Origin of the sequence: Rhodococcus sp. GXMU-t2271 (assembly GCF_041414735.1) — a bacterium.
GTDB classification, from domain to species: domain Bacteria; phylum Actinomycetota; class Actinomycetes; order Mycobacteriales; family Mycobacteriaceae; genus Rhodococcus; species Rhodococcus indonesiensis.
In genome coordinates this window covers 1-46,109 of the sequence record NZ_JAUIZP010000011.1, presented here as the reverse complement: position 1 = coordinate 46,109, position 46,109 = coordinate 1, and the positions used below count along the sequence as shown (strand labels likewise).

Sequence of the window (46,109 nt, the reverse complement as noted above, 5' to 3'; positions counted from 1 at the left end):
GAGGTTGAGGTAGGCGAAGAACAACCTGCGGCCGGGAGCGGAGCCTGCGGAGTGACCCGCCGTACCCGCAGCGGAGCCTGCGGAGCGACCCGACGCACCCGCAGCGGAACCCGCGGAGCGACCCGACGCACCCGCAGCGGAACCCGCGGAGCGACCCGACGCACCCGCAGCGGAACCCGCGGAGCGACCGGAGGGGTCCGGGCCGTGCGCCATGTACCCGACGGAGTAGATGTGGATGAGCGAGCCGACGCCGGTGATCAGCAGCACGAAGCACATCGACAGCTGGTCGAGCTGGAGACCGAAGTCGATCTGGAGGTTCGCAACCGGCACCCACTGGAAGAGGTCCTGGTTCACGGCTCGGTCGGCGGTGTCACGGCCGAGCATGTCGACGAAGAGGGCGAGACCGAGCGCGAACGAGGCCAGTGCCGTCGCGCAGCCGAGCAGGTGTCCCCACGTGTCGCTGCGCCGGCCGGTCAGCAGCAGTACGACCGCGCCGAACAGCGGCAGCGCGGGTAGCAGCCAGACCGTCGACGCGATCCCGTTCATGCCGGTCCGCCCGTCGGGGCGCCGGCTGTCGTCTCGGGCACGGTCGTCTCGGGCACAGTCTCCTCCTCGTGCGTGGGCGGACGGGTGTCGTCCGGGGGCGTCAGTACTTCAGGAGGTTGGCGTCGTCGACGGAAACCGAACGCCGGGAACGGAAGATGGTCATGATGATCGCGAGGCCGACGACGACCTCGGCGGCGGCGACGACCATGGTGAAGAACGCGATGACCTGGCCGTCGAGGTTGCCGTGCATGCGCGCGAAGGTGACGAACGCCAGGTTCGCGGCGTTGAGCATCAGCTCGATGCACATGAACACGACGATCGCGTTGCGGCGCAGCAGGACTCCGGCCGCGCCGATGGTGAACAACAGGGCGGACAGGTACAGGTAGTTCTCGGGGTTCACCGCGATCCCTCCTCACCGGACGAGCCACCGCGCGGTGTGTCGCTCTCACGCGGTCGGGTGTCGTCGTCGACGGTCACGGCCCGCTGCCGGAGCACCTCGCTGACCGACAGGTCCGAGTACGATCCGTCGGGCAGCCGGGCCGGCACGTCGACCGCGTTGTGACGGGCGTAGACGCCGGGACTCGGCAGCGGGGTGGCGCGGCCACCGGCGCGGAAGCGTTCCTGCGACAGTTCCCGCTGGGTCTTGCGCAGCCCGAACCGTTCCCGATGGGCCAGGACCATGGCGCCGATCGTGGCGGTGATCAGCAGGGCACCGGTGAGTTCGAACGCCCAGACGTACCGCACGAAGATCAGCTCGGCCAGGCCGGTGATGTTGCCTGCGGCGTTCGCGGCGTCGAGGCCGGCGAACTCGGAGACGGCGGCGTTGCCGAGACCGCCGACGAGCAGCAGGCCGAATCCGAGTCCGGCCGCGATCGCGGCGACCCGCTGGCCGCGCAGCGTCTCGACGAGCGAGTCGGAGGAGTCGACGCCGACGAGCATGACCACGAACAGGAACAGCATCATCACAGCCCCCGTGTAGACCACGATCTGCACGACCCCGAGGAACAACGCATCCTGGGCGATGTAGAACACCGCGAGGATGATCATGGTGACTGCGAGGAACATCGCCGAGTACACGGCCTTGGACGCGGCGACGACGCCGAGTGCGCCGAGCACCGCGAACGTTCCGAGTATCCAGAACAGCACGGCCTCGCCGGTGGATGTGCGGGTGACGGCCTCGGCCGCCAGCAGGGCCGGCGTCATCGGGTCCATCGAGACCACTCTCCTCGCCGCCGGTCAGGCCACAGCCGGTCACGCCACATCGCGACCGCCTCGCGGCTGCGTTGGTTCCCGGTCGGGCGCGACGGTTTCGTCCCCCGGCCCGGTAGCGGCCGTGGTGGTGCCGGGCGCGGCCTCGGTCACCGCGCCGCGGTAGTAGTCCTCGTCCGTCGTGCCCGGGTACATGTCGTGGGGTGGAGCCACCATGCCGGGCCCGAGCGGGGCGAGCAGCCTGGTCTTGTCGTAGATCAGGTCGGTCCGGTTGTCGTCGGCCATCTCGTATTCGTTGGTCATGGTCAACGCCCGCGTCGGGCAGGCCTCGATGCACAGACCGCAGCCGATGCAGCGCAGGTAGTTGATCTGGTAGACGCGTCCGTAGCGCTCGCCTGGCGAGTATCGCCCGGCGTCGGTGTTGTCCGCGCCCTCGACGTAGATCGCGTCGGCCGGGCACGCCCAGGCACACAGCTCGCACCCGATGCATTTCTCGAGCCCGTCGGGGTGGCGGTTGAGCTGGTGGCGGCCGTGGTAGCGCGGCGCGGTCGGTTCCTTCTGCTCGGGGTAGCGCTCGGTCTGGGCCTTGTCGAACATCGCCCGGAAGGTAACTCCGAATCCCGCTACGGGATCGAGGAAGTCAGGCATCGCGATTCTCCTCGGTGGTCGGATCGACTCGGCGACCGCCCTCGGCGGCTGCGGCGACGGGGGTGCGCCGACGACGCGGCGGCAACGTCTGGCCGGGCATCGGCGGGACGGGGAAGCCGCCGGCCATCGGGTCGAACGGCTGCTCGGGTGCCGCAGCGACCGCCGCGCCGCCAGGGGTGCCGGTGGGACGGGGGCGACCGGCGTTCATGCGGTTCCACAGCAGCGAGGGCACTGCCAGGGCGACGACCACCCCGGCCGCGGCGAGGACGATCTGCCACCGGTCCAGGCCCTCCAGGCGCAGGACGCGGATCACGGCGACGACCATGATCCAGCCGAGCGCGACGGGGATCAGCACCTTCCAGCCCAGGTTCATGAACTGGTCGTAGCGCAGCCGCGGCAACGTGCCGCGCAGCCATATGAACAGGAACAGGAATCCCCACACCTTGAGGACGAACCACAGCAGCGGCACCCAGCCGGAGTTCGCGCCCTCCCACATGTTCAGCGGCCACGGTGCGCGCCAGCCGCCGAGGAACAGGGTGGTGGCCAGCGCCGAGACCGTCACCATGTTGACGTATTCGGCGAGCATGAACATCGCGAACTTCAGCGACGAGTACTCGGTGTGGAAGCCGCCGACGAGTTCGCCCTCGGCCTCGGGCAGGTCGAACGGTGCCCGGTTCGTCTCGCCGACCATGGACGTGACGTAGATGAGGAACGAGGGCAGGAGCAGGAAGACGTACCAGGTGCCGTCCTGGGCGGCGACGATGCCGGAGGTGGACAGCGTGCCCGACAGCAGGAAGACGGCGGCGAACGAGAGCGCCATGGCGATCTCGTACGAGATCACCTGGGCCGTCGAGCGCAGACCGCCCAGCAGCGGGTACGTGGACCCGGATGCCCACCCGGCGAGCACGATGCCGTAGACGCCGATGGATGTCGCCGCGAGGATGTACAGCACGGCCACCGGCAGGTCGGTCAACTGCAGTGGGGTGTCGTGGCCGAACACCGAGACCACGGGCCCGAGCGGGATGACGGCGAACGCCATCAGCGCGGGCACCGTCGCGATGATCGGCGCGAGGACGTAGATGGGTTTGTCCACCCCCGCGGGAACGATGCCTTCCTTCAGCGCGAGTTTGACGCCGTCGGCGAGGCTCTGCAGCAGCCCCCGGGGTCCCACCCGGTTCGGTCCGACGCGCATCTGCATGCGCGCCAGGATCTTTCGTTCCACCAGGATGGCGACCAGCACCGTCAACACCAGGAAGGCGAAGACGGCCACCGCCTTGCCGACGACCAGCCACCACGGATCCTGACCGAACGTGGCCGGATCGGGGTATCCGGACTGCGCCGACAGGACGCCCGGTCCCGGTACCGCCGCAGCGCCGAACAGCGCGACCTCACTCATCGGCCACCCCCTGCGACGAGTGCTCCGCCCGGCCGATCCGGACGATGTCGCCCGCGGACGCGGCCAGCTGCCGGTGCACCGCGGACCCCGGCGAGTTGAGGGGCAGCCACACGACCCGGTCCGGCATGTCGGTGACCGCCAGGGGCAACGTGATCGAGCCGCGGTCCGTCGCGACGGTCACCGGGTCGCCGTCGCCTGCCGAGATCTCGGCGGCGGTGGCGGCGGACAGGCGGGCGACCGGCTGCTGGGCGGTCCCGGCGAGATGCGGTTCGCCGTCCTGCATCCGTCCGCGGTCGAGGAGCATCCGCCATCCCGCGAGTACCGCCTCACCGATTCCGGGTGCCGGCGTGCCCTGCGACGCGACGTCCGGTGGACCGGCGGCTTCGCCGTCCCAGGGCCCCAGCGCGACGAGCTCGTCGACGGCGGCCGCGGCGTCGGCGAGCCCGAGGCGGACTCCCATCTCGTCGGCGATCGCGCCGAGGACCCGCTGGTCGGGCAGGGCGCCGGTATTGCGCAATGCGGCGGCGAAGGGGCGCTCCCGGCCCTCCCAATCGAGGAACGTGCCGGGTTTCTCCACTGCAGGCGCGACGGGGAAGACGACGTCGGCTCGGTCGGTGATCGCGCTGCGCCGCAGTTCGAGGCTGACGACGAAGCCGGCGGCGGCGACCGCGGCGACGGCGGCGTGCGGATCCGGCAGATCGTCGACGTCGACCCCGCCGATCACCAGGGCCCCGAGGGTGCCCGAGGCCGCGTCGGCGAGGATCTGTCCGGTGTCCCGGCCGACGGACGGTGGCAGGTCCGGCACGCCCCACACGGCGGCGACCTGTCGTCGGGCGTCGGAGTCGGTGACGGGGCGGGCACCGGGCAGAAGTCCCGGCAGGGCCCCGGCCTCGAGCGCGCCGCGTTCCCCGGCCCGGCGCGGGATCCACGCCAGCCGCGCGCCGGTGTCGTCGGCGAGCCGGCCGGCGGCCGTCAATGCGCCCGGGATTGCCGCCGCCCGCTCCCCCACCAGGATGACCGCCCCGGGCCGGGTCAGGAGTTCGGCAGTCTCCGCGACCTCGCGGTCGCCGGGCCGGGCGCCGAGGCGGAGCATGTCGAGCAGGTCCGGCTCGGTGCCGGGAACGGCCCGCAGGAGCCGTCCGCGCAGCTTCGTCAGGCCGCGGCTCGCGAACGGTGCGATCGCGGACACCACCAGTCCTTGCTTGCGGACCGCTCTGCGCAGTCGCAGGAACACGATCGGCGACTCGTCCTCGGGTTCGAATCCGACAAGCAGGACCGCGGGGGCGTGGTCGAGGTCGTCGTAGGTCACGGCTCCGGCGCCGGGCCAGCGCCCGGCGACCCGGGCGGCGAGGAACTGTGCTTCCTCCGCGGAATGCGGACGCGACCGGAAGTCGATGTCGTTGGTGTCGAGGACGAGCCGGGTGAACTTGCTGTAGGCGTACGCATCCTCGACGGTGACGCGGCCGCCGACGAGCACCCCGGTACGGCCGCGCGCGGCGGTCAGGCCACGGGCGGCGACGCGCAGGGCGTCACGCCAGGAGGCGGGGGCGAGCGTGCCGTCGTCGCCCCGCACCAGCGGGGTGGTGAGGCGGTCGGGCTGGGTGGCGTAGGTGAAGGCCCAGCGGCCCTTGTCGCAGTTCCATTCCTCGTTGACCTGCGGGTCGTCGCCGGCCAGCCGGCGCAGCACCGTGCCGCGCCGGTGGTCGGTGCGTTGGGCGCAGCCGCTGGCGCAGTGTTCGCACACGCTCGGGCTCGACACCAGGTCGAAGGGCCGGGCGCGGAACCGGTAGGCCGCTCCGGTGAGTGCGCCGACCGGGCAGATCTGCACGGTGTTGCCGGAGAAGTACGACTCGAACGGTTCCTTCTCGTAGATGCCGACCTGCTGCAGGGCACCCCGTTCCATCAGTTCGATGAAGGGGTCGCCGGCGATCTGCTGGGAGAACCGCGTGCACCGGGCGCAGAGCACGCATCGTTCGCGGTCCAGGAGGATCTGCGCGGAGAGCGAGATCGGTTTGGGGAACGTGCGTTTGGTCTCGGTGAACCGGGACTCGGCACGGCCGTTCGACATGGCCTGGTTCTGCAGGGGGCATTCGCCGCCCTTGTCGCAGACCGGGCAGTCCAGCGGATGGTTGATCAGCAGCAGCTCCATCACACCCTTCTGCGCCTTGTCCGCCACCGGCGAGGTCAGCTGCGTGTGCACGACCATTCCGTCCGTGACCGGGGTCGTGCAGGAGGCGACGGGTTTGCGTTGGCCTTCCACGTCGACGAGGCACTGGCGGCAGGCGCCGACGGGTTCGAGCAGCGGGTGGTCGCAGAAGCGGGGAATCTGGACGCCGAGCAGTTCCGCGGCGCGGATGACGAGGGTGCCTTTCGGGACGCCGATCTCGACGCCGTCGACGACGACGGTGACCAGGTCCGGTGCGGGCGGCAAGCCTGTGGTGTCGTGGTTGGTGTGGACGCTCATCGGGCACCTCCGTCGTCGGGTCGGTTCGCGCCGGCCCCGGCCATGACGGTGGACAGGTGCGGGTCGAACGGGCAGCCGCCTTGCTCGAAGTGCGCCAGGTACTCGTCGCGGAAGTATCGGATCGAGGACGTGACGGGGCTGGTCGCCCCGTCGCCGAGTGCGCAGAACGACCTGCCGAGGATGTTGTCGGAGAGGTCGAGCAGGGTGTCCAGGTCCGTTCCGGTTCCCTCGCCGCGCTCGAGCCGTCGCAGGATCTGCACGAGCCAGTAGGTGCCTTCGCGGCAGGGGGTGCACTTGCCGCAGGACTCGTGCGCGTAGAACTCGCTCCAGCGCAGCACCGCGCGCACCACGCAGGTGGTGTCGTCGAAGATCTGCAGCGCCTTGGTGCCCAGCATGGATCCGGCGGCGGCGACCCCCTCGTAGTCGAGGGGGACGTCGAGGTGCTCGTCGGTGAACAGCGGCGTCGACGACCCGCCGGGAGTCCAGAACTTGAGCCGGTGCCCGGCCCGGACACCGCCCGCGTAGTCGAGCAACTCCCGCAGGGTGACGCCCAGGGGCGCCTCGTACTGGCCGGGGGTCGTCACGTGACCGGACAGGGAGTACAGCGTGAAGCCCGGGGACTTCTCGGTGCCCATGGAGCGGAACCATTCGATCCCGTTGTGGAGGATCGACGGCACGCTCGCGATCGACTCGACGTTGTTGACGACGGTCGGGCGTGCGTACAGCCCTGCGACAGCGGGGAACGGCGGCCGTAGCCGGGGCTGGCCGCGCCGGCCCTCGAGGGAGTCCAGGAGCGCGGTCTCCTCCCCGCAGATGTAGGCCCCGGCCCCGGCGTGGACGACGAGGTCGAGATCGTAGCCGCTGCCGAGGATGTCGCGGCCGAGGAAGCCGGCGGCGTAGGCCTCGGCAACGGCGGCCTGCAGTCGGCGCAGCACCGGCACCACCTCGCCGCGGACGTAGACGAAGGCGTGCGCGGCGCGGATGGCGTACGCGGCGATGACTGCGCCCTCCACGAGGGTGTGCGGGGTGGCCAGCAGCAGGGGCATGTCCTTGCAGGTGCCCGGCTCGGATTCGTCGGCGTTGACGACCAGGTAGTGCGGGTTGTCGTCGCCCTGAGGGATGAAACTCCACTTGACGCCGGTGGCGAAGCCGGCGCCGCCGCGGCCGCGCAGACCCGCCTCCTTGACGGTGCCGATCACCTCGTCGGGGTGCATGCGCAGCGCCTTGCGCAGGCCTTCGTATCCGTCGTGGCGGAGGTAGGTGTCGAGGGTCCAGGATTCGGGTTCGTCCCAGTACCGGCTCAGGACAGGGGTCAACGCCACGTCAGCCTCCCTCGGGTCGGGGCCCGGCGGCCGGGTCGGGGCCGGAGGGGTGGTCCGGCTCCGGGGCCCGCATGCCCCGTTCCCGGGCGATGCGCAGGCCGGCGAGCGATGCTGCTCCTGCGCTGCCGCCCGCCGCGACGGCGCCGGGCCGCTCGTCCGGGAACCCGGCGAGGATGCGGGCGGTCTGCCGGAAGGTGCACAGCGGCGCGCCCCGGGTGGGGGTGACGGGCCGGCCGGCGCGCAGGTCGTCGACGAGCGCACGCGCCGAGTCCGGGGTCTGGTGGTCGAAGAACTCCCAGTTGACCATCACGACGGGCGCGAAGTCGCAGGCCGCGTTGCACTCGAGGCGCTCGAGGGTGACGGAGCCGGCACTCTCGTCGCGCGCGTCCGGTGGGGTGTCCGAGCCCGGGTCCGAGTCGGTGCCGGCCGCGGGGCGCTGCCCGAGGTGCTGTTGCAGGGCTTCGAGTATTTCGTCGCCGCCCATGATCGCGCACAAGGTGTTGGTGCAGACACCGACGAGGTAGTCGCCGGTGGGCTCACGCCGGTACATGGAGTAGAACGTGGCGACCGCGCCGACCTCGGCACCGGTCAGTTCGAGCCGGTCGGCGCAGAACTCGACGCCCGCGGGGGTGAGGTAGCCGTCCTCGGACTGCACCAGGTGCAGCAGCGGCAGCAGGGCCGAGCGCGGCTGGGGGTAGCGACCGACGATCTCGTCGGCGTCGGCCTCGAGGCGGGCGCGGACGTCCGGGGGGTAGTGCTCGCGGGCGCCGGGCCGCGCCAGGCGGGACGGTTCGTCGGGGCGGACGCCGAACGGGATGAGCACCGGCCCCGAGGCCGGGTCCGGGTCGATCGCTACTTGCGGCTGCTGCGTCAACGGTCCACTCCCCCCATCACGGGATCGATGCTGGCGACCGCGGCGATGACGTCGGCGACCATGCCGCCCTCGCACATCGCGGACACCGCTTGCAGGTTCGTGAAGGACGGATCCCGGAAGTGCACCCGGTAGGGCCGGGTGCCGCCGTCGCTGACCATGTGCACGCCCAGTTCCCCGCGGGGGGATTCGACGGCGGTGTACACCTGGCCGGGTGGGACGCGGAAGCCCTCGGTGACGAGCTTGAAGTGGTGGATCAGGCCCTCCATCGAGTTGCCCATGATCTTGCGGATGTGCTCCGGGGAGTTGCCGAGACCGTCCGCGGCGAGCGACAGGTCGGCCGGCCAGGCGATCTTCTTGTCCTCCACCATCACCGGGCCCGGACGCAGCCGGTCGAGGCACTGTTCGACGATCTTGATCGACTCCTTCATCTCGTCGATCCGGATCAGGTAGCGGCCGTAGGCGTCGCAGCCGGTGTCGGTGCACACCTCGAACTCGTAGGTGTCGTAGCCGCAGTACGGTTGTGCCTTGCGCAGGTCGTGCGGCAGGCCGGTCGAGCGCAGCACGGGTCCGGTGATGCCGAGGGCCATGCACCCGGTCAGGTCGAGGTAGCCGATCCCCTGGGTGCGGGCTTTCCAGATGTGGTTCTCGTTGAGCAGGTTCTCCATGTCCCGCAGTCGCCGTGGCAACAGCCCGAGCAGGTCGCGGATCTTCTCGACCGCCCCGTCCGGCAGGTCCTGGGCGAGTCCGCCGGGACGGATGTAGGCGTGATTCATGCGCAGACCGGTGATCGTCTCGAACACGTCGAGGATCAGTTCGCGCTCGCGGAAGCCGAGGAACATGGCGGTCATCGCACCGAGTTCCATGCCGCCGGTGGCGAGGGCGACCAGGTGCGAGGAGATCCGGTTGAGTTCCATGAGCAGCACGCGCACGACGGTGGCTCGCTCGGGGATCGCCTCGGTGATGTCGAGCAGCTGCTCGACGCCGAGACAGTAGGCGGTCTCGTTGAAGAACGGCGACAGGTAGTCCATCCTGGTGACGAACGTGACGCCCTGGGTCCAGGTGCGGTATTCGAGGTTCTTCTCGATGCCGGTGTGCAGGTAGCCGATTCCGCAGCGCGCCTCGGTGACGGTCTCGCCTTCGATCTCGAGCACGAGCCGCAACACCCCGTGGGTCGACGGGTGCTGCGGTCCCATGTTGACGACGATGCGTTCGTCGCCGCGGTCCGCGGCCGCGGCGCGGGCGGCCTCGACGACGCTGTCCCAGTCCTCGCCGACGACGGTGTGGACCGGTCCTTCGGTGATCTCGGTCATCAGGTGTACGCCCTCCGCTCGTCGGGCGGTGGGATCTCCGCTCCGTGGTATTCGACGGGGATGCCGCCGAGCGGATAGTCCTTGCGCTGCGGATGCCCCGACCAGTCGTCGGGCATCTCGATTCGGGTCAGGGAGGGGTGCCCGTCGAACACGATCCCGAAGAAGTCGTAGGTCTCGCGCTCGTGCCAGTCGTTGGTCGGATACACCCCGTACAGCGACGGGATGTGGGGATCGGCATCCGGGGCCGACACCTCGAGCCGGATGCGGCGGTTGTGGGTGATCGACATGAGCGGGTACACCGCGTGCAGTTCGCGGCCGGTGTCCTGCGGGTAGTGCACCCCGTCGACGCCGAGGCACAGTTCGAAGCGCAGGTCCGGGTCGTCGCGCAGGCGGCGGGCCACCTCGGGGAGGTGCTCGCGCCGGACGTGGAAGGTCAGCTCACCGCGGTGGACGACGACCTTCTCGATCGCGTCCTCGAATTCGGTCCCGGATTCGGCGACGGCGGCGCGCAGGGCGTCGGCGACGTCGTCGAAGTAGCCGCCGTACGGGCGTGGGGTGCCGCCGGGCAGGGTCACCGGGCGTACGAGCCGCCCGTAGCCGGAGGTGTCGCCGCTGCCGCGCACGCCGAACATGCCCTGGCGGACGCCGATCACCTCGGCGTCACCGGCGGGCTGCGCGGGCAGTGTTCCCTCGGGACCGGTGGTGGCGGCCCGGTCCACCGGCAGCGAGGATCGTTCGTTGTCCGAGGGCGAGGTCATCGGGCCGACCCCCCGGGGATGGGCAGCACGGGCCGGCCGGCGGCCAGGGCCGCTTCCTCGGCGGCCTGTACAGCCTTCTCCCGGTCCACGCCGAGCGGCATCTGCTGAATCTTCTCGTGCAGCATCAGGACGGCGTGCAGCAGCATCTCCGGCCGGGGCGGGCATCCGGGGAGGTAGATGTCGACCGGGACGACGTGGTCGACGCCCTGCACGATGGCGTAGTTGTTGAACATCCCGCCCGAGGAGGCGCACACCCCCATGGCCAGCACCCATTTCGGTTCGACCATCTGGTCGTAGACCTGCCGCAGCACCGGGGCCATCTTCTGGCTGACCCGGCCGGCGACGATCATGAGATCGGCTTGCCGCGGGGACGCCCGGAACGCCTCCATTCCGAACCGGGCGATGTCGAAGCGCGGCGACACGGTGGTCATCATCTCGATCGCGCAGCACGCGAGCCCGAAGGTCGCGGGCCACAGCGAACCCTTGCGCGCAAAACCGGCGAAGCTCTCCACCGTGCTCAGCAGAAAGCCGCTCGGCAACTTCTCCTCGAGACCCATGTCCGACTCTTATCACTTTCGGTCGGTGTTCGAATTCATTACGGCACAATCTCATTCCCTGTCCCGGTCATTCCCAGCCGAGACCGCCCCGCCGCCACTCGTAGACGTACGCCACCGCGACGTTGAACACGAACAGCGCCATCGCGGCCAGCCCGAAGACTCCCAGGGCGTCGAGGTGGACGGCCCACGGATACAGGAACACGATCTCGATGTCGAAGATGATGAACAGCATGGCCGTCAGGTAGTACTTCACCGGGAACCTGCCGCCGCCGGGGGGCTGCGGGGTCGGGTCGATCCCGCATTCGTAGGCTTCGAGTTTGGCCCGGTTGTAGCGGCTCGGGCCGATCACCGAGGACACGACGACGGAGAACACGGCGAACGCGACCGCGATCCCGCCGAGCACGAGGATGGGGATGTAGACGTTCACGGCGCCTGGCTCCTCTCCGTGCGAGCCGGCCACCCGCGCCGACTCCGTTGCCCTTGCCGACCTCTCGGCCGCTCGGGCCGAACGATCACGAGGCGGTGTCTGTGCTGTGAGTCACTTCAACCGCATCATTGTGATGTACGGCTCAGCCTACCGGCGGGGTGTCTCCCCGAGGCGGATACCACGCGGTGCGATTTCTCCGTTTCGCCCGACCGCTCGCGGACCGGCACTCGTGCCGCCGCTCGGGAGGAGGGCGGGCCGCGACGCCGTCAGGTGATGCTGCGGCCGCGCAGCAGCGCGACGACCGTCTCGGCGAGGCGGAACGGGTCGAGTGGCCGCGGCACCGCGGCCTCGGCCCGGGACCAGTCGGCGAGCCATGCGTCGTCCGCGCGACCGGTCAGCACGACGACGGGCGGGCACTGTTCGAGCTCGTCCTTGAGCTGCTTGGCGATCCCCATCCCGCCGGCGGGGGTCGCCTCGCCGTCCAGGATCGCGAGGTCGATACCGCCGGCGTCCATGTGCCGGATCACCATCGGCGCGGTCGCCACCTCGACGAAGTCGAGTTCGGGGAGCTCGGGATCGGGTCGCCGGCCCAGCGCCCGGGTGACCTGCTCGCGCGTGTCGGCGTCGTCGCTGTAGACGAGGACGCGCAGGGCGGCGGGGCGGCTGGCACTCGTGGTCGGGTCGGTCACGGGGGAAGATGCTACTGGCCGGACCCGGTCGGCCCCGGGAGGCGAGCCGCGGCGCACCCGGCCCGGGCCGGTCGCGCGCCTGGCGCCACCGTCGGCGGGCGACCGGTCCCCGTACTGACCTGGTGTTACCGGGTGAGGAGAACCAGGTGGCGACGAGGGCCGGTCACGACGCCGATTCTACCCGCGCGGCGGGGCTTCGAAGGCTTCCGGCCTCGTCCCTTCGGCACCGGCGACGGCCGGGGCGTGCCGGTGTTCCGGCAGCACGAGCATGCGGGCGTACGCGATCGCCCGGGGTGTGGTCGCGAAGACGTGCCGCTCCTCGCTGTCCTTGGTCGTGAACACACCCAGGGCGGACAGCGGCCGCAGGTGCTCCGGCCTGGCCCCGGAGATCAGCACCGTGATGTGGCGGTGCTCGAGTTTGGTGATGGCGTCCTTGAGGACGATCGCACCGGTGGCGTCGATGGCCGTCACCCGGGACATGCGCAGGATCACGACCTGGACGTCCGTGACGTCGGCGAGCTCGAGAAGGAACCGGTGGGCCGCGGCGAAGAACAGGGCGCCGTCGATCCGGTACGCGACGATGTGCTCGCGCAGCAACTCCTGCTCCTCGGCAGCGTGATCGCCCTCCTCGTCGAGGGGAACCTGTTCGATCCGAGCGGACTTCGCGACCGCCCGCAGCGCGAGGACGGCCGCGAATCCGACACCGACCGCGACCGCCGTCACGAGGTCGAGGGCGACGGTGACCAGGAACGTCACCGTCATGACGACGGCATCCGCGCGGCTGGCGCGCGTGATCGCGACGATCGAGGCGGTTTCGACCATCCGCACCGTGGTGGCGAGCAGAACGCCGGCGAGCGCGGAGAGCGGGATCTGCGCGACGAGCGGCGAGGCGAGATAGACGATTCCGGCCAGAACGACGGCGTGGGTGAGGGCGGACAGCCTGGACCGCGCACCCGAGCGGACGTTGACGGCCGTGCGGGCGATCGCGCCCGTCGCCGGGACACCGCCGAACAGGGGGGCCGCGATGTTGGCCAGGCCCTGCCCGAGCAGCTCCCGGTCGGGGTCGTGCCGGGTGCCGACACTCATCGAATCGGCGGCGGTCGCGGACAGCAGCGATTCGAGTGCCGCGAGCGCGGCCACCGCGAGCGCCGGCGCGAGCAGCGAGGTCAGCTCCCCCGGGTCGAGGAATCCGAGGCTGGGGGCGCCGAAGCCGGACGGGATGGACCCGATCCGCGTCACATCCAGATGGAACAGTCGAGCGACCACGGTGGCCACCACCACCGCGACGAGCGAGAACGGCAGTTTCGGCAGGTACCGGCCGCCGATCAGGATGGCCACGGCGACGAGCACCGCAACGGCCGCGGGCAGGAGGCTCGGCCGGTCGGCGAATTGCCGGACTGCGTCGAATGCGCTCTGCCACACCTTCTCCCCTTCGGCGTGGGCGATGCCGAGCGCAGCGGGAACCTGCTGCAGGGCGATGACCACGGCGATGCCCGCGGTGAAGCCCTCGATGACCGGGGCGGGCATGAACCGCACCGCGCGGCCGATGCCGGCGAAGGCGAGGAGCAGCAGCACGACGCCGGCGACGAGTCCCACCGCGAGGACGCCGGAGGCGCCGTGCTCGTGGAAGATCGGCACCAGGACGACGGTCATCGCGCCGGTCGGGCCCGACACCTGGAAGCGGGAGCCGCCGAACACGGCGGCGACCGCTCCGGCGACGACTGCGGTGGCGAGGCCCGCCGCGGCGCCGAGGCCGGAGCTGATGCCGAATCCCAGCGCCAGCGGCAGTGCGACGAGGGCGACGACGAGCCCGGCGGTCAGATCGGCGCGGGGCGAGCGCAGGGCAGGCTTCCACTCGCTCCAGCGGGGCATCAGCGCGGCGACGGACCGGGCGGCACGCACCACGACGGTGCCGGCCTCCGCTGCCTCCGCGCCCGGATCGGTCGCTGCATCACGCTGGTCTGTCGACATCGACATCGTGCCTCCACCACAAACAACAACTAAGAAATTGATAAAGTCCGCAATCAATGCGCGGGCGGCGCCCCCGGCGGGCGGTCGGCTCAGCCGCGGGCTCGGGCCCCCGCCGATTCGGCGACATCGTCCTCGAGCAGTTCCGCCTGTCCGGCGACCACACCGGTGAGGATGGCGCGGGCGACGGCCAGCAGTTCCGCGACCCGCGGTGACGTCAGGGCGTAGGTCACCGACAGCCCTTCCCGGCGCGCGGTGACCAGCCCCGCCCGCCGGAGGATCGCCAGCTGCTGGGACAGGTTCGCGGGTTCGATCCCCACCTCGGGCAACATCTCGGAGACCGCGTGTTCACGCTCGCTCAGCAACTCGAGGACCCGGATGCGTGCCGGATGCCCGAGCGTCTTGAAGAAGTCCGCCTTCATCCGATAGAGGGGCTGACGTGCCTGCGCGACCATCACCGTTCCCGTCGTCCGAGCCACCGCGAAGCGAGCGGTGCGTCTAGTTGCGCAGTTTAGCAATCAGTGATCCGAGTGCGCGCGTGACATGCGCCACGCGGGGCGGCCGCCGGGCCGGGGCGCGCGGGCACCTGGGGTGCGGAGCCAGTCAGGAACGGGCCGCGCGCCCGAGGCGGACGAAGCTCGCGGACATCTGCTCGACCGAGACCCGCGGGAGCCGCATCCGGCTCAGGTACGCAGTGTCGGTCACCGCGGACCAGTCGCAGGCCTGACTCACCGCGGTACCCCCGGCCGCCTCGGCAAAGGTCCATTCCCACCGGATGCCGAGCGGCGGGGTGTCCGGGTTGGCCGGCAGCCAGGCGAGCAGCCTGTCGAGTTCGAACGCCACCACATGGTTGACCACCGGATACGCCGCACCGCCGGGAAAGCGCACCTGCGCGACGAAGCGTTGCCCGAGGGCGGTGATCGGGAGCTGTCCCGCGGGGACGGACAACGTCCCCGACCCGTCGATCCCACTGTGCCGCAACGGGTCCCGAATCACCTCGAACAGCGCCGCGGCCGGAACCGGAATCGTGGTCGCGACCCGGAGCACGGTCGGGGTCCGCTCCACCCGCACCTCGCGCGCCCCGAAGTCACCGGTCCCCGCGTCCTCGCCCCCACCGTGCACGGTGCACACGGTACACACCGCGCACACGGACATCGTGCCACCCGTGGCGCACCCCCGGCCGGCGGCCGCGATCCCGGCCGGACACGCATATCCCACCGGGCGGCGGGGTATGCGTGCGAAGGTGGAACCGCCACCGATCACGGGAGGAAGCACATGATTGTCCGCAGAATCGCCCGCCCCATGCTTGCGTCGGTCTTCGTCGCCGGAGGCATCGACGCGCTGAGAGACTCGTCCACCAAGGCGGCCGCAGCGCAGCCGGGACTCGACCGGGCGGTGGGCATGCTGCCCGACACGGTGACGGCGAAGCTCCCGGACACGGTGAGCGAGAAGATCACGAACGATCCCGAGACGCTCGTGCGGATCAACGCCGCCGTGCAGATCGGGGCGGGTGCGCTGCTCGCGGTGGGCAAGGCCCCGCGGCTGGCGGCGCTCGCGCTGGCCACCACGCTCGTACCGACGACGGTGGCGGGCCACGACTTCTGGAACGTCCAGGATGCGGAGGCCCGCGCCATCCAGCGCACCCAGTTCCTCAAGAACGTGAGCCTGCTCGGCGGACTGATCATCACCGCGGTGGACACCGAGGGCAAGCCGTCGTTGGGGTGGCGCGGACGGCGGGCCGCACGACGCGCCCAGGAAGCCGTCGCCGGCGTCCTGCCCCGTCAGGACGACGCCGCGGGCGAGGCGGTGACCGAGGGTCTGCACAAGGTGGCCGAACGGGTGCGGACTCTGTCGGAGGAGGCATCGGAGGTGGCCGGCACCGCCCGGGAACGTGGAAGCCATCTGCTCGACGTCGCCAAGGAACGCGGTCCCGAACTCGCCGAGGTCGCCCGCGAACGGGGAAGCCATCTGCTCGGCGAAGCGCTGGACCGCGGCCCCGATCTCGCCGAGGTCGCCCGCGAACGGGGAAGCCATCTGCTCGGCGAAGCGCTGGACCGCGGCCCCGATCTCGCCGAGGTCGCCCGCGAACGGGGAAGCCATCTGCTCGGCGAAGCGCTGGACCGCGGCCCCGATCTCGCCGAGGTCGCCCGCGAACGGGGAAGCCATCTGCTCGACGGCGCCAAGGAACGCGGCCCCGAACTCGCCGAGGCCGCCCGCGAACGCAGTGCACTGCTGTGGGGCACTGCTCGGGAGCGCGGCCCGGAGCTGGCCAAGGTTGCCCGGGAACGGGCACTGACGGCGGAGGAACGTTCCCTCCTGCGGGCCCAGCAGGCCCGTCATCGCGCCGAAGAGGCCCTCACCCGCGCCCGCCTGCAGTTGCAGCGCTGACCGTGCGGTTCGGTCCCGCACCCGGTGATTCTGCGCGGGTGCGGGACCGGCACTAGACTTCTTGGGCACTTCGTGGCGGCGCACCCGTCGCCCCGTCCGACCCCGAGGAGACCCCTTGCCGGCCGATGGCCTGTCCCACCCCGACCATGAGCGTGAGCAGGTCTACCTGTCGATGCTGTACGGCCACCTCGACTCCATGCGGGCCTACGCGCAGACCCGCCTGAGCCGCGTCCTGCTCGACACCGGCGGCACCCCGCAGGCCCGCAGTGAGCGGGAGTCGTTCACGCAGCTGTACACCGAGGACATCGCGAAGTACGACGCGGCCGAGCACGGACTGTGTTTCGGCCGGATCGACGTCCGCGACGAGGACGGCGACGCGACGGAGGTGCGGTACGTAGGCCGCCTCGGCATCCTCGACGAAGCGAACGACTACGAGCCGCTGCTGCTGGACTGGCGGGCGCCCTTGGCGCGGCCGTTCTACCTGGCGACGCCGGCCGCGCCGGAGGGAGTGACGCGGCGCCGGCACATCCGGTCACGCCGCCGCGCGATCACCGCCCTCAACGACGAGTACCTCGACCTCGACGCGGCCCAGGCGCACGACGCGACCGTCTCGGCGGGCGGTGTCGCCGGCGAGTCGGCACTGCTGGCCGCGTTGAACGCCGCGCGCACCGGTCAGATGCAGGACATCGTTGCGACGATCCAGGCCGAGCAGGATGCGATCATCCGGTCCGAGCACAAGAGCGTGCTCGTCGTTCAGGGTGGTCCCGGCACCGGGAAGACCGCCGTCGCCCTGCACCGGGCGGCGTTTCTGCTGTACACATACCGTCGGCAGCTCGCGAAGAGCGGTGTGCTCATCGTCGGTCCGAACTCGACGTTCCTGGACTACATCGGGCAGGTGCTGCCCTCCCTCGGTGAGACCGGGGTGCTGCTGTCGACGATCGGTGACCTGTACCCCGGGGTGCGTGCGACCGTGGAGGATTCGCTCGAGGCGGGCACCGTCAAGGGCTCGCTCGACATGATCGAGGTGCTGAAGAAGGCGGTCCGGGATCGTCAGGAGGTTCCGGCGACGCCGATCCCCCTCGTCTTCGACACCTACCGGCTGACGCTCGACCGCAAGACGGTCACCCGGGCCCGCGGCCGGGCCCGGTCGTCGCGGCGGCCGCACAACCTGGCCCGTCCGATCTTCGTGGCCGCGGTGGTGGACGCCCTCGCCGACCAGCTCGCGTCGATCATCGGTGCCGATCCGGTCGGCGGCGCGAATCTGTTGAGCCGCGAGGACATCGACGACATCCGTACGGAGATGCGCTCCGACCGGGACATCGTGGGGGCGATCGATTCGCTGTGGCCGCAGCTGAGCCCGCAACAGGTGCTCGCGGAGCTGTTCGCCTCCCGGGACCGGCTCGCGTCGGCAGCACCGGAACTCGACGAGGACCAGCGTGAGTTGCTGCTGCGCCCGACGGCGACGCGCGCGTTCAGCGCCGCGGACGCCCCCCTGCTCGACGAACTCGCCGAACTGCTCGGGGTCGACGACGCTGCCGAACGCGAGCGGGCGGCGCGGCAGTGGCGCAGGCAGATCGCCGATGCGCAGGGCGCCCTGGACATCCTTACCGGGTCGGCGCCGCAGGATCTCGAGGACGACCTGGACCCGGAGATCCTGATGGCGTACGACTTGATCGACGCCGACCAGCTCGCGCAGCGGCAGGGCCGGTCGAGCCACGAGACCACCGCCGAGCGCGCCGCCGGGGACCGCACCTGGACGTACGGGCACGTGATCGTCGACGAGGCACAGGAGTTGTCCGCGATGGCCTGGCGAATGCTGATGCGGCGCATCCCGAACCGCTGGATGACCCTGGTCGGGGACACCGCCCAGACCGGGGATCCGGCCGGTTGCTCGTCCTGGCAGCGGATCCTCGAGCCGTACGTGGCCAATCGGTGGAAGAAGGCCGAGCTGACCGTCAACTACCGCACGCCCGCGGAGATCATGGAGATCGCCCACGCGGTTCTCGCCGAGATCGATCCGCATCAGGTGCCGCCCCGCTCGGTGCGCGAGTCGGGATTCGCGCCGTGGGCCCGGCACGTCGTCGAGGACGATCTGCTCGAGGCCGTACACAGTGCCCTCGCGGACGACCGCGGGCCGGGTCTGACCGCGGTGATCGCGCCGCACGAGTTGGTGGCGCAATGGGATCACCTGCGGTCGGATTCGGTGCGGGTGTCCACGGTGAAGGACGTCAAGGGCCTGGAGTTCGACTCGGTGCTGCTGGTGGAGCCGGCCGCCATCGTGGCGGAGTCACCTCGCGGGCTCAACGACCTGTACGTGGCGCTCACCCGCGCCACCCAGCGGCTCGGAGTCCTGCACACCGGGGAACTGCCCGAGTCGCTGACGGCACTCGCGGCGCCCGCCCGGTTGTGACGGGTCCTCGATGTGCCGTGTCGCCGTCCGCCCGGTTCCGGCGGGCGGTATGTTGCGGGCGGACGTGCGGCCGGTCGGAGCGGGAGGCGGGGCGGTGAGGAAGGCGTGGCCTCGACGGGATCGGACCCGGAGGCACTGGACACGGACCCTGACCGGGGTCGCGGTGCTCGCCGCGGCGGCAGGCTGTGGGGGTCCCTCGGCCTCGGAGGACTCCGGGCCCTCCGTCCCGGTGCCGGTCCCCAGGGCCGCCACTCCGGTCGAGGCAGCGGAGCTGGACGGGCCGGCCCTGCGGTTCAAACAGGCCTTGGCCGAGGTCGGGCTGGCCGCCGGCGTGCCCGACGAGACGCTCGTGGCGCTGGTGCGCGGGACGTGTGCACAGCTGGCCGCCGGGCTGCCGGAAGACCAGGTCCTCGGTTCGGTCCGGCCGGTCGCGGCCTTCGCGGCGTCCGTCTCGCGGGCGTCGTTGCAGGGCGACGATGCCGCCCGGTTCTATGTGGGTGCCGCCCGCGAGACGTACTGCTGACCGGTGGGTCAGCGCACGGTGTGCACGATGAGCACGTCCGAGGTCGACTTGCGGGCGAGGTCGGACGGGACGGACCCGAGCAACCGGCCGGTGAGGGTGTTCAGGCCCCGGTTACCCACCACGAGCAGGTCCGCGTCCACTTCCTCGACCAGTTCGAGGAGCGAGTCGACGGGGGCCCCGACGACGGCCCGTTCCAGGACGTTCTGGGCGCCGGCCGCGTGTGCCTTCTCGCGGGCGGTGCGCAGGATGTCGTACGTGGGCGCCGATCCGGTCACCTGGTAGGCGTCTTCACCGAGCACGTCGGCGGCGCGGGCGCTGTCCTTCGGATCCACCGGGTAGTAGGCGCACGCGATGACGAGGCGGGCGTCGGCGTCACCGGCGAGAGCTGCTGCCTTCTCCACGGCCCGGTACGACGACTCGGATCCGTCGGTGCCGACGACTACGGTCCGGTAGGCGGTCATGCAATCCTCCATGGAATCGGTAGGGTTCGGCCGGCGAGTGACCGTCGATGCGTGCCCCCGCCGACCGCTGCGTAGACAGTAACGGCCGATCGGACGGGTCCGGCAGCCTTTGGGGTGGATCCCACAGACCTGCCGGCGTGCGTTCGACGCCACTGACCGCCGTTGACGTTACCTTGCGTCACCGTAACGCGGGCCGAACATCTGCGCGGGGAACACGCCGGACTCCACGATGGTGTCCCGCCACGGCAGTGCGAGCTCGGTCAACCGGTCGGCCTTGCTCTCGCCCAGCGCCGCCCACGGCGCCACCGCGAGGTCGTCGGTCAGGTCCTCGACGAGTTCGCGGACCTCGAACCCCTCGTCGGTGAGCTCACCCGCGCGGTCCAGCAGTCCGCGGGTACGCAGCGCCGTCGCCGCGGCGGTCCACTCCTCCGCGCTCCAACCGCGGCGCGCGCGGGCGAAGTCCTCACTGAATCCGATCCCCGCGGCGGTGTGGGTGAGGAGGGCTTCGATGCCGGTGAGGCCGGCGGTCTGCAGTGCCGCGACGTGCCCGTCGCCCCGGTACTCGCGCAACAGGGTCAGCGCGTGCCACAGGACCAGGTGCGGGGCGTCCGGCCACGGCAGGTCGGCATGCCCGGCGTACAGCGGGCGGCCCTCCGGCCCGGGGACGGCCCGGGCGGCGCCCGCCGCGAGTTCCGCCGCCTCCCGCATCTCCGGCGAGTCGAGCACCTCGGGACCGAGGATCCGGGTCAGCGCCTCGTCGATGCCACGCAACCGGGCGGCGACGACGGCCTCGGGAGTGGCGAGCTGCCAGGCCCGCGGGATCGCGGACGCGACGAGGCGGGGGCTGAAATTGTAGAAGGTGGCGGTCACGACGCCGGCGCCGACGGCGCCGAGCGCAGCGGAACGCGCCGCGAAGTACCGCATCCGGCCGCCTTCGAGGCCGGTGCCGCCGAGGGCGGCGTCGACTTCGGGGGCGAAGTACCCGACGGAGTGGATCAGTTCGAGGGCACGGGCCGTGCGGCCGGCAGACTGTGGGTCCATGCCGCAGACGCTACGCGAGGCCCGCGGCGTCCATCCCGCGCAGTTCCTTCTTCAGGTCGGCGATCTCGTCGCGCAACCGCCCGGCCAACTCGAACTGCAGCTCGCGGGCGGCATTCATCATCTGGTCGGTCAGTTCCTGCACCAGGTCCGCCAGTTCGGCGCGGGGCATGGACTTCACGTCGCGGCCCTCGTAGACGCCGGCGCTCACAGCCCGACCGGATTCCCCCGGTGCGCGGCGGCCGCGGGAGGCGTTGCGGCCCGAGCCGCCGACCTCCACGGTGTCATCGGCCTCCTCGTAGACCTGGTCGAGGATGTCGGCGATCTTCTTACGCAGCGGTTGCGGGTCGATGCCGTGCTCGAGGTTGTAGGCGATCTGCTTCTCGCGGCGACGCTCGGTCTCTTCGATGGCGCGCGCCATCGAGTCGGTGATCTTGTCGGCGTACATGTGCACCTCGCCGGAGACGTTGCGCGCCGCGCGGCCGATGGTCTGGATGAGGCTGGTCGTCGAGCGCAGGAACCCCTCCTTGTCGGCGTCGAGGATCGCCACCAGCGAGACCTCCGGCAGGTCGAGGCCCTCGCGGAGCAGGTTGATGCCGACGAGGACGTCGTACTCGCCGAGCCGCAGCTGCCGGAGCAGCTCGACCCGCCGGAGGGTGTCGATGTCCGAGTGCAGGTAGCGCACCCGGATGCCGAGCTCGAGCAGGTAGTCGGTGAGATCCTCGGACATCTTCTTGGTCAGGGTGGTCACGAGGACCCGCTCGTCCCGCTCGGCGCGTTCGCGGATCTCGTGCACCAGGTCGTCGATCTGGCCCTTGGTGGGCTTGACCACGACCTTCGGGTCCACCAGACCGGTCGGCCGGATGACCTGTTCGACGAACTCGCCGCCGGCCTGCCCGAGCTCGTAGGCGCCGGGGGTGGCCGAGAGGTACACCGTCTGACCGATGCGCGCGGCGAACTCCTCCCAGGTCAGCGGGCGGTTGTCGACGGCCGAGGGCAACCGGAATCCGAACTCGACCAGGTTGCGCTTGCGCGACATGTCCCCTTCGTACATCGCGCCGATCTGCGGGACGGTGACGTGGGACTCGTCGATGACGAGCAGGAAGTCCTCCGGGAAGTAGTCGATCAGGGTCGCCGGCGCGGAACCGGCGGGCCGGCCGTCGATGTGCCTGGAGTAGTTCTCGATGCCGGAGCAGAACCCGACCTGCCGGATCATCTCGAGGTCGTACTGGGTGCGCATGCGCAGGCGCTGCGCCTCGAGCAGCTTGCCGCGGTTCTCGAGGTCGGCGAGACGCTCCTCGAGTTCGGCCTCGATGGCCGTCACGGCCCGTTCCATCCGTTCCGGTCCCGCGACGTAGTGGGTGGCCGGGAAGATCCGCAGCGAGTCCACCTTGCGCACCACGTCCCCTGTCAGGGGGTGCAGGTAGTAGAGCGCGTCGATCTCGTCGCCGAAGAACTCGATGCGCACGGCGAGTTCCTCGTAGGCCGGGATGATGTCGACGGTGTCGCCCTTGACCCGGAACGAGCCGCGCGTGAACGCCATGTCGTTGCGGGTGTACTGCACGTCGACCAGCAGGCGCAGCAGGACGTCCCGGGGCACCTCCACCCCGACCTCGAGCGCGATCGAGCGGTCCAGGTACGACTGCGGCGTGCCCAGGCCGTAGATGCACGACACCGACGCGACCACCACGACGTCACGGCGGGAGAGCAGCGCGGAGGTCGCCGAGTGCCGCAGCCGTTCCACGTCGTCGTTGATCGAGGAGTCCTTCTCGATGTAGGTGTCGGTCTGCGCGATGTACGCCTCGGGCTGGTAGTAGTCGTAGTACGAGACGAAGTACTCGACGGCGTTGTGCGGCAACATCTCCCGCAGCTCGTTGGCGAGCTGCGCGGCGAGGGTCTTGTTCGGCGCCATCACCAGGGTGGGGCGCTGTACCCGCTCGATCAACCACGCGGTCGTGGCCGACTTGCCGGTGCCGGTGGCGCCGAGCAGCACCACGTCCTTCTCCCCTGCCTGCAGGCGGTGCGTGAGCTCGTCGATCGCGGCTGGCTGGTCCCCGGCAGGCCGGTGGTCGCTGACCACCTCGAACCGCCCCTCGGTTCGTTCGATCTCCCCCACCGGGCGGAACTCGGAGTGGGCGACAACGGGATGCTCGCTTGCGAACGCCATGGGAACCAGGGTAGGCGGCGGCACCGACAACGCGGATCGACGGCCGGGACCCGGTGCGCGCCCGCCGGGACACGGAGACATCCGCGGGGCATGATCGACCGGACCGGCTCGCCCGTCCACCGCCGGCTCCCGTCGGACCGACCGTCCGGAGACCGCGACATCGAGGGGGAACACGTGAATGCTCGCCACGACCCGCAGCCCGCAGTGGCGCCCCCGCCGGACTACCGGATCCATGCCCGGCTGGACCTGAAGAACGACAGGCGGACCTCCGCAGCCGTCCGGGTCGTCCTCGCTCTGACCGTCGCCCTCTCTCTCGGCGCGGCAGTGGTCCTGGACTTGCCGCTGCGGAGCGGGTGGGGCACGATGCCCACGGTCGCCGTCACCGCCGTGGCGTGCCTCGGCTACCTGGCGGTGCACGAACTGACCCACGGCCTGGTCTCCCGGATGTTCTCCCGGGTGCGCCCCACCTACTCGCTGCGCTTCCCCTTCCTGACGACAGGCAGCGAGGCCTGGCTCACCCGGAACGCGGCCGTGACCGTCACCCTCGCGCCCGTAGCTCTGTGGGGCGCGGTCCTGGTGACATTCCTCTTCACCGTGCCCGTCGACTTCGTCCTCACCGTCTTCGTCGTGACCGTGGTGAACTTCGCGGGGTCGGCCGGCGACTACGTCCAGGCCGGGGTACTGTCGCGACTGCCCGCGTCCGCGCTCGTGCAGGACGACGGGCACCGGACGACGGCGGCAGTGCCGGCCGGATCGCCGAACCTGCAGGCCGGTGCCGACGGGTTCGCCGGGTCGGACCGCAGTAACGTTCAGACCATGTTCGAGGCGAAGCTCCACCACGTCAAGGTCGAGACCTTCGACGTGGCCGCGCACACCAACGTCGACCCGAAGGGCTTCGTCCGGAAGGTCGAGGTGTATCGGGTCGAGCGGTGGGGGCTGTACATGGCGCGGCCCGCCGACCACCCCCAGTTCGGGTATCTCGAGTCGTGGCTGCTGCCGGAACTGGGCCTGCGCGCCTCGATCTTCCACTTCCGGCCCGGCTTCGAGCGCGACCAGGACCGGTACGTCGACATCGGCGAGTTCTGGCGCGAGGGGGACGTGTGGCATTCGCGCGACCACTACCTCGACCTCGTGGTGCGCACCGGACGCGACACCGCCGTCGAGGACGTCGACGAGCTGCTCGCTGCCGCGGCGGCGGGTCTGCTCGATCCCGGGACCGCCGAGCGCGCGGTGCAACGCGCGTTGCGGGCGGTCGACGGCATCGCCACGCACGGCCACGACCTCGACGCGTGGCTGGCCGCACTGGCCATGCCGATCAGCTGGCGCTGAGCTGCCGGCCGGCCGGCCGGCCCCGGCCCGCGCGTCAGGCCGACCATCCGGTCTGCTCAGCCCATTGCCGGGCGCGCGTGTAGGCGCCGTCGAACCAGGGCGCCTTCTCCTCGGCGTAGACGGCAGCAGCCTGGGCGGGGTCGTGCCGGGCCGCCGCGTCGCGGGCCGCGGCCCGCTTGATCTCGGCGTACTCGGTGGCCGCGTCGGAGTCGGCGCGCAGCCAGTCCCGCAGCAGCAGCGCGAACTGCTGGCCCGGCCAGCCCTGCACCCGCAGGTGCACGTACGCGGGCCGCCCCGGGTCGGCACTGCCGTGCAGGCGCATGCCCCACACGGCCGGATCGGTCTCGCCGCCGGCCCCGTACGAAGGCTGCGGTTCGTCGTGGTCGACGTGGGCGATGCGGGGAAAGCCGGCCCCGGCCAGCGCGTCGTCGAGCGCCTCGGCCGCGGCGAGGTCCGGCACGGTGATCTGCAGGTCGAGGACGTCGACGGCGGCCAGGCCGGGCACGGCGGTCGAGCCGATGTGGTCGATCCGCAGGGCGTGTCCCCCGGCGGCGAGGGCGAGCCGGCCGATCAGCCGTTGCGCCTGCCGGTGCCAGTCCGGGTTCGGATCGACGAGCACCGGCGCCGGCTGCACGGGGATGCGGCCGCGCAGGTTGGCCTCGAACGGCACGAGCCGCTCGGTCCACAGCGTGCGCACGGCCGCCGCGAGGGCGTCGCGCTCGCCGTTGTTGTCCAACCAGATATCCGCTGCGGCACGGCGCTGTTCGTCGGTGGCCTGGGCGGCGATGCGGGCCCGCGCATCGTCCTCGGGCATCGCGCGGAGTTCGACCAGGCGGCGCAGCCGCTCGTCGGCGTCGGTGTGCACCACGGCGACGAGGTGGAACGCGGGCGCCATCCCGCCCTCGACGAGCAGCGGGATGTCCTGCACGACGACGGCGTCGGCGGGTGCGGCGGCGACCAGTTCGGCGGTGCGTGCGCCCACCCGGGGGTGGGTTATCGCGTTGAGCACCGCCCGGGCCTCGTCGCTGGCAAAAGCCTTGGCGGCCAAGGCGGGCCGGTTCAGGGAGCCGTCCGGCAGCAGGATGTCCTCGCCGAACGCGGCGGCGAGTTCGGCCAGGCCCTCGGTGCCCGGCGCGACGACCTCGCGGGCGATGGTGTCCGCGTCGACGAGCACTGCCCCCAGCGCGACGAGTTCGTGGGAAACGGTGGATTTGCCCGCCCCGATGCCTCCGGTCAGTCCGAGTCTCAGCACGTCGACCAGTGTCGCATCACCGCTCCGGTGGCCGGACACCGGCCGGTCGTCACACTGCAGTCACAGCACGGTCACGGACAGGTCGCGACCAGCGGTTTCGCCGGCAACACGCCCATCTCACCGGTCTCACCTGCCCCAGTATCATCGGCGCGTCGGATATCGTCGGACCGAGCGTCCGACCACCGTCGTTACCCGCCCCACTCGAGAAGGCACCGCATGCGATCCTCCCCTCAGCTGCCCGGTCGGCATCGCCTCGGCATGGAGAACGGTGTTCACTGCATCCTCATCCCCGAGGTGGCCGCCGCGCTCGCCGAACACCGGCGAAACTGGTTCACCATGCTGCTCAGCAACGCCCGCCACAGCCAGGCGGCGATACGCAAACGCGCCGCCGAGCTGCCGGCCCAGTGGGCCACCACCCCGGCGGTGAGCTGAACAGCTCCGCCCCGGTCGGCGCGACGTACAGCACTGTGGCCCCGCTCCTCGTGGAGCGGGGCCACAGTGCTGTCCGGCACCGGTGTCGGGTCCCGTCCGTCCATGCCGGGCAGCGAACGCGAGGGGCGCCCCCCCCCCCCCCCGGGCCGGGGGCCCCCCGCGCTGTCCGGCACCGGGGGCGGCGCCCGCCCGGCCAGCCCGGGCCGCCCACGCGCGGGGCCCCGCACCGACCCGGTGCGGGGCCCCTCGATCGAACGTGTCAGGCGTTGCCGGACAGCTTCTCGCGCAGCGCGGCGAGCTGCGCGTCGCTGGCGAGCGAACCGCCGGTCGACTCGGCGGCGCCGGTCTCTGCACCCGTCTCGGACGAGTAGTTGGTGCCGGAGACACCCGCGGCAGCCTCGGCGGCCTCGTCGGCAGCCATCTTCTCGATCTGGGCGGTGTGCATCTTGTGGCGACGCTCGGCCTCCGCGTAGCGGGACTCCCACTCCTCGCGCTGCTTCTCGAAGCCCTCGAGCCACTCGTTGGTCTCGGGGTCGAAGCCCTCGGGGAAGATGTAGTTGCCCTGCTCGTCGTAGCTGTCGGCCATGCCGTACTTCGACGGGTCGAACTCGGCGTTGTAGTCCTCGTTCGCCTGCTTCAGCGACAGCGAGATGCGGCGACGCTCGAGGTCGATGTCGATGACCTTGACCATCGCGTCGTCGCCGACGGCCACGACCTGGTCCGGAACCTCCACGTGGCGCTCGGCCAGCTCGGAGATGTGCACCAGGCCCTCGATGCCCTCCTCGACGCGCACGAACGCGCCGAACGGAACCAGCTTGGTGACCTTGCCGGGGACGATCTGGCCGATCGCGTGGGTCCGGGCGAACTGACGCCACGGGTCTTCCTGGGTGGCCTTGAGCGAGAGCGACACGCGCTCGCGGTCCAGATCGACGTCGAGAACCTCGACGGTGACCTCGTTGCCGACCTCGACGACCTCGGACGGGTGGTCGATGTGCTTCCAGGACAGCTCGGAGACGTGCACCAGACCGTCCACCCCGCCCAGATCGACGAACGCGCCGAAGTTGACGATGGAGGACACGACGCCCTTGCGGACCTGGCCCTTCTGGAGCTGGTGCAGGAACTCGCTGCGGACCTCGGACTGGGTCTGCTCGAGCCAGGCGCGACGCGACAGGACCACATTGTTGCGGTTCTTGTCGAGCTCGATGATCTTGGCCTCGATCTCCTTGCCGACGTACGGCTGCAGATCGCGGACGCGACGCATCTCGACGAGCGACGCGGGCAGGAAGCCACGCAGGCCGATGTCGAGGATCAGGCCGCCCTTGACGACCTCGATGACGGTGCCCTTGACGGCCTCGTCCTTCTCCTTGAGCTCCTCGATCGTGCCCCACGCGCGCTCGTACTGCGCACGCTTCTTCGACAGGATCAGGCGGCCTTCCTTGTCCTCCTTGGTGAGAACCAGGGCCTCGACCTCGTCGCCGACGGAGACGACCTCGTTGGGGTCGACGTCGTGCTTGATGGAGAGCTCACGGGACGGAATGACGCCTTCGGTCTTGTAACCGATGTCGAGCAGCACCTCGTCGCGATCAACCTTGACGATGGTGCCTTCCACGATGTCGCCATCGTTGAAGTACTTGATCGTGGCGTCGATGGCGGCGAGAAAATCCTCGGCGGAGCCGATGTCGTTGACGGCTACCTGCGGCGAGGTGACGGTGGTGGAGGGCATGTGTTGAGTTGCTCCGGACGGGTTGGTAGTCGGTTGATGAAGTTCGGTCGGACGAGCGGACCGCGCGCCGCGCGAACGCCGCGCACACCCCGCCGCGGGCGACCGCGCCGGATCCTGTCGGGCCACGGGCGGACACTCGCGACCCTCAGGCTACGCGTCCCGGTGCTAGCTGGGCAAACCCGGGCCGATCCCGCTCGTCCGGCGGCTCTACCCTGAACGACATGTCCGACGACCGTCACGCCCACGCCCAGTCCGTCCTGGGAACGACCCGCGCAGGTCGGGCCCGCCTCGGCACCAGGGACAGCGAACGTGCGAGCCGCACCTGGTGGGACGCCGACGCCGCGGACTACCACCGCACCCACGGCGAGTTCCTCGGCGTGGACTCGGCGGAGGGCGAGTTCGTGTGGTGCCCGGAGGGGCTGCACGAGGGCGATGTGCACCTGCTCGGCGACGTGTCCGGCCGGGACGTCCTCGAGGTCGGCTGCGGTTCGGCGCCGTGCGCCCGCTGGCTCGCCGGGCGGGGTGCCCGGGCGGTGGGGCTGGACATCTCCATGGGGATGCTCTCCCGCGGGCAGGTCGCGATGGACCGCGGTGGGCCGCGGGTGCCGCTCGTCCAGGCCGGCGCGGAGGATCTGCCCTTCGCGGACGAGAGCTTCGACATCGTGTGCTCGGCGTTCGGGGCGGTACCGTTCGTCGCCGACTCGGCACGGGTCATGCGGGAGGTCGCGCGGGTCCTGCGCCCGGGCGGCGTCTGGGTGTTCGCGGTCAACCACCCTATCCGCTGGATCTTCCCGGACGACCCGGGCGAGCGCGGACTGACCGCGATGCTGCCCTACTTCGATCGCACCCCGTACGTGGAGGTCGACGAGGACGGGGTTCCCACCTACGTCGAGCATCACCGCACCGTCGGCGACCGGGTTCGCGAACTCGTCGCGGCCGGCCTCGAGATCCGCGACATCGTCGAACCGGAATGGCCGGAGGGGCTCGACCGGGAGTGGGGCCAGTGGAGCCCGCTGCGGGGGGAGCTGTTCCCCGGGACCGCGATCTTCTGCAGCCGCAAACCGGACTGACCGGCCGCGAACGCCGCTCCCTTCCGATCGTCCGTTGCGCCGGAGCCGCCTGTGTCAAGGTCGGGGGGTGACGCCCGAGGACGATTCCGGCGCATCGCGCGCACACCACGGCACGCGACACGGCGGTCGGCTGCTGCCCACCACGCGGCTCGACGCGTTCTCCGACGGAGTCTTCGCAATCGTCATCACGCTTCTCGTCCTCGAACTCGACGTCCCCGAATCGGCGTCCCGGCTGTTCGAGGACCTGCGGGCCGAATGGCCGTCGTTCCTGGGATATCTGGTCAGCTTCGCCTTCATCGGTGGGGTGTGGGTCGAGCACATCAACCTCACCCGCGTGCTGCGGGCGGCCGACGCGGTCTTCCTGCGCCTGAATCTGTTGCTGCTGCTGTTCGTCTCCTTCCTGCCGTTCACCACCAGCCTGATGGCGACCCATCTGGCCGACGCGGCACGCCGACCGGCGACGGTGGCGTTCGGTCTGAACCTGACCCTGGCGATCCTGATGAGCAACGTGCTGATCGTCTACGCCGTGCGTGCCGCCGATCTCACCGACGAGGCGGGCCGCGCCGAACTGCCGACGCTGGCCCGCGAGCGGTGGTCGGCGGCGGTGCTCATGGCCGCCTCGACCGTGCTGGCGGCGTTTCTGCCGCAGCTCGCGGTGGCGTTCTATCTCGCGGCCGCCGTGGTCCTGCTCGCCGAGCCGTTCCGGGTTCTCCGGGTCCGCCGGCACCGAACGGGCACCGGGCGGAACTGAACCGACCGGCCGGGGGCCTTCGGCCCTTCTCGTCGCCCGCACCGGCGCCTATGTTGGGCAGCAGGACGATCGGTCCCTCCCACAGGCGGCGAGACGACAGTGAGCGAGCCTACGATCTCGGGGCAGGACGATGCCCTGCTGCTGTCGGTGGTCCGCGACCTGGTGGCCGAGCGGTACACGATCGATCGCGCCGCCGGCACGCGGCTCGACAGCGTCTTCGATCGGGATCTCGGGCTCGACAGCCTCGCGGTCACCGAACTGTTCTCCCGTGTCGAGGAGGTCTTCGCGGTGCGCCTGCCCCGCGAGGCGCTCGGCACCGTGAGCACCCCGCGTCAGCTGCTGGGCGCGGTGCACCGAGCACCCGCGCGAGAGCGCCGCGGCCCGGTGCCCGCACGGCGGGCCGCGCCGGCACCCGCCGAACGGACCCCGGACGCGACCGCAACCCTGACCGAGGCACTCTCCTGGCACGCCCGCACCCATCCGGATCGTGTCCATCTGCGCATCCTCACCGAGGGACGCCGGAGCGAGATCGGCTACGGCGAGCTCTACTCGGCGGCCGCTACCGTGTCCGCCGCGCTGCTCGCCCGCGATCTGCGCCCCGGTGACGCGGTCGGTCTGATGCTGCCCACGGGCCGGGAGTACTTCACGACGTTCACCGGCGTGCTCCTGGCCGGCGGTGTCCCCGTCCCGGTCTACCCGCCGGCACGTCCGTCCCAGCTCGCCGAACACCTGCGCCGCCAGGTACGCATCCTCGACAATGCCCGGGTCCGTGTGCTGGTCACCGATCCGGAGGCCGCCGGCCTGGCCCGGTTGACGGCCGGCCAGGTGCCGACGGTGCGCCACGTCGTGACCCCGGGTGAACTGACCGGGTACGGCGAGGCGGCCGGCGCCGCACGCGCCGCCGGCGACATCGCCCTGCTGCAGTACACCTCCGGCAGCACGGGTGATCCCAAGGGCGTGACCCTCACCCATGCGAACTTGCTGGCCGACATCCGGGCGATGGGCACGGCCGCCGAGGTCTCCGCCTCCGACGTCTTCGTCAGCTGGCTGCCCCTCTACCACGACATGGGGCTGATCGGCGTGTGGTTGTCCGGCCTGTACTTCGCGGTGCCGGTGGCGGTGATGTCGCCGCTGGAGTTCCTCGCCCGCCCGGAGCGGTGGTTGTGGGCGATCCACACCCAGCACGGGACGCTGTCGGCGGCGCCGAACTTCGCCTACGAGTTGTGCCTGCGCCGAATCGGCGACGCCGATATCGACGGGCTCGATCTCGGCTCGCTGCGCATGCTGTTCAACGGTGCCGAAGCCGTGAATGCGGACACCGTGCTCCGGTTCTGCGACCGGTTCGCCGCCTACGGGCTCCGCCGCGAGGCCATGGCCCCGGTGTACGGGCTGGCGGAAGCGTGCGTCGGACTCACCTTCCCGCCCGTCGGGCGGGGCCCGGTGATCGATCGGGTCGACCGCGAGCGTTTCCTGCGGACGGGCCGCGCGGTGTCTGCCGGTGACGAGGATCCGAATCCGTTGCGTTTCGTCGCGTGCGGCCGGCCGCTCCCGGGGCACCGGATCCGGGTGGTCGACTCGGCTTCGAACGTGCTGGGCGACCGGCGGGAGGGCCGGATCGAGTTCCGCGGCCCCTCCGCCACCGCCGGGTACTACCGCAATCCGCCGGCGAGCAGGGCGCTGTCGCGGCACGGATGGCTCGACACCGGCGACCTCGGCTACCTCGACGGCGGCGAACTGTACGTCACCGGTCGCATCAAGGACCTCGTCATCCGGGCGGGCCGCAACCTGCACCCGGAGGAACTGGAGCGGGTGGTGGGCGAGATCCCCGGCATCCGGAAGGGCTGCGTGGCGGTGTTCGCGACCACCGCGCAGTCCGGCGGCACCGAGCGCCTGGTCGTCCTGGCCGAGACGCGCGAGACCGGGGCGGCCGTCCTCGACCGGCTCCGCGGACGCATCGCCGGGGCCGCGGTGGACCTGCTCGGCACCCCGCCGGACGACATCGTGCTCGCCCCGCCCGGAACGGTGCGCAAGACCTCGAGCGGCAAGATCCGCCGGTCGGCCACCCGGGAACGCTACGAGCAGGGCGACATGCGGGCCCGGCCCGGCCGGTGTGGTGGCAACTGACACGGTTCGCCGTCCGCGGTGCGGTCCCGAGCCTGCGGCGCGCGGTCCACCTCGTCCGGACCGGGGCGTTCGCCCTGTGGTGCTGGACGACGGTCGTCGTGGTCGGCCTGCCGACCCTGATCGCCGTGGCGGTGCTGCCTCGGCTTCCGGCGCGCCGCGCGGCCGCGGGCCGGGCCGCGCGGGCGCTCGCCCGCCTGACCCGCACCCCGGTGACCGCGCACGGCACCGAGCATCTCGCGCGGTTGCCGGACTGTGTGGTGGTCGCCAACCACGCCAGCTTCCTGGACGCCATCGCGATGTCGGCGGTCCTGCCGGGTAGCTACACGTTCGTCGCCGGTGAGGTCTTCGAGCGCAAACCGTTCATCGGGTTCCTCCTGCGGCGGGTCGGTACGCGGTTCGTCGAGCGCACCGAGCGCGAGCAGAGCGTGGCCGACGCGGACCGGTTGGTCGAGGCGGCCCGTGCCGGGGGCCGTCTGGTGGTGTTCCCCGAGGGTGCACTCTCACCGGTCCCGGGGCTGCGGTCCTTCCGCCTGGGCGCGTTCGTGATCGCTGCGCGGGCGGGTCTTCCGGTGGTCCCGGTCGCGATCACCGGTACCCGCGCGATGATGTGGCCCGACCACGGCAGGATCATCCACCGCGGAGCGGTCCACCTGGTCGTCGGCGCGCCGATCCTGCCGTCCGGTGACAGTTGGGACGCCGCCGTGGCGCTCGAGCGGGCGGCGCGGGCCGTGATCGCCGCACAGTGTGGAGAGCCCGACGGGGGCCGCTGAGCGGGGCCCCGGCGCTAGAGCAGCTTGGACAGGAACGTCTTGGTCCGTTCGTGCTGGGGATTGCGCAGCAGTTCCTGCGGCGGGCCGGCTTCGACGACCACGCCGCCGTCCATGAACACCAATTGGTCGGCGACCTCTCGGGCGAAGCCCATCTCGTGGGTGACCACCATCATCGTCATCCCGCCGGCGGCGAGGTCCCGCATGACCGCCAGCACCTCGCCGACGAGTTCGGGATCCAGGGCGGAGGTGGGTTCGTCGAAGAGCATGAGCTTGGGTTCCATGGCCAGGGCGCGGGCGATGGCGACGCGTTGCTGCTGGCCGCCGGAGAGCTGGGCCGGGTAGGCGTCGGCTTTGGCCGCGAGCCCGACCTTGTCGAGCAGGTCCCGCGCCAGTGCGACGGCGTCGGGGCGACGCATCTTCTTCACCAGCATGGGCACCTCGATGACGTTCTCGAGGGCCGTGCGGTGCGGGAACAGGTTGAAGTGCTGGAAGACCATGCCGATCTCACGGCGCTGCCTGGCCGCCGCGCGCGGGCTCAGCTCGTAGAGCTTGCCGCCGCGTTCGGCGTAGCCGACGAAGTGGCCGTCGACGTGCAGGCGGCCGGCGTCGATGTTCTCGAGGTGGTTGATGCAGCGCAGGAAGGTGGACTTGCCGGATCCGGAGGGTCCGATCAGGCAGGCGACGGTGCCGTCGGGCACCTCGAGGGACATGCCGTTGAGCACCCGCAGGGCGCCGTAGCTCTTGTAGACCCGGTCGGCCTGGACCATGGGCGTCATCGGCGTTCTCCTCCGGGGATGTCGGGTGCCTGCGCGGCGCCGGGCTCGACGGGCACGGGCTTGCCCTGCGCGTCGGCGAGGGCCTGCAACTGCCGCGTCGTGAGCTGGCGGCTCAGGCCCTTCGAGTAGTGCCGTTCGAGGAAGTACTGGCCCACCATGAGCAGGCTGGTGATGGCCAGGTACCAGGTGGCGGCGACGAGCAGCAGCGGGATGGGCTGGAAGTTGGCGCCGGAGATGTCGCGGGCGCGGCCGTAGAGCTCGAGGCTGTACGGCACCGCCGCGACCAGGGAGGTGGTCTTGAGCATGCTGATGAGCTCGTTGCCCGTCGGCGGGATGATCACCCGCATCGCCTGCGGCAGGACCGTGCGGCGGATGGTCTGCGACCACGACATGCCGAGCGCCACCGAGGCCTCCGTCTGGCCTTCGGGGACCGAGCCGATCCCGGCGCGCACGATCTCGGCCATGTAGGCGGCCTCGTTGAGCCCGAGTCCGATCACGGCGAACAGGAAGGCCGCGTTGATGCCCTGCAGGTCGATGTGCACGAACTGGTGCACGAACGGGATGCCGAGGTCGAGCTGCTTGTAGATCGAGGGGAACAGGCCCCAGAACACCAGCTGCACGTAGACGGGGGTGCCGCGGAAGATCCACAGGTACACCCAGGAAACGGTCTTGAGGACCGGGTTCGGGGACAGGCGCATGACCGCGAGAAGCACGCCGAGCAGGACGGCGAGCAGCATCGCCAGCACGGTCAGCTGCACGGTCTTCCAGGCCGCTGCGGTGATGCGCCGGTCGAACAGGTACTGCGCGTACACGTCCCACCGGTAGGCCTCGTTGGTGGCGGCGCCGTAGAGGAACAACGCCAGCAGCACGGCGACGACGATGCCGGCGATCCAGCGGCCCGGCCGGCGCAGCGGCACGGCCTCGATGGTTTCCGGTTCGGTCTGCGGTTCCGGTCCGGTGACGGAGGTCGGGCGGTCGCTCATCGCACCCCTTTCGGTCAGCTCGTCGCCGCGTTGATCTGCGCGGTGTCGATGGTTCCTTCTTCCATGCCCCACCGCTGCGCGATCTGCGCGTAGACGCCGGAGTCGATGAGATGCTGCATCGCCTGTTGCAGCACCGGTCCGAGCGGCGAGCCCTTCGCGACGACGAAGCCGTAGGGGGCGGCGTCGAATACCGGTCCGGCGGTCTCGAGGCGGCCGTCGCTGCGGGCGATCGCGTACGCGGTGATCGGCGAGTCGGCCGAGAGGGCGTCGACGCGACCGAGGATCAGGGCGTTGGTGGCCTCGTCCTGGCTGTCGTACTTGACCTTGTCGATCGGGGGTCTGCCCGCGGCGACGCAGGCTTCGCTCTTGGCGGGCACTTCGTCGATGTCCTCGTAGGTGGTGGTCTGCACCGCGACGCGCAGTCCGCACGCGTTGTCGGGGTCGACGTCGTCGCCGACGCGTTGGGCCCATTGCACGCCGGCGCTGTAGTAGGTGACGAAGTCGACGGACTGCTCGCGTTCCTTGGTGTCGGTGAACGACGACGAGCCCATGTCGAACGTGCCCGCCTGGACGGCGGGGATGATGCGGTCGAAGTCGGATTCGTTGAACACCGGGCGCACGCCGAGGACGTCGCCGAGGGCGTCGACGAGTTCGACCGCAAAGCCGACGATGCGGCCGTCGTCGTCCTTGAATTCGTTCGGGGCGTAGGGCACGTTGACGCCGACCTTCAGCTCGCCGGTCGCGGCGACACTCGCCGGGAGCTGGTCGGCGATCGCGTCGACCCGGTCGGCGCCGACCGGGTCACCGGGCGGCACGGTCGACTCGGTGTTGACGACGCAGCCGGACAGGACCGCGGCCGTCAGCAGCGCACCGAGCAGCCCCGCGACGAGGCCCCGGCGGCCGGTCGGTCCGGTACGTGCTGGTTCGTTCACAACCGCACAGTATCCATCGACGGACCCCGATTGCGGAAACCACCGCGCACCGGAGCCGGTGTCGAGGGGCTCGGTGGTGCCGGTGGTGCGGCGTCCCGGCGGGTCGAGCCGGCCGGGCGGGGTGGGGCTCGGGCTCAGCGGCGCAGCGTACGGGCGACGACGGTCTCGGCGAATTCCGCGGTGGAGGCGAGTCCTCCGAGGTCGGCGGTGGCCACGCCGGCCTCGACGGTCGCGGCGACGGCGTGCTCGATCCGGCGGGCGGCGGCGGCGAACCCGGGTACGTCGTGGACGGTGCCGAGCCGGTCGAGGAGCATCGCGGCGGACAGGATGAGGGCCGTGGGATTGGCGCGGTTGCGTCCGGCGATGTCGGGGGCCGCCCCGTGAGCGGCCTGCGCCATGGCCTGGGTGTCGGAGGCGTTGATCGACGCCGCGGTGCCGAGCGAGCCGGACAGCTCGCCCGCGAGGTCGGAGAGGATGTCGCCGAACATGTTCTCGGTCACGACGACGTCGTAGTCGCCGCCGTGGCGGACGAGGTGGGCGGCCATGGCGTCGACGTGCTCGTCGTCCACCGTGACCGACGGATACTGGGCGCCGACCTCTCGGCACACGTCCCGGAACAGGCCGGTGGTCAGGGACAGCACGTTGGCTTTGTGCACGATCGTGAGGCGGTGGCGACGACGTGCGGCGAGCCGGAAGGCGGTGTGGGCGATGCGTTCGGTGGCGGCCCGGGTGACGACGCCGACGGCGAGCGCGACGTCGGGGGTGGGCATGAATTCGCCGCTGCCGACGGCCATGTTGCGGTCGGCGTAGAGCCCTTCGGTGTTCTCCCGCACGATGACGAGGTCCATGTGCGGTGACACGGCGCGGACGCCGGGCAGGGCGCGGGCGGGGCGGATGTTGGCGTAGAGGTCGAACCGCTTGCGGATCTGTCCGCCCGGGGTGAGCCGGCCGCGGAACGGGTCGGGATAGGCCGCGCTGTCGTGCGGTCCGAGGATCCACGCACTCAGACCGGCGAGGGCGTCGAGGGTGGATTCGGGGGTGGGGGTGCCGTGGGTGGCGATCGCATCGGCTCCGAGCGGGAGCGGGACCCAGTCGATCTGCGGGCCGTGGGCGGCGGCGACGGCGGCGTCGACCACGCGGCGGGTGGCCGGGACGATCTCGTGCCCGATGCCGTCGCCTTCGAGCAGTCCGATGCGGTGCGGGGCGGGGATTGCGACGGCGTCGGTCATAGGGCAATCATTACCCACCATGGTGCAGTCGGTGGAACTGCTCCTCGACGACCGCCTGGATCAGGCCGTCCGGGAGGAATGGGCGCGTTTGCTGGATGTGGGGCTGGCCAGCCAGGCCCGCAACCGGTCCGAGTCGAACCGCCCGCACATCACGCTGGCGGTCGCCGCTTCGATTCCGCCGGGCGTGGAGGGGGCGATGCGGGAGCGGATCGCGGGGGTGCCGTTGCCGGTGCGGCTCGGGGGCATGGTGCTGTTCGGCTCGCGTACCGCGACGGTGGCGCGGCTGGTGGTGCCGACGGCCGAGCTACTCGAGCTGCAGCGGGCGGTCTTCGAGCTGGTCGACGGGTGTCCCGGTGTCCCGCCGCACACCCGGCCCGGCGAGTGGACTCCGCACGTGACCCTGGCCCGCCGGGTGCCGCCGGGCCGGCTCGGCTCGGCGCTGGCGGCGACCCGCGCCGGCAGCCGCGAGTTGACGGGTGTGACGGCGGGCATCCGACGATGGGACGGCGAGGCGCGACGCGAGTGGCGGGTGGTGTGAGGGCACGGCGTGGTGGGACGGCGCCGGGTCAGACGCGGTAGTCGCCGAACTGGGTGCACTCGCGGTGGGTGTCGGGAGTCCGGCCGGTCAGCGCCAGGGCGTCGAGCACCACGAAGACGACGAGGACGAGCAGGAGGACGGTCATGGCTTCAGCCTCGTCCACGGGCGCCCCGGCCGACAGCGGCAGGAACGACATGTAGCGTCGTTTTCCGGCCAATCCGGTGGCAGACTGGCGGACATGCTGACGACGGTGGTCGTGCCGCTGCTCCCCCGCACCGAGGCCTTCGAACTCGGTGTCGCCTGTGAGGTGTTCGGGTTCGACCGCTCCGACGACGGGTTGCCCGTGTACGACTTCGGCCTCGTCGCAGGCAGCCCCCGGCCGGTCACCACCCGATTCGGGTACACGATCGACGTCCCCTACGACCTCGATCGCCTCGACGACGCGGACCTGATCGTGGTTCCGGCCGGCGGCACCGGGAGCGCCGACCGCGACGAGTCGTTCGTGTGCGGCGCCGGCGGCGACGTCGCCGATCTCGAGCCCCTGTTCGCCAAACTGCGCGCCGCGGTGGAGCGCGGCGCGCGGGTCGCGAGCCTGTGCACGGGCGCCTTCGTGCTGGGCGCGGCCGGTCTGCTCGACGATCGCCGCTGCACCACCCACTGGCGTCACGCGGCGCAGCTGGCCGCACGCTTCCCGTCCGCGAAGGTCGATCCGGATGTGCTCTACGTCGACGACGATCCGGTGTTCACCAGCGCCGGTACCGCCGCCGGTATCGACCTGTGCCTGCACATCGTCCGCAAGGAGCACGGTTCCGCCGTGGCCAACGGGATCGCGCGCCGCATGGTGGTCCCGCCGCACCGCGACGGCGGGCAGGCCCAGTACGTGGCTGCGCCGCTGCCCACGGCACCGGCCGCGACGCTCGCCCCGCTGCTGGACTGGATGGCGGGACATCTCGACGAGGATCTACCGGTGGCGGCGCTCGCCGCGCGGGCCCACATGTCGGCGCGCACGTTCGCGCGGCGGTTCCTGGCCGAGACCGGGACGACGCCTGCCCGCTGGTTGCGCGATCAACGGGTCCTCGCCGCCCAGCGATTGCTCGAGAGCACGGACCTGCCCGTCGACGCGGTCGCCGACCGCGTCGGGTTCGGGACGGCCGCGGTCCTGCGGCAGCACTTCCTGCGTCTGCGCCGCACCACGCCGCACACCTACCGGCGCACGTTCCGCGCCGGCCCCGGCCTCGTACGGTGACCTGCCCGGCGTCGGCGCGCGGCGGGTATCCCCGGCCGGAGCGGGTACCCGGGGGAAGAAACGGTCGCGACGTGACGTTGACGCGATCAGTACCCGACCGAAAGGATCCCTGTGGCCACCCAGACTCTCACCCAGCAGAACTTCGACGACATCATCACCGGTAACGACGTGGTCCTCGTCGACTTCTGGGCCTCGTGGTGCGGGCCGTGCCGCTCCTTCGCCCCCACGTTCGAGTCGTCCTCGGAGAAGCACCCGGACGTCGTGCACGCCAAGGTCGACACCGAAGCCGAACAGGGCATCGCGACGGCGGCGAACATCCGGTCCATCCCCACGATCATGGCGTTCCGGGAAGGCATCCTGGTGTTCAACCAGGCCGGGGCCCTCCCGCCGGCCGCGCTCGAGGACCTCGTGACCCAGGTCAAGGCTCTCGACATGGACGAGGTCCGGCGGCAGATCGCCGAACAGAACCAGAAGCAGGGCTAGCGACGTCCCGGGCGCACTCCCGCCGCCACCGGGCGACGGGAGTGCGCCTGCCGGTGCCGGAGTCAGTGCGCGGCGGCGTCCCAGCTGCGTCCGAACCCGACCGAGACGTCCAGCGGGACGGACAGTTCGATGACCGAGGCCATCTTGTCCCGTACCAGCTGCTGCACCTGTTCGCGCTCGTCGGCAGTCACCTCGAGCACCAGCTCGTCGTGCACCTGCAGGAGCATGCGCGAACGCAGGCCGGCCTCGCGCAGGGCCGTCTGCACGTCGATCATCGCGACCTTGATGATGTCGGCGGCGGTGCCCTGGATCGGGGCGTTGAGCGCGGCGCGTTCGGCGACCTCGCGGCGCTGCCGGTTGTCGCTGTTCAGGTCCGGCAGGTAGCGGCGGCGCCCGTAGAGGGTGGAGGTGTAGCCGTCCTTGCGGGCCTGTTCGACGACGGCGTGCAGGTAGTCGCGCACGCCGCCGAAGCGGTTGAAGTACGCCTCCATCTGTTCGCGGGCTTCGTCGGTGGAGATCTTCAGCTGCTGCGCCAGCCCGTACGCGCTGAGCCCGTACGCCAGGCCGTACGACATCGCCTTGACCCGCCGCCGCAGTTCCGGGGTGACCTCCTCGATCGGCACCCCGAAGGCCCGGGAACCGACGAAACTGTGCAGGTCCTCACCGGTGTTGAACGCCTCGATCAGGCCCTCGTCCCCGGACAGGTGCGCCATGATCCGCATCTCGATCTGGCTGTAGTCCGCGGTGAGCAACAGGTCGTAGCCGGGGCCGACGACGAACGCGTCGCGGATGTGCCGGCCCGCCTCCGTACGCACCGGAATGTTCTGCAGATTCGGCTCGGTCGAGGACAGCCGGCCGGTGGCCGCCACAGTCTGGTTGAAGGTGGTGTGGATGCGGCCGTCGTCGGCGATGGACTTGATCAGACCGTCGACCGTGGTCTTCATCTTCATCGCTTCCCGGTGGGCGAGCAGATGCTCGAGGAACGGGTGCCCGGTCTGTTCGAACAGGTTCTGCAGCGCCTCGGCGTCGGTGGTGTACCCGGTCTTGGTCTTCTTCGTCTTCGGCATGTCCAGCTCGTCGAACAGCACCACCTGCAGTTGCTTCGGTGAGCCGAGGTTGATCTGCTTGCCGATCACGTCGTACGCGGCCGCCGCGGCGGCCGCGACGTCCGCGACGAAGCCGGACTGCAGGTCGTCCAACCGTTCGGCCTCGACCGCGATGCCGGTCGCCTCGAGGTCGGCGAGCACCCCCAGCAAAGGCAGTTCCATGTCGGTCAGCAGGGCGGTGGACTCGATCCCGTCGAGTTCGGTGTCCAGCGCCGCGGCGAGATCCACCACCGCCCGGGCCTGCAGAATCGCCGACTCGGCGACCTTCGCGTCCGCGGCGTCGGCGTCGTCGAGCAGCGAGAGCTGCTGCTCCCCCGACTCCTCGACCCGCAGTTCCCGCTTGAGGTAGCGCAGGGACAGGTCGTCGAGGTTGAAGCTGCGCTGCCCGGGACGCACCAGGTACGCCGCGAGGGCGGTGTCGCTGGTGACCCCGGCCAACGTCCAGTCGCGGCCCCGCAGCGCGTGCAGGGCGGCCTTCGCCTCGTGCAGCGCCTTCGGCACCGCCGCGTCGGCCAGCCAGCCGGTCAGTGCCGTCTCGTCCTCGGGGGTGAGGGTCGTGGTGTCCACGTACGCCCCCTCGCCGTCGGCCGCCGCGATCGCCACGGCCGTGGCGTCACCGCCGAACGGAACGCAGGAGCCGAGCACGGTGATCCCGTGCCGCGCACCCGGCCCGGCGTGCTCGGCCAGCCACCCGGGGAGCGTGCCCGGCTCGAGCACACCGCCGCGCACCTCGAAGCCCTCCTCGGCCTCGGGTTCGACCGAGCTGAGCGTCGCGAACAGCCGGTCGCGCAGCACCTTGAATTCGAGGTCGTCGAACAGCCGGTGGATGCGGTCGCGGTCCCAGGGGGCCAGAGCCAGCTGGTCGGGGGTGTAGGGCAGGGTCATGTCCCGCACCATCTCGGTGAGCTGTCGGTTGAGCAGCACGCTCGACAGGTGCGCCCGCAGGGCGTCGCCGGTCTTTCCGCGGACCTCGTCGACGCGGTCGACGAGATCGGTCAGACTGCCGAACTCGCGGATCCACTTGGCGGCGGTCTTCTCCCCCACGCCCGGGATCGACGGCAGATTGTCGCTCGGATCCCCGCGCAGCGCCGCGAAGTCGGGGTACTGCTGCGGGGTCAACCCGTACTTCTCCTCCACCGCCGCCGGCGTGAACCGGGTCAGGTCCGACACTCCGCGCCGGGGATACAGGACGGTGACGTCGTCGGTGACCAGTTGCAGGGAGTCCCGGTCGCCGGTGACGACGAGCACCCGATACCCCTGGGCTGCGGCCTGCGTGGCCAGGGTCGCGATGATGTCGTCGGCCTCGAAACCGGCCTCGGCCATCACCGGGATACCCAGGGCCTCGAGCACGTCCTTGGTGATGTCGATCTGACCGCGGAACTCGTCGGGCGCAGAACTGCGGTTGGCCTTGTACTCGGGGTAGGCCGTCGCCCGGAACGTGTCGCGGTTGACGTCGAACGCGGCGGCGACGTGGGTGGGCTGCTCGTCGCGCAGCAGGTTGATGAGCATCGAGGTGAACCCGTACACCGCGTTGGTGGTCTGCCCGCTGTGGGTCTTGAAGTTCTCCGCCGGCAGGGCGTAGTACGCGCGGAACGCCAGGGAATGCCCGTCGAGCAGCAACAGGGTCGGTCGGTCGCCGCCGGCGGCGACGGGTGCGGAGGAGGTCGATGCGCGAGTCACGGTTCCTCAGTCTAGGGACCGGCTCGGACAACCCGGACCCACCGCGCCCGGTGTCCCCGCCGCGGCGCGGCGAAACAGAACAGCGCGGCGCGGCGAAACAGAACAGATACGCGGCGGAAATCGCAGAGCGCCGTGGAATGCGGTTGCAGCCGCTAAAGTCCGGTTCCACGACGCCGGTGCCCCGGCGGCGCGCACGACGACCCCGACGTGATCCGGAGGACCTGCGTGGCCCCATTCGTGCCGCTCCGGGAGCGATTGCCGGTTCCTCGGCTCGCCCCGATACTCCTGCTGCTGCTCGCGCTCGCCGGTCTCGGAGCCGGGACCGCCCTGGCACAGGAGCCCACGCCACCCCCGGCACCGGCCACCACCGCCCCACAGCCGAGCGAGGGGGTGCGGGTCAGCGGCAGTCTCAACAACGCCGGAGAACGCCTCGGCGGGGTCACGGTCCGGGCCCGCGACACCACGGGCGCCGAGGTCGCCGAAGCGACCTCGGCGGCCGACGGCCGCTGGGCGATGACCGTGCCCCCCGGCACCTACACGTTCGAAGTGGACGAGCAGTCCCTTCCCGACGAGGTCAGCGTGCAGGGCACCGTGCAGCGCGACGTCGTTGCCGGCCGGGCCAACACCGTCATCTTCTCGTTCGGCGAGTCGCGTTCCGGGTTCGGCACCTCCGGGTGGGAGACGTTGATCCGCACCGTCGTCGACGGACTCCGGTTCGGCCTGGTGATCGCGATCGCCGGGGTCGGGTTGAGTCTGATCTTCGGAACCACCGGCCTGACGAACTTCGCGCACGGGGAGCTCGTGACCCTCGGCGCGGTGGCCGCGTGGATCTTCAACGTGAGCCTGGGCATCCAGCTGATCCCCGCGACGCTGCTCGCGATCGGGGTGGGCATCGTCATCGGCCTGCTCAACAACGGGCTGATCTGGGCGCCCCTGCGGCGCCGGCGCACCGGCCTGATCGCCCAGCTCGTCGTGTCGATCGGCCTCGCGATCTCGTTGCGCTACCTGATCCTCGCGCTGTTCTCCGACCGGGCCGAGGCTTTCGCCGACTACCAGGGCCAGCGACAGCTGGAATGGGGTCCGATCGCGATCACCCCGGTGAACCTGGCGTGCATCGTGGTCAGCCTCGTCGTGCTCGTCGGGGTGGCCCTGCTCGTCCAGCGCACCCGCATCGGCAAGGCCATGCGGGCGGTGGCCGACAACCGGGATCTGGCGGCGGCCTCGGGCATCGACGTCGAACGCGTCGTCCGGTTCGTGTGGGGGCTCGGCGGTGGACTCGCGGCCCTCGGTGGGGTGTTGTTCGGCCTGTCCGAGCTCGGCGGTCGGGTGCAGTGGGAGATGGGCTTCAAGCTGCTGCTGCTGATGTTCGCCGGGATCACCCTCGGCGGGCTGGGCACCGCGTACGGGGCGTTGCTGGGTTGCGTGATCGTCGGTCTGCTCGTGCAGTTGTCGACGCTGATCATCAACCCCGACCTGAAGTACATCGGTGGCCTGCTCGTGTTGATCGTCGTCCTCGTGGTCCGTCCACAGGGCATTCTCGGCAGCCGGGCCAGGGTGGGGTGAGCGCCGTGGACCTCGTTGCCGTTCTCCAGGTTTCCTTCGCCCAGTTGATCGGGCCGTCGGCGATCTTCTACGCGCTGCTCGCCATCGGACTGAACCTGCACTTCGGGTACGCCGGACTGCTCAACTTCGGCCAGATCGGATTCGCCCTGCTCGGCGGGTACGGCGTGGGGATCATGACCGTCACCTACGACCAGCCCCTGTGGCTGGGCATCCTGGTCGGCCTGGTCGCGGCGGCCCTGCTGGCACTGGTGCTGGGCATCCCCACCCTGCGGTTGCGCGCCGACTACCTCGCCATCGTCACCATCGCCGCCTCCGAGATCCTGCGGCTGGTGTTCCGCTCCACCGCATCGGATCCGGTGACCGGCTCGACCAACGGGCTGTTCGGATTCGCCGGACCGTTCACCGAGCTCAGCCCGTTCGATTCCGGGCGGCAGTACTCGCTGCTCGGGATGCGGTTCTACGGCGACGACCTGTGGGCGATGGTCGTGGGCTGGTCCCTGGTGCTGGCCCTGTGCGGTCTGGTGTACCTGCTCAGCCACAGCCCGTGGGGGCGGGTGCTCAAGGCGGTCCGCGAGGACGAGGACGCCGCCCGGTCGCTCGGCAAGAACGTGTTCGTGTACAAGATGCAGGCGCTGGTGCTCGGTGGCATGATCGGCGGGCTCGGTGGCATCTTCAATGCGCTGCAGACCAAGTCGATCAACCCCGACTTCTACTCCACCGCCCAGACGTTCTTCGCCTTCGGCGCCCTGATCCTCGGGGGCGCCGCCACCGTGTTCGGCCCCGTCCTCGGCGCGATGCTGTTCTGGTTCCTGCTCACCATTCCCGATGCCCTGCTGCGCCAAGCCATCTCGGGTCCGGACCCGCTGCTGGCCCTGTCCGAGCAGCAGGTCGGCGCGATGCGCTACATCCTCCTCGGCGTGCTCATCGCAGTCATGATGGTGTTCCGGCCCCAGGGCATCCTCGGCAACAAGCGGGAGGTGCAGCTCGATGCCTGACGCGTCCCTGCCCGCGGCACAGCGTTCCGCCCTGTTCGACTCCGTGGCCCGCGAGCCCGGCGCAGCCAAACCGGATCCGGTCCTCGTGGTGGACCGGCTCTCCCGAACCTTCGGCGGCCTCCGGGCGGTCGACGTGGCGCACCTCGAGATCCAGCGCGGCTGCATCACCGGCCTGATCGGGCCGAACGGCGCCGGCAAGACCACGCTGTTCAACCTGCTCACCGGCTTCGACCGACCCGACACGGGGACCTGGAGCATGGACGGGGCGTCGCTCGGACGTCTGCATCCGCACCAGCTCGCGCGCCGCGGGATCGTGCGGACGTTCCAGCTCACCAAGGCGTTGTCGAAGATGACCGTGCTGGACAATGTGCGGCTCGGCGCGAGGGGGCAGCGGGGGGAACGGATGCTCGCGGCGTTGCTGCCGTGGACGTGGCACCGGCAGGAACGTGCCGTCACCGAACGGGCCCACGAGATGCTGGCGCGGTTCGCCCTCGACACGAAGGCCGACGACCTGGCCGGCTCCCTGTCCGGTGGGCAGCGCAAGCTCCTCGAGATGGCCCGGGCTCTGATGACGGACCCGGCGGTGGTCATGCTCGACGAGCCGATGGCCGGGGTCAATCCCGCGCTGACGCAGACCCTGCTCGGGCACATCAAGACTCTGCGCGACGACGGCACGACCGTCGTGTTCGTCGAGCACGACATGGACGTCATCCGCGACATCTCCGACTGGGTGGTGGTGATGGCGCAGGGATCGGTGATCGCCGAGGCCCCGCCGGAGCAGCTGTCCTCGAATCCGGCCGTCGTCGACGCCTACCTCGGCAGCCACCACGACCAGGTGCTCGAGTTCGACGACGAGGGCAACCCGGTCGGCGCCACGGCCGCGCTCGCCGTGGCCATGGAGGAGGCCGAGGCGCACACCCTCGAGACCGGCGGTGACCTGTCCGAACCGGACGCCACCGTCCTCGGCGACCTGCCCGACGCGACCGGACGGCCTCAGCCCGGTACCGAGCCTCCGACGCAGGAGAAGCCGTGAGCGAGACACCGCCCCCCGAACCGGCGCCGACGACCGCGGCCGAGCGCGCGGCCACCGCCGAGGAACACGCCCGCCTCGCCGAGGGGGCACTGGTGCGCGCCGACGACATCGTCGCCGGGTACTTCCCCGGCGTCGACATTCTGCGCGGCTGCAACTTCTACCTCCGCGACGGCGAGATCGTCGGCATCATCGGACCCAACGGTGCCGGCAAGTCGACCCTGCTCAAAGCGCTGTTCGGGTTGATCCCCGTGCGACGCGGCACGGTGACACTGCGCGGCGACGACATCACCGCCGCTCCGGCCCACGTCCTGGTGCGCAAGGGGCTCGGCTACGTGCCGCAGACCCGCAACGTGTTCCCGTCACTGACCATCGAGGAGAACCTCGAGATGGGAATCTATCTGCGGCCCAAGAAATTCGAACAACGGTTCGCGTTCGTCGCGGAGTTGTTCCCGCTCCTCGGTGAGCGCCGCAAGGTCAAAGCCGGGGCCCTGTCCGGCGGTGAGCGGCAGATGGTGGCGATGGGCCGGGCGCTGATGATGGATCCGTCCGTGCTGCTGCTCGACGAACCGTCGGCCGGCCTGTCGCCGATGTTCCAGGACGAGGTGTTCATCCGCTGCAAGAAGATCAACGCCGCGGGGGTGTCGATCATCATGGTGGAACAGAACGCACGCCGGTGCCTGCAGATCTGCGACCGCGGCTACGTGCTCGACCAGGGCCGCAACGCCTACACCGACACCGGACCGAACCTCATGCACGACCCGAAGGTCGTCGAGCTGTACCTCGGGACGCTCGCCGGCAGCCGGGAGCAGAAGCGCAACTGACGGTGGGCGGGCCGGGAACCGATCCGGTTCCCGGCCCGCCCACCGGCTCGTCGTCACCCACCGACCACGATGTAGTCCTCCGTGGTGAGCGTGTTGTCCGGTCCGAACACCAGGTGCC

General features: G+C 70.8%; 42 protein-coding genes and 2 pseudogenes. 17 read left to right on the top strand and 27 right to left on the bottom strand.

From position 1 onward, the window contains the following. From QYS60_RS05340 to QYS60_RS05265, 16 genes and pseudogenes are all read right to left on the bottom strand, one after another. Positions 1 to 546, bottom strand: a pseudogene (locus QYS60_RS05340) (NADH-quinone oxidoreductase subunit L); the annotation flags it as partial. Positions 547 to 646: 100 nt separating this feature from the next. Continuing rightward, the gene (gene nuoK / locus QYS60_RS05335) at positions 647 to 946 is read right to left on the bottom strand and encodes an NADH-quinone oxidoreductase subunit NuoK (protein ID WP_003937937.1); all 300 of its coding nucleotides are present in this window, start codon (positions 944 to 946) and stop codon (positions 647 to 649) included. After that, positions 943 to 1,749, bottom strand: coding sequence for an NADH-quinone oxidoreductase subunit J (locus tag QYS60_RS05330; protein ID WP_289378911.1), 807 nt, complete (start codon positions 1,747 to 1,749; stop codon positions 943 to 945). Before QYS60_RS05330 ends, nuoK begins: the two co-directional genes overlap by 4 nt. Positions 1,750 to 1,797: 48 nt before the next feature. After that, on the bottom strand, positions 1,798 to 2,403 hold the full coding sequence (gene nuoI / locus QYS60_RS05325) for an NADH-quinone oxidoreductase subunit NuoI (RefSeq protein WP_003937935.1): 606 nt from the start codon (positions 2,401 to 2,403) through the stop codon (positions 1,798 to 1,800). Further along, positions 2,396 to 3,799: an NADH-quinone oxidoreductase subunit NuoH gene (gene nuoH / locus QYS60_RS05320; protein ID WP_371382597.1), complete on the bottom strand. Its 1,404-nt coding sequence runs from the start codon at positions 3,797 to 3,799 to the stop codon at positions 2,396 to 2,398. Before nuoH ends, nuoI begins: the two co-directional genes overlap by 8 nt. Continuing rightward, on the bottom strand, positions 3,792 to 6,263 hold the full coding sequence (locus QYS60_RS05315; RefSeq protein ID WP_371382596.1) for an NADH-quinone oxidoreductase subunit G: 2,472 nt from the start codon (positions 6,261 to 6,263) through the stop codon (positions 3,792 to 3,794). The genes nuoH and QYS60_RS05315 overlap by 8 nt, the downstream gene beginning before the upstream one ends. After that, the gene (gene nuoF, locus QYS60_RS05310) at positions 6,260 to 7,585 is read right to left on the bottom strand and encodes an NADH-quinone oxidoreductase subunit NuoF (RefSeq protein WP_003937932.1); all 1,326 of its coding nucleotides are present in this window, start codon (positions 7,583 to 7,585) and stop codon (positions 6,260 to 6,262) included. The genes QYS60_RS05315 and nuoF overlap by 4 nt, the downstream gene beginning before the upstream one ends. A 1-nt stretch (position 7,586) precedes the next feature. After that, positions 7,587 to 8,459, bottom strand: coding sequence for an NADH-quinone oxidoreductase subunit NuoE (gene nuoE, locus QYS60_RS05305; RefSeq protein ID WP_371382595.1), 873 nt, complete (start codon positions 8,457 to 8,459; stop codon positions 7,587 to 7,589). Then, a complete protein-coding gene (gene nuoD / locus QYS60_RS05300; RefSeq protein WP_371382594.1) occupies positions 8,456 to 9,769 on the bottom strand; it encodes an NADH dehydrogenase (quinone) subunit D in 1,314 nt (437 codons plus the stop codon). The genes nuoE and nuoD overlap by 4 nt, the downstream gene beginning before the upstream one ends. Further along, positions 9,769 to 10,527, bottom strand: a complete 759-nt coding sequence (locus QYS60_RS05295) for an NADH-quinone oxidoreductase subunit C (RefSeq protein ID WP_371382593.1) — start codon at positions 10,525 to 10,527, stop codon at positions 9,769 to 9,771. Before QYS60_RS05295 ends, nuoD begins: the two co-directional genes overlap by 1 nt. Next, complete coding sequence (locus QYS60_RS05290) at positions 10,524 to 11,084, bottom strand: NADH-quinone oxidoreductase subunit B family protein (protein WP_054374544.1); 561 nt, start codon at positions 11,082 to 11,084, stop codon at positions 10,524 to 10,526. Before QYS60_RS05290 ends, QYS60_RS05295 begins: the two co-directional genes overlap by 4 nt. 67 nt (positions 11,085 to 11,151) lie before the next feature. Further along, positions 11,152 to 11,511, bottom strand: coding sequence for an NADH-quinone oxidoreductase subunit A (locus tag QYS60_RS05285; RefSeq protein ID WP_003937927.1), 360 nt, complete (start codon positions 11,509 to 11,511; stop codon positions 11,152 to 11,154). A 266-nt stretch (positions 11,512 to 11,777) separates the two neighbouring features. Beyond that, positions 11,778 to 12,200 (bottom strand): response regulator transcription factor, encoded by a 423-nt coding sequence (locus QYS60_RS05280; RefSeq protein WP_003937926.1) that lies wholly within the window; start codon positions 12,198 to 12,200, stop codon positions 11,778 to 11,780. A 177-nt stretch (positions 12,201 to 12,377) separates the two neighbouring features. Continuing rightward, the gene (locus tag QYS60_RS05275) at positions 12,378 to 14,177 is read right to left on the bottom strand and encodes a SulP family inorganic anion transporter (protein ID WP_371382592.1); all 1,800 of its coding nucleotides are present in this window, start codon (positions 14,175 to 14,177) and stop codon (positions 12,378 to 12,380) included. Positions 14,178 to 14,260: 83 nt separating this feature from the next. Further along, positions 14,261 to 14,623 carry a helix-turn-helix transcriptional regulator gene (locus QYS60_RS05270; RefSeq protein ID WP_003937924.1) on the bottom strand — a complete coding sequence of 121 codons (363 nt, stop codon included), beginning with the start codon at positions 14,621 to 14,623 and terminating at the stop codon, positions 14,261 to 14,263. Positions 14,624 to 14,771: 148 nt separating this feature from the next. Then, on the bottom strand, positions 14,772 to 15,290 hold the full coding sequence (locus QYS60_RS05265) for a hypothetical protein (protein WP_371382591.1): 519 nt from the start codon (positions 15,288 to 15,290) through the stop codon (positions 14,772 to 14,774). A 153-nt stretch (positions 15,291 to 15,443) separates the two neighbouring features. Between QYS60_RS05265 and QYS60_RS05260 the strand changes: the two genes are divergently transcribed. The 3 genes from QYS60_RS05260 (at position 15,444) to QYS60_RS05250 (ending at position 19,489) form a co-directional block, all read left to right on the top strand. Beyond that, on the top strand, positions 15,444 to 16,556 hold the full coding sequence (locus QYS60_RS05260) for a DoxX family membrane protein (protein WP_371382590.1): 1,113 nt from the start codon (positions 15,444 to 15,446) through the stop codon (positions 16,554 to 16,556). 172 nt (positions 16,557 to 16,728) lie between these two features. Continuing rightward, positions 16,729 to 18,966 carry an ATP-binding domain-containing protein gene (locus QYS60_RS05255; RefSeq protein ID WP_152975465.1) on the top strand — a complete coding sequence of 746 codons (2,238 nt, stop codon included), beginning with the start codon at positions 16,729 to 16,731 and terminating at the stop codon, positions 18,964 to 18,966. A 229-nt stretch (positions 18,967 to 19,195) separates the two neighbouring features. After that, on the top strand, positions 19,196 to 19,489 hold the full coding sequence (locus QYS60_RS05250; protein ID WP_054375124.1) for a DUF732 domain-containing protein: 294 nt from the start codon (positions 19,196 to 19,198) through the stop codon (positions 19,487 to 19,489). 8 nt (positions 19,490 to 19,497) lie between these two features. On the opposite strand, the gene QYS60_RS05245 is transcribed toward QYS60_RS05250, so the two are convergent. From QYS60_RS05245 to uvrB, 3 genes are all read right to left on the bottom strand, one after another. Next, positions 19,498 to 19,950 (bottom strand): universal stress protein, encoded by a 453-nt coding sequence (locus QYS60_RS05245; RefSeq protein ID WP_003937919.1) that lies wholly within the window; start codon positions 19,948 to 19,950, stop codon positions 19,498 to 19,500. Between the two features lie 168 nt (positions 19,951 to 20,118). Next, positions 20,119 to 20,991: a hypothetical protein gene (locus QYS60_RS05240; RefSeq protein ID WP_371382589.1), complete on the bottom strand. Its 873-nt coding sequence runs from the start codon at positions 20,989 to 20,991 to the stop codon at positions 20,119 to 20,121. 10 nt (positions 20,992 to 21,001) lie between these two features. Further along, entirely contained in the window at positions 21,002 to 23,155 is a 2,154-nt protein-coding gene (uvrB, locus tag QYS60_RS05235) for an excinuclease ABC subunit UvrB (protein WP_371382588.1), read from the bottom strand. On the opposite strand from uvrB, the pseudogene QYS60_RS05230 reads away from it, so the two are divergent. Further along, positions 23,135 to 23,848 (top strand): annotated as a pseudogene (locus tag QYS60_RS05230) (DUF3267 domain-containing protein); the annotation flags it as partial. The gene uvrB and the pseudogene QYS60_RS05230 overlap by 21 nt on opposite strands. Before the next feature lie 123 nt (positions 23,849 to 23,971). After that, positions 23,972 to 24,484 carry a DUF402 domain-containing protein gene (locus QYS60_RS05225; protein WP_371382599.1) on the top strand — a complete coding sequence of 171 codons (513 nt, stop codon included), beginning with the start codon at positions 23,972 to 23,974 and terminating at the stop codon, positions 24,482 to 24,484. 34 nt (positions 24,485 to 24,518) lie between these two features. On the opposite strand, the gene coaE is transcribed toward QYS60_RS05225, so the two are convergent. Further along, positions 24,519 to 25,736: a dephospho-CoA kinase gene (gene coaE / locus QYS60_RS05220; RefSeq protein ID WP_371382587.1), complete on the bottom strand. Its 1,218-nt coding sequence runs from the start codon at positions 25,734 to 25,736 to the stop codon at positions 24,519 to 24,521. 216 nt (positions 25,737 to 25,952) lie between these two features. On the opposite strand from coaE, the gene QYS60_RS05215 reads away from it, so the two are divergent. Beyond that, positions 25,953 to 26,168 carry a hypothetical protein gene (locus QYS60_RS05215; RefSeq protein WP_010595326.1) on the top strand — a complete coding sequence of 72 codons (216 nt, stop codon included), beginning with the start codon at positions 25,953 to 25,955 and terminating at the stop codon, positions 26,166 to 26,168. A 259-nt stretch (positions 26,169 to 26,427) separates the two neighbouring features. On the opposite strand, the gene rpsA is transcribed toward QYS60_RS05215, so the two are convergent. After that, positions 26,428 to 27,891: a 30S ribosomal protein S1 gene (gene rpsA / locus QYS60_RS05210; protein WP_003937913.1), complete on the bottom strand. Its 1,464-nt coding sequence runs from the start codon at positions 27,889 to 27,891 to the stop codon at positions 26,428 to 26,430. Positions 27,892 to 28,112: 221 nt separating this feature from the next. Between rpsA and QYS60_RS05205 the strand changes: the two genes are divergently transcribed. The 4 genes from QYS60_RS05205 to QYS60_RS05190 all read left to right on the top strand — a co-directional run bounded on the left by QYS60_RS05205 (position 28,113) and on the right by QYS60_RS05190 (position 32,606). Further along, positions 28,113 to 28,961: a class I SAM-dependent methyltransferase gene (locus tag QYS60_RS05205; protein ID WP_371382586.1), complete on the top strand. Its 849-nt coding sequence runs from the start codon at positions 28,113 to 28,115 to the stop codon at positions 28,959 to 28,961. 67 nt (positions 28,962 to 29,028) lie between these two features. Then, positions 29,029 to 29,712, top strand: a complete 684-nt coding sequence (locus QYS60_RS05200; RefSeq protein WP_371382585.1) for a TMEM175 family protein — start codon at positions 29,029 to 29,031, stop codon at positions 29,710 to 29,712. 99 nt (positions 29,713 to 29,811) lie between these two features. Then, positions 29,812 to 31,836 carry an AMP-binding protein gene (locus QYS60_RS05195; RefSeq protein ID WP_371382584.1) on the top strand — a complete coding sequence of 675 codons (2,025 nt, stop codon included), beginning with the start codon at positions 29,812 to 29,814 and terminating at the stop codon, positions 31,834 to 31,836. Then, positions 31,821 to 32,606 (top strand): lysophospholipid acyltransferase family protein, encoded by a 786-nt coding sequence (locus tag QYS60_RS05190; RefSeq protein ID WP_371382583.1) that lies wholly within the window; start codon positions 31,821 to 31,823, stop codon positions 32,604 to 32,606. The genes QYS60_RS05195 and QYS60_RS05190 overlap by 16 nt, the downstream gene beginning before the upstream one ends. Positions 32,607 to 32,620: 14 nt before the next feature. Here QYS60_RS05190 and QYS60_RS05185 read toward each other — a convergent pair whose 3' ends face one another. The 4 genes from QYS60_RS05185 to QYS60_RS05170 form a co-directional block, all read right to left on the bottom strand. Further along, positions 32,621 to 33,382, bottom strand: a complete 762-nt coding sequence (locus QYS60_RS05185) for an amino acid ABC transporter ATP-binding protein (RefSeq protein WP_371382582.1) — start codon at positions 33,380 to 33,382, stop codon at positions 32,621 to 32,623. Next, the gene (locus QYS60_RS05180) at positions 33,379 to 34,365 is read right to left on the bottom strand and encodes an amino acid ABC transporter permease (RefSeq protein ID WP_003937908.1); all 987 of its coding nucleotides are present in this window, start codon (positions 34,363 to 34,365) and stop codon (positions 33,379 to 33,381) included. Before QYS60_RS05180 ends, QYS60_RS05185 begins: the two co-directional genes overlap by 4 nt. Positions 34,366 to 34,379: 14 nt before the next feature. After that, a complete protein-coding gene (locus QYS60_RS05175) occupies positions 34,380 to 35,243 on the bottom strand; it encodes an ABC transporter substrate-binding protein (protein ID WP_371382598.1) in 864 nt (287 codons plus the stop codon). A 188-nt stretch (positions 35,244 to 35,431) separates the two neighbouring features. Next, on the bottom strand, positions 35,432 to 36,526 hold the full coding sequence (locus tag QYS60_RS05170; RefSeq protein ID WP_371382581.1) for an isocitrate/isopropylmalate dehydrogenase family protein: 1,095 nt from the start codon (positions 36,524 to 36,526) through the stop codon (positions 35,432 to 35,434). 19 nt (positions 36,527 to 36,545) lie between these two features. On the opposite strand from QYS60_RS05170, the gene QYS60_RS05165 reads away from it, so the two are divergent. After that, positions 36,546 to 37,064 (top strand): 2'-5' RNA ligase family protein, encoded by a 519-nt coding sequence (locus tag QYS60_RS05165; protein WP_003937905.1) that lies wholly within the window; start codon positions 36,546 to 36,548, stop codon positions 37,062 to 37,064. Positions 37,065 to 37,092: 28 nt separating this feature from the next. Here the strand turns inward: QYS60_RS05165 and QYS60_RS05160 are convergent, their stop codons facing one another. Then, on the bottom strand, positions 37,093 to 37,260 hold the full coding sequence (locus QYS60_RS05160; protein ID WP_003937904.1) for a hypothetical protein: 168 nt from the start codon (positions 37,258 to 37,260) through the stop codon (positions 37,093 to 37,095). Positions 37,261 to 37,302: 42 nt separating this feature from the next. Between QYS60_RS05160 and QYS60_RS05155 the strand changes: the two genes are divergently transcribed. Together QYS60_RS05155 and trxA are read left to right on the top strand one after the other, a co-directional pair. Continuing rightward, positions 37,303 to 38,310: a GlxA family transcriptional regulator gene (locus QYS60_RS05155; protein ID WP_289379682.1), complete on the top strand. Its 1,008-nt coding sequence runs from the start codon at positions 37,303 to 37,305 to the stop codon at positions 38,308 to 38,310. 111 nt (positions 38,311 to 38,421) lie between these two features. Beyond that, entirely contained in the window at positions 38,422 to 38,793 is a 372-nt protein-coding gene (gene trxA / locus QYS60_RS05150; protein ID WP_289379684.1) for a thioredoxin, read from the top strand. Positions 38,794 to 38,855: 62 nt separating this feature from the next. Here the strand turns inward: trxA and polA are convergent, their stop codons facing one another. Then, positions 38,856 to 41,579: a DNA polymerase I gene (gene polA / locus QYS60_RS05145; RefSeq protein WP_371382580.1), complete on the bottom strand. Its 2,724-nt coding sequence runs from the start codon at positions 41,577 to 41,579 to the stop codon at positions 38,856 to 38,858. A 225-nt stretch (positions 41,580 to 41,804) separates the two neighbouring features. Between polA and QYS60_RS05140 the strand changes: the two genes are divergently transcribed. From QYS60_RS05140 to QYS60_RS05125, 4 genes are read left to right on the top strand one after another with little or no spacing between them, the layout of a single operon-like run. Further along, the gene (locus QYS60_RS05140) at positions 41,805 to 43,142 is read left to right on the top strand and encodes a branched-chain amino acid ABC transporter permease (RefSeq protein WP_289379720.1); all 1,338 of its coding nucleotides are present in this window, start codon (positions 41,805 to 41,807) and stop codon (positions 43,140 to 43,142) included. 5 nt (positions 43,143 to 43,147) lie between these two features. Continuing rightward, entirely contained in the window at positions 43,148 to 44,137 is a 990-nt protein-coding gene (locus QYS60_RS05135) for a branched-chain amino acid ABC transporter permease (protein ID WP_054374845.1), read from the top strand. Then, positions 44,130 to 45,170, top strand: coding sequence for an ATP-binding cassette domain-containing protein (locus QYS60_RS05130; protein WP_003937898.1), 1,041 nt, complete (start codon positions 44,130 to 44,132; stop codon positions 45,168 to 45,170). Before QYS60_RS05135 ends, QYS60_RS05130 begins: the two co-directional genes overlap by 8 nt. Further along, the gene (locus tag QYS60_RS05125) at positions 45,167 to 45,991 is read left to right on the top strand and encodes an ABC transporter ATP-binding protein (protein ID WP_289379724.1); all 825 of its coding nucleotides are present in this window, start codon (positions 45,167 to 45,169) and stop codon (positions 45,989 to 45,991) included. Before QYS60_RS05130 ends, QYS60_RS05125 begins: the two co-directional genes overlap by 4 nt. Positions 45,992 to 46,109 lie beyond the last annotated feature (118 nt).

What these genes read in the sequence shown, in the direction of transcription:
- rpsA (WP_003937913.1), bottom strand. Translation starts at nt 27,891, where the DNA reads ATGCCCTCCACCACCGTCACCTCGCCGCAGGTAGCCGTCAACGACATC.
- QYS60_RS05180 (WP_003937908.1), bottom strand. Translation starts at nt 34,365, where the DNA reads ATGAGCGACCGCCCGACCTCCGTCACCGGACCGGAACCGCAGACCGAA.
- QYS60_RS05165 (WP_003937905.1), top strand. Translation starts at nt 36,546, where the DNA reads ATGGTGCAGTCGGTGGAACTGCTCCTCGACGACCGCCTGGATCAGGCC.
- QYS60_RS05275 (WP_371382592.1), bottom strand. Translation starts at nt 14,177, where the DNA reads ATGTCGATGTCGACAGACCAGCGTGATGCAGCGACCGATCCGGGCGCG.
- nuoI (WP_003937935.1), bottom strand. Translation starts at nt 2,403, where the DNA reads ATGCCTGACTTCCTCGATCCCGTAGCGGGATTCGGAGTTACCTTCCGG.
- QYS60_RS05205 (WP_371382586.1), top strand. Translation starts at nt 28,113, where the DNA reads ATGTCCGACGACCGTCACGCCCACGCCCAGTCCGTCCTGGGAACGACC.
- QYS60_RS05315 (WP_371382596.1), bottom strand. Translation starts at nt 6,263, where the DNA reads ATGAGCGTCCACACCAACCACGACACCACAGGCTTGCCGCCCGCACCG.
- QYS60_RS05270 (WP_003937924.1), bottom strand. Translation starts at nt 14,623, where the DNA reads ATGGTCGCGCAGGCACGTCAGCCCCTCTATCGGATGAAGGCGGACTTC.
- QYS60_RS05290 (WP_054374544.1), bottom strand. Translation starts at nt 11,084, where the DNA reads ATGGGTCTCGAGGAGAAGTTGCCGAGCGGCTTTCTGCTGAGCACGGTG.
- QYS60_RS05225 (WP_371382599.1), top strand. Translation starts at nt 23,972, where the DNA reads ATGTTCGAGGCGAAGCTCCACCACGTCAAGGTCGAGACCTTCGACGTG.
- QYS60_RS05155 (WP_289379682.1), top strand. Translation starts at nt 37,303, where the DNA reads ATGCTGACGACGGTGGTCGTGCCGCTGCTCCCCCGCACCGAGGCCTTC.
- QYS60_RS05295 (WP_371382593.1), bottom strand. Translation starts at nt 10,527, where the DNA reads ATGACCTCGCCCTCGGACAACGAACGATCCTCGCTGCCGGTGGACCGG.
- QYS60_RS05160 (WP_003937904.1), bottom strand. Translation starts at nt 37,260, where the DNA reads ATGTCGTTCCTGCCGCTGTCGGCCGGGGCGCCCGTGGACGAGGCTGAA.
- QYS60_RS05330 (WP_289378911.1), bottom strand. Translation starts at nt 1,749, where the DNA reads ATGACGCCGGCCCTGCTGGCGGCCGAGGCCGTCACCCGCACATCCACC.
- QYS60_RS05240 (WP_371382589.1), bottom strand. Translation starts at nt 20,991, where the DNA reads ATGGACCCACAGTCTGCCGGCCGCACGGCCCGTGCCCTCGAACTGATC.
- uvrB (WP_371382588.1), bottom strand. Translation starts at nt 23,155, where the DNA reads ATGGCGTTCGCAAGCGAGCATCCCGTTGTCGCCCACTCCGAGTTCCGC.
- QYS60_RS05130 (WP_003937898.1), top strand. Translation starts at nt 44,130, where the DNA reads ATGCCTGACGCGTCCCTGCCCGCGGCACAGCGTTCCGCCCTGTTCGAC.
- QYS60_RS05185 (WP_371382582.1), bottom strand. Translation starts at nt 33,382, where the DNA reads ATGACGCCCATGGTCCAGGCCGACCGGGTCTACAAGAGCTACGGCGCC.
- QYS60_RS05215 (WP_010595326.1), top strand. Translation starts at nt 25,953, where the DNA reads ATGCGATCCTCCCCTCAGCTGCCCGGTCGGCATCGCCTCGGCATGGAG.
- QYS60_RS05255 (WP_152975465.1), top strand. Translation starts at nt 16,729, where the DNA reads ATGCTGTACGGCCACCTCGACTCCATGCGGGCCTACGCGCAGACCCGC.
- nuoD (WP_371382594.1), bottom strand. Translation starts at nt 9,769, where the DNA reads ATGACCGAGATCACCGAAGGACCGGTCCACACCGTCGTCGGCGAGGAC.
- QYS60_RS05245 (WP_003937919.1), bottom strand. Translation starts at nt 19,950, where the DNA reads ATGACCGCCTACCGGACCGTAGTCGTCGGCACCGACGGATCCGAGTCG.
- nuoH (WP_371382597.1), bottom strand. Translation starts at nt 3,799, where the DNA reads ATGAGTGAGGTCGCGCTGTTCGGCGCTGCGGCGGTACCGGGACCGGGC.
- QYS60_RS05260 (WP_371382590.1), top strand. Translation starts at nt 15,444, where the DNA reads ATGATTGTCCGCAGAATCGCCCGCCCCATGCTTGCGTCGGTCTTCGTC.
- QYS60_RS05170 (WP_371382581.1), bottom strand. Translation starts at nt 36,526, where the DNA reads ATGACCGACGCCGTCGCAATCCCCGCCCCGCACCGCATCGGACTGCTC.